The sequence below is a fragment of the Curtobacterium sp. MCJR17_055 genome, from assembly GCF_003224335.1.
Taxonomy (GTDB): Bacteria; Actinomycetota; Actinomycetes; order Actinomycetales; family Microbacteriaceae; genus Curtobacterium.
The window spans coordinates 400,571-458,241 of sequence record NZ_QKLF01000001.1 but is presented as its reverse complement, the minus strand read 5'-3'; the positions used below and the strand labels follow the sequence as shown (position 1 = coordinate 458,241).

At 72.1% G+C, this 57,671-nt stretch carries 48 protein-coding genes and 1 tRNA gene (2 of these 49 running past the window's edge); 35 read left to right on the top strand and 14 right to left on the bottom strand.

Annotated elements, in window-relative coordinates; translation table 11 throughout:
* A protein-coding gene (locus DEJ16_RS02110) for an AraC family transcriptional regulator (protein WP_110823586.1) crosses the window boundary here: on the top strand, nt 1–954 show its 3' portion. Its footprint begins 252 nt before the window's first position; 954 of the gene's 1,206 nt are visible here — the last part of the coding sequence; its start codon lies beyond the left edge, outside the window; its stop codon occupies nt 952–954.
* 92 nt (nt 955–1,046) lie between these two features.
* On the opposite strand, the gene DEJ16_RS02105 is transcribed toward DEJ16_RS02110, so the two are convergent.
* The 3 genes from DEJ16_RS02105 to DEJ16_RS02095 all read right to left on the bottom strand — a co-directional run bounded on the left by DEJ16_RS02105 (nt 1,047) and on the right by DEJ16_RS02095 (nt 4,706).
* Nucleotides 1,047–1,664: a TetR/AcrR family transcriptional regulator gene (locus DEJ16_RS02105; RefSeq protein ID WP_110823587.1), complete on the bottom strand. Its 618-nt coding sequence runs from the start codon at nt 1,662–1,664 to the stop codon at nt 1,047–1,049.
* Between the two features lie 85 nt (nt 1,665–1,749).
* Nucleotides 1,750–3,816: an MDR family MFS transporter gene (locus DEJ16_RS02100; protein ID WP_110823588.1), complete on the bottom strand. Its 2,067-nt coding sequence runs from the start codon at nt 3,814–3,816 to the stop codon at nt 1,750–1,752.
* Between the two features lie 320 nt (nt 3,817–4,136).
* Nucleotides 4,137–4,706: a TetR/AcrR family transcriptional regulator gene (locus DEJ16_RS02095; protein WP_110823589.1), complete on the bottom strand. Its 570-nt coding sequence runs from the start codon at nt 4,704–4,706 to the stop codon at nt 4,137–4,139.
* A gap of 130 nt (nt 4,707–4,836) precedes the next feature.
* Here DEJ16_RS02095 and DEJ16_RS02090 point away from each other — a divergent pair, with 130 nt between their 5' ends.
* From DEJ16_RS02090 to DEJ16_RS02065, 6 genes are all read left to right on the top strand, one after another.
* Complete coding sequence (locus DEJ16_RS02090) at nt 4,837–5,619, top strand: SDR family NAD(P)-dependent oxidoreductase (RefSeq protein ID WP_110823590.1); 783 nt, start codon at nt 4,837–4,839, stop codon at nt 5,617–5,619.
* A 115-nt stretch (nt 5,620–5,734) separates the two neighbouring features.
* Entirely contained in the window at nt 5,735–7,576 is a 1,842-nt protein-coding gene (locus DEJ16_RS02085) for a DEAD/DEAH box helicase (protein ID WP_110823591.1), read from the top strand.
* A gap of 184 nt (nt 7,577–7,760) precedes the next feature.
* Nucleotides 7,761–8,042, top strand: coding sequence for a pyrophosphorylase (locus DEJ16_RS02080; RefSeq protein ID WP_110823592.1), 282 nt, complete (start codon nt 7,761–7,763; stop codon nt 8,040–8,042).
* 293 nt (nt 8,043–8,335) lie between these two features.
* Nucleotides 8,336–10,360, top strand: a complete 2,025-nt coding sequence (locus DEJ16_RS02075; RefSeq protein WP_110823593.1) for a glycosyltransferase — start codon at nt 8,336–8,338, stop codon at nt 10,358–10,360.
* The gene (locus DEJ16_RS15630) at nt 10,357–10,767 is read left to right on the top strand and encodes an ATP-binding protein (RefSeq protein WP_110823594.1); all 411 of its coding nucleotides are present in this window, start codon (nt 10,357–10,359) and stop codon (nt 10,765–10,767) included. Before DEJ16_RS02075 ends, DEJ16_RS15630 begins: the two co-directional genes overlap by 4 nt.
* The gene (locus DEJ16_RS02065; protein ID WP_110823595.1) at nt 10,755–13,256 is read left to right on the top strand and encodes an OpgC family protein; all 2,502 of its coding nucleotides are present in this window, start codon (nt 10,755–10,757) and stop codon (nt 13,254–13,256) included. Before DEJ16_RS15630 ends, DEJ16_RS02065 begins: the two co-directional genes overlap by 13 nt.
* Nucleotides 13,257–13,345: 89 nt before the next feature.
* Here DEJ16_RS02065 and DEJ16_RS02060 read toward each other — a convergent pair whose 3' ends face one another.
* The 3 genes from DEJ16_RS02060 to DEJ16_RS02050 form a co-directional block, all read right to left on the bottom strand.
* Nucleotides 13,346–14,236 (bottom strand): hypothetical protein, encoded by an 891-nt coding sequence (locus DEJ16_RS02060; RefSeq protein ID WP_110823596.1) that lies wholly within the window; start codon nt 14,234–14,236, stop codon nt 13,346–13,348.
* Between the two features lie 119 nt (nt 14,237–14,355).
* Nucleotides 14,356–15,210, bottom strand: a complete 855-nt coding sequence (locus tag DEJ16_RS15895; RefSeq protein WP_181419414.1) for a response regulator transcription factor — start codon at nt 15,208–15,210, stop codon at nt 14,356–14,358.
* A complete protein-coding gene (locus DEJ16_RS02050) occupies nt 15,207–16,625 on the bottom strand; it encodes a sensor histidine kinase (RefSeq protein ID WP_110823598.1) in 1,419 nt (472 codons plus the stop codon). The genes DEJ16_RS15895 and DEJ16_RS02050 overlap by 4 nt, the downstream gene beginning before the upstream one ends.
* 226 nt (nt 16,626–16,851) lie before the next feature.
* Here DEJ16_RS02050 and DEJ16_RS02045 point away from each other — a divergent pair, with 226 nt between their 5' ends.
* Genes DEJ16_RS02045 through DEJ16_RS02035 form a run of 3 tightly spaced genes read left to right on the top strand, consistent with a single transcriptional unit; the run spans nt 16,852 to nt 19,987 of the window.
* Nucleotides 16,852–18,171, top strand: coding sequence for an ABC transporter substrate-binding protein (locus DEJ16_RS02045; RefSeq protein ID WP_110823599.1), 1,320 nt, complete (start codon nt 16,852–16,854; stop codon nt 18,169–18,171).
* A complete protein-coding gene (locus DEJ16_RS02040) occupies nt 18,168–19,139 on the top strand; it encodes a carbohydrate ABC transporter permease (RefSeq protein ID WP_181419413.1) in 972 nt (323 codons plus the stop codon). Before DEJ16_RS02045 ends, DEJ16_RS02040 begins: the two co-directional genes overlap by 4 nt.
* Nucleotides 19,139–19,987: a carbohydrate ABC transporter permease gene (locus DEJ16_RS02035; RefSeq protein WP_110823600.1), complete on the top strand. Its 849-nt coding sequence runs from the start codon at nt 19,139–19,141 to the stop codon at nt 19,985–19,987. Before DEJ16_RS02040 ends, DEJ16_RS02035 begins: the two co-directional genes overlap by 1 nt.
* A 94-nt stretch (nt 19,988–20,081) precedes the next feature.
* On the opposite strand, the gene DEJ16_RS15625 is transcribed toward DEJ16_RS02035, so the two are convergent.
* Nucleotides 20,082–20,231, bottom strand: a complete 150-nt coding sequence (locus tag DEJ16_RS15625) for a hypothetical protein (RefSeq protein ID WP_181419412.1) — start codon at nt 20,229–20,231, stop codon at nt 20,082–20,084.
* Between the two features lie 164 nt (nt 20,232–20,395).
* Nucleotides 20,396–20,845 carry a MarR family winged helix-turn-helix transcriptional regulator gene (locus DEJ16_RS02030; protein WP_110823601.1) on the bottom strand — a complete coding sequence of 150 codons (450 nt, stop codon included), beginning with the start codon at nt 20,843–20,845 and terminating at the stop codon, nt 20,396–20,398.
* Nucleotides 20,846–20,946: 101 nt separating this feature from the next.
* Here DEJ16_RS02030 and DEJ16_RS02025 point away from each other — a divergent pair, with 101 nt between their 5' ends.
* The 6 genes from DEJ16_RS02025 to DEJ16_RS02000 all read left to right on the top strand — a co-directional run bounded on the left by DEJ16_RS02025 (nt 20,947) and on the right by DEJ16_RS02000 (nt 28,265).
* Nucleotides 20,947–21,933: an AraC family transcriptional regulator gene (locus tag DEJ16_RS02025; RefSeq protein WP_110823602.1), complete on the top strand. Its 987-nt coding sequence runs from the start codon at nt 20,947–20,949 to the stop codon at nt 21,931–21,933.
* Between the two features lie 62 nt (nt 21,934–21,995).
* Nucleotides 21,996–23,399 carry an MFS transporter gene (locus DEJ16_RS02020; RefSeq protein WP_110823603.1) on the top strand — a complete coding sequence of 468 codons (1,404 nt, stop codon included), beginning with the start codon at nt 21,996–21,998 and terminating at the stop codon, nt 23,397–23,399.
* Between the two features lie 114 nt (nt 23,400–23,513).
* On the top strand, nt 23,514–24,740 hold the full coding sequence (locus DEJ16_RS02015; protein ID WP_110823604.1) for a zinc-dependent alcohol dehydrogenase: 1,227 nt from the start codon (nt 23,514–23,516) through the stop codon (nt 24,738–24,740).
* A 210-nt stretch (nt 24,741–24,950) separates the two neighbouring features.
* Nucleotides 24,951–26,378 (top strand): bifunctional UDP-N-acetylglucosamine diphosphorylase/glucosamine-1-phosphate N-acetyltransferase GlmU, encoded by a 1,428-nt coding sequence (gene glmU, locus DEJ16_RS02010; RefSeq protein ID WP_110823605.1) that lies wholly within the window; start codon nt 24,951–24,953, stop codon nt 26,376–26,378.
* Between the two features lie 113 nt (nt 26,379–26,491).
* Complete coding sequence (locus DEJ16_RS02005) at nt 26,492–27,469, top strand: ribose-phosphate diphosphokinase (protein WP_110823606.1); 978 nt, start codon at nt 26,492–26,494, stop codon at nt 27,467–27,469.
* Between the two features lie 22 nt (nt 27,470–27,491).
* A complete protein-coding gene (locus DEJ16_RS02000) occupies nt 27,492–28,265 on the top strand; it encodes a putative protein N(5)-glutamine methyltransferase (protein ID WP_110823975.1) in 774 nt (257 codons plus the stop codon).
* Nucleotides 28,266–28,281: 16 nt separating this feature from the next.
* On the opposite strand, the gene DEJ16_RS01995 is transcribed toward DEJ16_RS02000, so the two are convergent.
* A complete protein-coding gene (locus DEJ16_RS01995; protein WP_110823976.1) occupies nt 28,282–29,859 on the bottom strand; it encodes a molybdopterin-dependent oxidoreductase in 1,578 nt (525 codons plus the stop codon).
* 194 nt (nt 29,860–30,053) lie between these two features.
* Between DEJ16_RS01995 and DEJ16_RS01990 the strand changes: the two genes are divergently transcribed.
* Complete coding sequence (locus DEJ16_RS01990) at nt 30,054–30,752, top strand: hypothetical protein (RefSeq protein WP_110823607.1); 699 nt, start codon at nt 30,054–30,056, stop codon at nt 30,750–30,752.
* Between the two features lie 139 nt (nt 30,753–30,891).
* On the opposite strand, the gene gndA is transcribed toward DEJ16_RS01990, so the two are convergent.
* Nucleotides 30,892–32,298: an NADP-dependent phosphogluconate dehydrogenase gene (gene gndA, locus DEJ16_RS01985; RefSeq protein ID WP_375232106.1), complete on the bottom strand. Its 1,407-nt coding sequence runs from the start codon at nt 32,296–32,298 to the stop codon at nt 30,892–30,894.
* Nucleotides 32,299–32,462: 164 nt separating this feature from the next.
* Between gndA and DEJ16_RS01980 the strand changes: the two genes are divergently transcribed.
* Nucleotides 32,463–32,990: a gluconokinase gene (locus DEJ16_RS01980; RefSeq protein ID WP_110823609.1), complete on the top strand. Its 528-nt coding sequence runs from the start codon at nt 32,463–32,465 to the stop codon at nt 32,988–32,990.
* Nucleotides 32,991–33,038: 48 nt separating this feature from the next.
* Here DEJ16_RS01980 and DEJ16_RS01975 read toward each other — a convergent pair whose 3' ends face one another.
* Nucleotides 33,039–33,284, bottom strand: coding sequence for an SHOCT domain-containing protein (locus DEJ16_RS01975; protein WP_258365751.1), 246 nt, complete (start codon nt 33,282–33,284; stop codon nt 33,039–33,041).
* Nucleotides 33,285–33,500: 216 nt separating this feature from the next.
* Between DEJ16_RS01975 and DEJ16_RS01970 the strand changes: the two genes are divergently transcribed.
* The 8 genes from DEJ16_RS01970 (at nt 33,501) to mfd (ending at nt 43,571) form a co-directional block, all read left to right on the top strand.
* Nucleotides 33,501–34,877, top strand: coding sequence for a sensor histidine kinase (locus DEJ16_RS01970; RefSeq protein WP_110823610.1), 1,377 nt, complete (start codon nt 33,501–33,503; stop codon nt 34,875–34,877).
* 29 nt (nt 34,878–34,906) lie between these two features.
* A complete protein-coding gene (locus tag DEJ16_RS01965; RefSeq protein WP_110823978.1) occupies nt 34,907–35,572 on the top strand; it encodes a response regulator transcription factor in 666 nt (221 codons plus the stop codon).
* 257 nt (nt 35,573–35,829) lie between these two features.
* A complete protein-coding gene (manD, locus tag DEJ16_RS01955) occupies nt 35,830–37,170 on the top strand; it encodes a D-mannonate dehydratase ManD (protein ID WP_258365750.1) in 1,341 nt (446 codons plus the stop codon).
* 44 nt (nt 37,171–37,214) lie between these two features.
* Complete coding sequence (locus DEJ16_RS01950; RefSeq protein ID WP_110823611.1) at nt 37,215–38,228, top strand: hypothetical protein; 1,014 nt, start codon at nt 37,215–37,217, stop codon at nt 38,226–38,228.
* 209 nt (nt 38,229–38,437) lie between these two features.
* Complete coding sequence (locus DEJ16_RS01945) at nt 38,438–39,076, top strand: 50S ribosomal protein L25/general stress protein Ctc (protein WP_110823612.1); 639 nt, start codon at nt 38,438–38,440, stop codon at nt 39,074–39,076.
* 27 nt (nt 39,077–39,103) lie between these two features.
* A complete protein-coding gene (gene pth / locus DEJ16_RS01940) occupies nt 39,104–39,688 on the top strand; it encodes an aminoacyl-tRNA hydrolase (RefSeq protein WP_110823613.1) in 585 nt (194 codons plus the stop codon).
* On the top strand, nt 39,688–39,873 hold the full coding sequence (locus DEJ16_RS01935) for a hypothetical protein (protein ID WP_110823614.1): 186 nt from the start codon (nt 39,688–39,690) through the stop codon (nt 39,871–39,873). Before pth ends, DEJ16_RS01935 begins: the two co-directional genes overlap by 1 nt.
* 104 nt (nt 39,874–39,977) lie before the next feature.
* Nucleotides 39,978–43,571, top strand: a complete 3,594-nt coding sequence (gene mfd / locus DEJ16_RS01930; protein WP_110823615.1) for a transcription-repair coupling factor — start codon at nt 39,978–39,980, stop codon at nt 43,569–43,571.
* A gap of 100 nt (nt 43,572–43,671) precedes the next feature.
* Here the strand turns inward: mfd and nhaA are convergent, their stop codons facing one another.
* Nucleotides 43,672–44,850, bottom strand: coding sequence for a Na+/H+ antiporter NhaA (nhaA, locus tag DEJ16_RS01925; RefSeq protein ID WP_110823616.1), 1,179 nt, complete (start codon nt 44,848–44,850; stop codon nt 43,672–43,674).
* A 124-nt stretch (nt 44,851–44,974) separates the two neighbouring features.
* Between nhaA and DEJ16_RS01920 the strand changes: the two genes are divergently transcribed.
* The 8 genes from DEJ16_RS01920 (at nt 44,975) to DEJ16_RS01885 (ending at nt 53,769) form a co-directional block, all read left to right on the top strand.
* On the top strand, nt 44,975–45,874 hold the full coding sequence (locus DEJ16_RS01920; protein WP_110823617.1) for a MazG family protein: 900 nt from the start codon (nt 44,975–44,977) through the stop codon (nt 45,872–45,874).
* A gap of 255 nt (nt 45,875–46,129) precedes the next feature.
* Entirely contained in the window at nt 46,130–47,374 is a 1,245-nt protein-coding gene (hisS, locus tag DEJ16_RS01915; protein ID WP_110823618.1) for a histidine--tRNA ligase, read from the top strand.
* A 98-nt stretch (nt 47,375–47,472) separates the two neighbouring features.
* The gene (gene eno, locus DEJ16_RS01910; protein WP_110823619.1) at nt 47,473–48,756 is read left to right on the top strand and encodes a phosphopyruvate hydratase; all 1,284 of its coding nucleotides are present in this window, start codon (nt 47,473–47,475) and stop codon (nt 48,754–48,756) included.
* Between the two features lie 609 nt (nt 48,757–49,365).
* A complete protein-coding gene (locus tag DEJ16_RS01905) occupies nt 49,366–49,941 on the top strand; it encodes a septum formation initiator family protein (RefSeq protein WP_110823980.1) in 576 nt (191 codons plus the stop codon).
* A 35-nt stretch (nt 49,942–49,976) separates the two neighbouring features.
* The gene (locus DEJ16_RS01900; protein ID WP_110823620.1) at nt 49,977–50,525 is read left to right on the top strand and encodes a DUF501 domain-containing protein; all 549 of its coding nucleotides are present in this window, start codon (nt 49,977–49,979) and stop codon (nt 50,523–50,525) included.
* A gap of 43 nt (nt 50,526–50,568) precedes the next feature.
* Nucleotides 50,569–52,041 (top strand): NAD(P)/FAD-dependent oxidoreductase, encoded by a 1,473-nt coding sequence (locus DEJ16_RS01895; RefSeq protein ID WP_110823621.1) that lies wholly within the window; start codon nt 50,569–50,571, stop codon nt 52,039–52,041.
* A gap of 95 nt (nt 52,042–52,136) precedes the next feature.
* Nucleotides 52,137–52,210 (top strand) — tRNA-Leu (locus DEJ16_RS01890).
* A gap of 236 nt (nt 52,211–52,446) precedes the next feature.
* Nucleotides 52,447–53,769 (top strand): threonine/serine exporter family protein, encoded by a 1,323-nt coding sequence (locus DEJ16_RS01885; protein ID WP_181419411.1) that lies wholly within the window; start codon nt 52,447–52,449, stop codon nt 53,767–53,769.
* A 300-nt stretch (nt 53,770–54,069) separates the two neighbouring features.
* On the opposite strand, the gene DEJ16_RS01880 is transcribed toward DEJ16_RS01885, so the two are convergent.
* Entirely contained in the window at nt 54,070–56,412 is a 2,343-nt protein-coding gene (locus DEJ16_RS01880) for an Ig-like domain-containing protein (protein WP_146232778.1), read from the bottom strand.
* 259 nt (nt 56,413–56,671) lie between these two features.
* Here DEJ16_RS01880 and DEJ16_RS01875 point away from each other — a divergent pair, with 259 nt between their 5' ends.
* Nucleotides 56,672–57,253, top strand: a complete 582-nt coding sequence (locus DEJ16_RS01875) for a LemA family protein (RefSeq protein ID WP_258365749.1) — start codon at nt 56,672–56,674, stop codon at nt 57,251–57,253.
* A gap of 13 nt (nt 57,254–57,266) precedes the next feature.
* Here the strand turns inward: DEJ16_RS01875 and DEJ16_RS01870 are convergent, their stop codons facing one another.
* Nucleotides 57,267–57,671 carry the 3' portion of a winged helix-turn-helix domain-containing protein gene (locus tag DEJ16_RS01870; protein ID WP_110823623.1) on the bottom strand. Its footprint extends 813 nt past the window's final position, so 405 of the gene's 1,218 nt are visible here — the last part of the coding sequence; the start codon falls outside the window, past its right edge; its stop codon occupies nt 57,267–57,269.

Genomic DNA, 57,671 nt, shown 5'->3' with positions numbered 1-57,671 from the left:
GACCACGTGCTGTTCTGGCTCCAGCAGGGCCGCCTCGAGATGCACTTCGCGGACCGGTCCCGGGTGATCGAGCCGGGGACGCCCTACATCGCCTCTGCGTCCGAGGCGTACCGCTTCGCCTCCGAGGGCACGGTCTACAACGGCGTGCACATCTCGGACGCGTTCCTGCGCCGGACCGCGGCCGAGCTCGGCTACCGGATGCCCTCGGGGCCGGTGCTGTTCGACCAGCAGGACGAACGCATCGCGCGGTACGGGCCGCTCCGGCGTCTGCTCCGTGAGGTCAGCCCGACGCTCATGGACGACCGGGTGCGCGGCGCGATGCGGACGGCCCTGAACCGCCGGCTCGCCACGGTCGTGCTCGACACCTTCCCCGTGCGGGACCGTGGCGACGACGTCCCGACCGCGAGCCGGATCCGGGACGCCATCGCGTTCATCGAGGAGCACGCACGCGACCGCCCCTCCGTCCCGGCCATCGCGGCCGCAGCCGGACTCAGCGAGCGCGGCCTGCAGGAGGTGTTCGCCCGCACCCTCGGCGTCACGCCGAACGGGTTCCTGCGCGACCACCGCCTGGACGAGGTCCGGCGGGAGCTCCTCCGCGGTGCGTCGCCGAACAGCGTGCTCGAGGTGGCCCGGACCTGGCGGTTCACGAACCCGAGCCGGTTCGCCGTCGCCTACCGCGCGCGGTTCGGCGAGGACCCCTCGGCGACGCTGCGTGCGTCGACGTCGCAGCGCCCCGACGGCGGGTCGTCGTGGCGGATCCGGCGGGCGGTCGACTACATCGAGGCGCACCTGGACGGGGCGTGCTCGGTGGCCGACATCGCGGCGGCGGCCGGCCTCCGGCCGCGACGCCTGCAGCAGCTCTTCCGGGAGGAGCGGGGCACGACGCCCAGCGCCTTCCTCCGTGAGCTCCGCGACCGTCGCCGTCGCGGAGGCTGGCCGGAGCGACGCTCCTGACGGGCTGACGGGCTGACGGGCTGACGGGCTGACGGGCCGGGAGGCGCGGGGCCGGGTGGGCCTCCCGTCCGGCGTCCCGACGACGCCGCGCGTCAGCGTTCGGTCGTGGCGGGCGCAGCGGTTGCGAGCGCGACCATCTCGGCGACGACGGCGCGGAGGCGGACGGCCAGGTCCGCCTGGGACTGCACGGTGAAGCGGTGGGCGGCCTCGGACAGCGCCGACATGACGAGGGCGACCGCCGTGCGGGCGGTGTCCTCGTCCGTCCGGGTGGTGACCGCGGCGATGAGGGCCTGACGGGACTCGGCCATCCAGCGCATCACCATCGAGGTCATCTCGGGGCGACGGACGAGGAGCTCCTTCGCGCGGGCGCGGTCGGCGGCGAGCGGGACGGTGTCCGCGACGAGGGTGCAGACGTCGTCGACGAGCCGGCCGTCCGCGGCTGCGAACCGGTCCCGCACGACGTCGGGGACCTCGACGGTGTCGAGCCCGATCGCGGCGTGCGCCTTCGACGAGAAGTAGTTGAAGAACGTCCGGGGGGAGACGTCGGCGTCCGCGCAGATCTGTTCGACGGTGACGCCGTCGAGCCCCTGCTCGGTGACGCGCGTCAGGGCGGCGTCGTGGATCGCCTGGCGCGTCTGCTGCTTCTTGCGCTCGCGGAGCGTGCACGGCTCGGTGCCGTCGGGGTGTGCGGGTGCTGCCGTGGTGGTCACGGGAGGACCTCCGGGGTGGGAGAGACGAGGACGGGCCGCCCGCGCGCAGCCGAGGGGACGGCGAGCGGACGGGCGGCCCGGGTGGTCACCGACGCTGGGTCGGGGTGGAGCCGGTCATCGGACCGGTGAACGAGCCGGCCTCGGCAGCGGCGAGACCGGCGTCGGTCTCGAGCTGTGCCTGCGCGGACATGTCCGCCTGCTCCTGCAGGGCCGAGCGCTGCCGCAGCGGCGGCACCTTGAAGAACCAGGTGAGCACGAACGCGAGCAGGATCACACCGAGTCCGACCCAGTAGATCGCGACGGACGAGGCGTTGAAGCCGGCCATGAACGGGCGGGTCAGGCGGGCGTCGGCGCCGGTCAGGAACGAGGTGTCGTTGGTGGCCGATGCGCTCGAGTCGTCGTGCGCGCCCTTCTCGATCTGCTTCGCGAGGTCGGGGACGACCTGGTCGACCCAGTAGGTGCGCTGTCCGGCGTCCTCCCAGTCGACCGCGAGCTTGCCGTCCACGACGCTGGCGTGCGCCTTGTCGGCTGCCGTCGCGAGCGCGGTGGCCTCCGCCTGCGGGGTGGCGTCGGAGACCTGCTGTGCGATGACGGTCTCGGCGGCCGCTGCGGGGAGCGTGCCGGCGGCGACCTGCGCCTGGACGGCGGTGGTGACCTGCTCGGTGACGGCCTGGTCGGCGGCCTGCTTCGCGGCGGTGGTGGCGCGCGCCAGGCCCGAGCCGATGCTGTCCTGGACCGGGTCGACGATCGGGTCCCAGATCTGGTCCATGACGCCCTGGTTCGCCTTCGCGCTGGCGACCCGCGGGTCGAGTGCGGCGTCGAGTGCGGACGTCAGGTCGGCCTTGTCGGCCGTCGCGTGGACGATGTTCGTCGGCATCACCGAGAACAGGATCGACAGGAGCACGGCGGTGCCGAGCGTGCCGCCGATCTGGCGGAAGAAGGTCGCCGAGCTGGTGGCGACGCCCATGTCCCGCGCCTCGACCGATCCCTGCGACGCGAGCGTCAGGGACTGCATGACCGAACCGAGTCCGAGCCCGATGAGGAACATGCCGATCATCAGGAACCAGAGCGGCTTGTCGATCGTCATGAAGGTCAGGACGACGTACCCGGCGGAGACGAGCGCGGTGCCGATCACCGGGAAGACCCGGTACCGGCCGACGCGGGCGACGATCTGACCGGAGACGATCGAGGCGATCATGAGGCCGCCGACGAGGGGGAGCGTGGCGAACCCGGACTCGGTCGGGGTGAGGCCGACGACGATCTGCAGGTAGAGCGGGATGGTCAGCATCGCGCCGAACATCGCGAACCCGACGAGGAAGCCGATGACGGTCGCCATCGAGAACGTGCCCGAGCGGAAGAGCTTCAGCGGGATGATCGCCGCGTCGCCCATCTTCGACTCGATGAGCAGCAGTGCGACGAGGCCGACCGCGCCGATGACGTAGCAGGCGATCGCGGCCGCCGACCCCCAGCCCCAGGTGCGGCCCTGTTCGGCGACGAGGAGCAGCGGGACGAGGGTGACGATGACCGCGGTCGCGCCCCACCAGTCCACGACCGGCTTGTCCTTCGTGTCGTGCACTTTCGGCAGGTGCAGGAAGACGATCACCATGACGAGCGCGGCGATGCCGATCGGCACGTTGATGAGGAGCACCCAGCGCCAGCCGGTGATGAAGAGGATCTCGGACGCGCCGGCGAGCAGACCGCCGATGAGCGGGCCGATGACCGAGGAGATGCCGAACACGGCGAGGAAGTAGCCCTGGTACTTGGCGCGCTCACGCGGGGCGAGGATGTCGCCCATGATCGCCAGCGGCAGGGACATGAGTGCACCGGCACCGATGCCCTGCACGGCGCGGAAGGCCGCGAGCATGAGCATCGAGGTGGACATCGACGAGAGCACGGCGCCGAGGATGAACACCACGATGCCGAAGATGTAGAGCGGACGACGGCCGAAGACGTCCGAGAGCTTGCCGTAGATCGGCGTCGCGATCGTCGACGTGATGAGGTACGCCGTCGTGACCCAGGCCTGCTGGTCGAGCCCGTGCAGGTCGTCACCGATCGTGCGGATCGCGGTGCCGAAGACGGTCTGTCCGAGCGAGGACAGGAACATGCCCGCCATGAGGCCGTAGATGACGAGCAGGATCTGACGGTGGGTCATCAGGGGTTGCTGGCCGGGCGCGCCAGCGGTCGTGGCGTGCCTGTCCTGCACCGAGGTCGCTGCGGTGGCTGTTGACAATGGGGGTCCTTCTTCATCGATGTGCCCGGGCGGCGGACGCGTCGTCGGGCGGTGGCGAGGTCGGGCGGAGGCCGGGATCCGGACGGATCGCGAGGGCTGCTGCGCGCCGTGAAACCTTGCAGACGATGCAAAGTTACACCCGATAGTTCCAACACGCAACCATCCCCCCGGACCTTGCGGACCTTGCGGACCTTGCGGACCTCGCGGACCTTGCGGACGGTGCGGACGGTGCGGACGTCTCCTCAGGAGAGGTCGCGCAGCGCCCGGTCGACCACGTCCTCCGGGCGACCGTCGTCCTGCTCGGCCCACCACCGGAGTGCCGCCGTCGCCGCCCCGATCACGACCGCTGCGGTGACCGCGGGCGCGAGCCCGTCTGCCCGGACCCCGTCGTGCTCGGCCACGAAGCGGACCAGGTGCTCCTCGGTGCCTCCGGGGAATCGGGGGGCCTCGCGGGCGAGGGTCGGGTTCGCCCGGATCACCCGGAGTCGGTGCCGAGTCGTCTCGACCACGGCGTCGGGGAACGTGGCGGCCGTACGGTAGGCGGCGCGGAGGCCGGCGCGCGCGGGCTCGGCAGCGGGGCGGGCGTCCAGGGCCGCGGTGAGGCGCTCCGCGAACTCGTCGAGGCCACCCCAGACGAGCGAGGCCTTCGTCGGGAAGAGCCGGAAGAGCGAGCGGCGGCTGACCCCGGCAGCGGCGGCGACCTCGTCCATCGAGACGAGGTCGTACCCGCGCTCGTCGAACAGGCGGAGCGCGACGAGCGACACCCGGTCCGGGTCGATCGTGCGGGGTCGCCCGGTCGGCCGATCTGCCATGGGCCGATCCTGCCACGCGGTCGTCCGGGCGCCGGACACTGGTGACTTCCGGCACTGAGTGCTAGAACTGTGCCGACGGGTGACCGTCGCCGGTGGGATCCGCCCGTCGGCTGCTCGACGAGGAGACACCATGACCGACCCAGCACCAGCCACCGCGTCCGCTGCCCGTTTCGCCGGCCGGACGGTGATCGTCACCGGAGCGGGCTCCGGGATCGGCCGCGCGACCGCCCTCCGCATCGCCACCGAGGGCGGCCGGGTGATCGCCACCGACGTCGTCGCCGACCGGCTCGACGTGCTCCGCAGCGAGCTCGTCGACGGCGCCGGACTCGACGTCGAGACCGTCGTGGGTGACGTCGCAGCCACCGAGACGATCGAGGCGCTGCTCGCCGTCGCCGGCGACCGTGTCGACGGGCTCGCGAACGTCGCCGGGATCATGGACGCGTTCCTGCCGCCGGACGAGGTCGACGACGCCACGTGGGAGCGGGTGTTCAGCGTCAACGTCACCGGGCCGATGCGGCTCACCCGTGCCGTGCTCCCGCTCATGATCGCCGCGGGCCGTGGGGCCATCGTGAACGTGGCCTCCGAGGCGGCGCTCAAGGCATCCGCCGCGGGCGCCGCGTACACGTCGTCCAAGCACGCCATCGCGGGGTACACCAAGAGCGTCGCCTTCTTCCACGGGCCGCAGGGCATCCGCGCGAACGCGGTCGCGCCGGGTGCGGTCGCGACGAACATCGAGGCCCCGATGCGGAGCGAGTACGCCGCCCGTCGGGTCGGCCCGATCATGCAGACCACGATCCCGCCGGTGGCGCAGCCGGAGCAGCTCGCGGCGGCCATCACCTGGCTGCTCAGCGACGACTCCGCGAACGTCAACGGAGCGGTCCTGCCGAGTGACGGCGGTTGGTCGGTCGTCTGAACCGGCCGCACGACGGACGGGAGGCCCGGTGGCGGCGCCGCCACGGGCCTCCCGTCCGTCCCGTCCGCCCCGCGCCGTCTGGGGTGCGGTCCTAAAACGGGATACCGTTCCTCCTATGAGCACCGAGACGAACACCCCCACCGAAGCCGTCGACGAGGAGCCCGTGATCACCTTCGCCGACCTCGGGCTCAGCGATGCCGTCCTCAAGGCCGTCAAGGAGATCGGGTACGAGACCCCCTCCGCCATCCAGGCCGCCACCATCCCCACCCTGCTCGAGGGCCGTGACGTCGTCGGCCTCGCCCAGACCGGCACCGGCAAGACCGCGGCCTTCGCGCTCCCCGTGCTCTCCCGCATGGAGTCCGGCGCCAAGCTGCCGCAGGCGCTCGTGCTGTCCCCGACCCGTGAGCTCGCGCTCCAGGTCTGCGAGGCGTTCGAGCAGTACGCGTCGCACATGAAGAACGTCCACGTCCTGCCCGTCTACGGCGGCCAGGCGTACGGCGTGCAGCTGTCCGCCCTGCGACGCGGGGTCGACGTCGTCGTGGGCACGCCGGGTCGCATCATGGACCACATCGCCAAGGGCACCCTCGACCTGTCCGAGCTGAAGTACCTCGTGCTCGACGAGGCCGACGAGATGCTCAAGATGGGCTTCGCCGAGGACGTCGAGACGATCCTCGCCGAGACGCCGGACACCAAGCAGGTCGCGCTGTTCTCCGCGACGATGCCCGCGCAGATCCGCCGCATCTCCAAGCAGTACCTCAACGACCCGGCCGAGATCACGGTCAAGGCGAAGACGACCACCTCGGCGAACACCACGCAGCGGTACCTCATCGTCTCGTACCCGCAGAAGGTCGACGCCCTCACGCGCATCCTCGAGGTCGAGGACTTCGAGGGCATGATCATCTTCGTCCGCACGAAGAGCGAGACCGAGACCCTGGCCGAGAAGCTCCGCGCCCGCGGGTACGCCGCCGCCGCCATCAGCGGGGACGTCGCCCAGGCCCAGCGTGAGCGCACGGTCAACCAGCTGAAGTCCGGCAAGCTCGACATCCTCGTCGCGACCGACGTCGCCGCCCGCGGACTCGACGTCGACCGCATCACGCACGTGGTGAACTTCGACATCCCGGTGGACACCGAGTCCTACGTGCACCGCATCGGCCGCACCGGTCGCGCGGGTCGTTCGGGTGCCGCGATCAGCTTCGTCACCCCGCGCGAGCGCCGACTGCTCTCGGCGATCGAGAAGGCCACCCGGCAGCCGCTCACGCAGATGCAGTTGCCGAGTGTCGAGGACGTCAACTCGACCCGCCTCACCCGCTTCGACGACGCGATCACCGCGGCCCTCGAGCAGCAGTCCCGGATCACCGCGTTCCGCGACATCATCGGGCACTACGTCGAGCACCACGACGTCCCCGAGTCGGACGTCGCCGCGGCGCTGGCCGTCGTCGCGCAGGGCGACACCCCGCTCCTCCTCGACCCGGCCGACGACCGCGTCCGCCAGCAGGCCGAGCGCGACGAGCGCCGCAGCCGTGACGACCGTCCCGCCCGGGACGGCGACCGTGAGCGCGACGGCGGCGACCGCCGACGTCGCTCGGTCCCCATGACGGCCTACCGCATCGAGGTCGGCCGCCGCCACCGTGTCGAGCCCCGGCAGATCGTCGGCGCCCTCGCCAACGAGGGCGGCCTCCGCCGCGACGACTTCGGTGCGATCCAGATCCGTCCGGACTTCTCCGTCGTCGAGCTGCCGTCGGACATGGGCTCGGACGTCCTCGACCGACTGCGCGACACCCGGATCAGCGGCAAGCTCATCGAGATCCAGCCGGACCGTCGCGGCCCGATCCGCCGTGACAGCGGTCCGCGCCGTGACGGCGGGCGCTACGGCGACCGGGACGACCGCGGTGGTCGCGACGACCGCGGGTACGGCGACGACCGCGAGGCGCGCAAGCCGCGTCACACGCGCGACTGACACGACCGGCCGCGCACGCGACCGACCACTGACGGGAGGCCCGGTACCACTGGTACCGGGCCTCCCGTCGTTCCTGTGCACACCCTGGTGTGCCTGCGGCGCGGTTCGGTACTGTGGACCCCGTCAGAGCCTCCGGGGGATCTTCTGCGCGGGGGTGCAGGTACGAAGAGAAGAGGGGTTCACCATGTCGCGTGTGCTTTCGACCGAGCAGGCGAAGACCGCCATCCGTCAGATCCAGTCCATCGTGAACGGTGGGTTCACGGACCAGATCTCGCAGCTCGATGCGCAGGGGCGCATCCTGTCCGACTCGAACGTGTGGGACGGGCCGTTGGCTGCGAACTTCCGTGGTTCGACGTGGCCGGAGACCAAGGCCGCGCTGGACAAGGCGAAGACGGAGCTCGAGCAGCTCCGCACGCAGCTCGACAAGATCTCGCAGGACATCTTCACCGCGGGTGGCGGCGCGTAACACCGCCCGACAACGCCCGGGTCGTCGACGAGTTCGACGGCCCGGGCGTCGTCGTACCGGGCCGGCCGTCCCCAGATCGGGGCGTGGTGCTGACAGTGGTCGCCCGCCTGCGGTAGACAGGACAGCACGCCGACGTCGCCAGGGGTGACGTCGAGCGCAGGGGAGCGACCGGCGGGACCCGGGACCGTCGCCGACCCCGATGGCACCCCCGTGCGCGGCAACCGCGTGCACGGGTCTTCGGGATCAGGAGGGGACACCGTGCACAGCACCCACGGTTCACCGGAGGCACGTCGATGACGGCGGTCGAGGTCGGGCGTCAGGACCGACGTCGGCTCGAGGTCGGCACCCCGCGCCGTCGGCTCCTCGCCGTGCGGACGGTCGCCGTGCTCGCGGCCGTCTCCGGCATCAACTACATCGCGTGGCGGTGGGTGGCCTCGGTGAACTGGCACTCGTGGTGGATCGCCGTGCCGCTCATCCTCGCCGAGACGTACAGCGTCATCGACTCGGTCCTCTTCGCGTTCGGCGCGTGGAAGCTCCGGGAGCGCGGTGAGCCGCCGACCCCGCCGAGCGACCCGGTCACCGTCGACGTCTTCATCACGACGTACAACGAGCCGATCGACCTCGTCATGCGCACCGCCCGTGCCGCGAAGGCGATCCGGCACCCGCACGAGACCTGGATCCTCGACGACGGCAACCGTCCGGAGATGCGGGCGGCGGCAGAGGCCGAGGGCCTCGGGGTCATCACGCGCGGCAAGGACTGGGTGGACCGGCCGCGCCACGCGAAGGCCGGCAACCTCAACAACGCGCTGCTCGCCACGCAGGGCGAGTTCCTGCTCATCCTCGACGCCGACCAGGTGCCGGACCCCGCCATCCTCGACCGGACGCTGGGGTACTTCAAGGACGAGCGGATGGCACTCGTGCAGACCCCGCAGTGGTTCGAGAACGTGCCGGACTCGGACCCGCTCGGCAGCCAGGCGCCCCTGTTCTACGGGCCGATCCAGCAGTCGAAGGACGGCTGGAACGCCGCGTTCTTCTGCGGGTCGAACGCGATCCTGCGCCGCGAGGCCCTCATGCAGCTCGGCATCACGCGGTACGTCCGCGAGGTCGAGACGAGCGTGCAGCGCACCGTCAAGACGGCGAAGAAGCTCCTCGCCCGCGCACGCGAGAACGAGACCGACCCGCGCGTGCTCGCCGCCCTCGACGACGCCGAGGTCGTGGTCGAGCAGGCACGCGCCGACATCGCCACGGGCGAGCCGCTCGGCGACGTCACCTACCGGTTCCAGCGCGGCATCGACGCGATCGCCTTCCGGTTCGCCGCGGCGGACCTCGAGGCGGTCCGTGCCGAGCTGCAGGAGCTCGCCGCGATGTCGACCGACGCCAACACGTTCGCGGGGCTCGACGACGCCGCACTCGACGTCCTCGGGCAGCGCGACGCGTCGCCGGTCGCCGCGATCGAGGCGATCGCCGTGCTGACCCGCGCGCTCGACGTCAACCGCGACGACGAGGCGCAGCCGATCATGCCGCTGGCGACGATCTCGGTGACCGAGGACATGGCGACCGCCATGCGCCTGCACGGTCTCGGCTGGAAGTCGGCGTACCACGACGAGATCCTCGCGAAGGGCCTCGCGCCCGAGGACCTCCAGACCATGCTCGTGCAGCGCCTCCGCTGGGCGCAGGGCACCATGCAGGTGTTCTTCCGCGAGAACCCGCTCGTGCAGAAGGGCCTGTCGTTCGGCCAGCGCCTCATGTACTTCTCCACGATGTGGAGCTACCTGTCGGGCTTCGCCGCGGTCGTCTACATCGCCGCACCGGTCCTCTGCCTGTCGTTCGGCGTCGTGCCGGTGCAGGCGTACAGCGTGGACTTCTTCGTCCGGCTGATCCCGTTCCTGGTGCTCAACCAGCTGCTGTTCTGGGTGGTGGCCGCAGGCAGACCGACGTGGCGCGGGCAGCAGTACTCGCTCGCGCTCTTCCCGGTCTGGATCGAGTCGGTGACGAGCGCGTTCGAGAACGTGTTCCGCGGCAAGCCCCTCGGGTTCCGCGTGACGCCGAAGGTGCGCGACGAGTCCGAGGCACGGCCCCGGTGGGACCTGGTCAGGCCGCAGCTCATCGCGATGGGTGCCCTGGTCGCCGCGCTCGTGATGATCGCGATCCGCTACCTGGCCGGGCAGGCCGAGGGCATCGCGCCGCTCGTCAACACCGCCTGGGTCGTGTTCGACCTGTTCATCTTCAGCATCGTCATCCGGGCCGTGCGCTACCGCGGACCCGAGGCGGAGATGCCCCTGGCCCACGAGTCGACCACCGTCGGAGGACCCCTGTGAACGTAGACGCCAGCATCGACGTCCCGGCGGTCCCGGCGTCGCTCGACACCGTGCAGGACACGTTCGGGTCGTGGTGGGAGGGCCTGGGGGTCGACGACGTCTCGCTGCGGTTCCGGTTCGAGACCGCGCTCGTCGAGATCGCCGCCAACGTGATCGAGCACACCCGCCGGTCCGACGTCGGTCAGGGCCGACGGTTCCTGCTCGACCTCGGCACCGACGGCGACGACCTGGTCGCGGTCCTGTCCGACAACGGCATGCCGGTCGACATCGACCTCGGCGAGGTCACCATGGCGGACCCCGAGGACGAGGGGGGCCGGGGGCTCGCCCTGGCCATCGCCGCCCTCGACCGCCTCGAGCACACCCACCAGGGCGGCCGCAACGTCTGGACGCTGGTGTGCGCTCGCTGAGGCAGAACGCGGCGAAGGCGGTCGCGCTCCTGGTCACGATCGGCGTGCTCGTGCTCGGGGGAGCACTGCCCGCCGACGCCGTCACGTCCGGCGTCCGCGAACCCGCGAGCGGGAAGACCTGGTTCGGACCGGACCTCGACTGGGGTTCGGACTCACCGGACGGCTACGAGGGACGACTCGACGCGACGCCGTCCATGTACGGCGTCGAGGTCGCGTACCCGATCGACCGGTCGGCCGAGCGGGAGCTGCTGCGCGCGACCCGTGCCGCTGCGGCGCAGGGTGCCGTGCTCGTGGTGAGCCTCGAGCCGGACCGTGCGCTCCGGACGCTCACGAAGGCCGACGCCCGCCGGGCGAACACGCTCCTCCAGGAGATCCACCGGCAGTACGACACGCAGCTGCTCGTCCGCTTCGCCCCGCAGATGAACGGCACGTGGCTGCGCTGGGGGCAGCAGCCGACGCAGTTCATCCGGGCCTTCCGGGCGCTCGCGTCGCAGGTGCACGCAGGGAACTCGGACGCCCGCATGGTGTGGCAGCCGTCCTACGGCGCCGGGTACCCGTTCGGCTCGTCCGCCGGCCGGTTGGCCGACCTGTCGGCGACGGACACGGAGAAGCTCGACACCAACGGTGACGGGCAGCTGACCGAGGCCGACGACCCGTACCTGCCCTACTGGCCGGGCGAGGCGTCGGTCGACTGGGTCGGCCTGTCGATGTTCTACTTCGGCAAGGGAGCGGCGACGGAGGCCGCCGGGCGTGACGTCCCGCTGACGCGGAACGACGTGCCGGAGGCCGACGAGGTGGCACAGCGCTTCGCCGAGACCTGGGGCTACCAGCGGGCCCAGCCGGAGACGTTCACGGAGCGCTTCGCCGCGGGCCGGGACCTCCCGATGCTCCTCGACACCGGTGCGCTCTACGACCACTCGCTCGGAGGGGACGCCGAACTGCCCGTGAAGCAGGGGTGGTGGCGGCAGGTCATCGACGCCGTCCGCGACCACCCGGAGATCCGCGGTGTGACCTACATCGACGCGATCCGGCGTGAGCCCGAAGCGGGCAACCGGCCCGCGGACTGGCGGTTCGCCAAGGCGCCCGGGGTCGCCGGGTCGTTCCGCACCGACCTGCAGGAGTCCGACCGCTTCGTCTTCGGTCCGGTCACCGAGCGGGTCACCCCGCAGCAGGGCGCCGAGGCCACCAACCAGCAGCTCGACACCGGCGGCGACCAGATGGCCTGGATCGTCTGGTTGGCGGCGGGCCTCGCGGTCGTGTTCGTGCTGAGCGGGCTGTTCGGGCGGCTCGTGCCGAGCTGGCGCTACCCGGACGACGGCAAGCCCGGACGTGATCTCCGACTCGACCTGTTCCGCGGGTTCATCATCCTCGCGGTGGTGATCACGCACATCGAGGTGTCCGGCCCGTACTCGTACCTGACGCTGCACGCGGTCGGCGCCATCACCGGTGCCGAGATGTTCGTGTTCCTGTCCGGCATGGTCCTCGGCATGGTCTACCCGCTCGGCGTCGCCAAGTTCGGCGAGTGGGCTTCGGCGATCGGGGCCTTCAAGCGGGCGCGCAAGCAGTACGTCGTGACGCTCGTCGTCATCCTCGTCGTCTTCGCGCTGAGCTTCATCCCGTTCCTGAACACCGACGCGATCACGACCTTCACCGACCGTGGGACCGGCACGGACGGCGTGCGGGCCGAGGGGCGCGTCTACGACCTGTACCCGAACGCGATGCAGCTGCTCGCCTACCCGCCGCCCTGGTACGCGATCCGACAGTTCCTGCTGCTCGAGATGGGCCCCTGGCCGTTCAACATCATGGGCCTGTTCGTGGTGCTGAGCCTGTTCATTCCGGTGTTCATGTGGATCATCCGCCGCGGGTTCTGGTGGGCGCTGCTCATCGCGAGCTGGGCGCTCTACGTGTTCCAGGTGCTCAACCCGGAGTTCAAGCCGGTCAACGCCCAGTTCGACGCGGTGTTCCCGCTGTTCATCTGGCAGGTGGTCTTCACGCACGGCCTCGTGCTCGGCTACCACCGACGGCAGATCACACGCGCCCTGACCGGCCGCGTCGGCAAGGTGCTCGTCGGCGTGCTGGTGTGCGGGTACGCGGCGTTCCTGGTCTACGTCTGGGCGGGTGACCGGTTCGACTTCACGCCGGTGCCGTTCCCGGCGGACATGTACCGCGAGTTGTACAACACGGCGTACCAGCGTGTGGACCTGCAGTGGGGTCGTCTCGTCGACATCGCGTTCTTCGCGATCGTGTCGTACGCGATCCTCACGGTGTTCTGGAAGCCGGTGAACGCCGTGATCGGCTGGCTCTGGATCCCGCTCGGTCAGGCCAGCCTGTACGTGTTCGTGTGGCAGGTGTTCTTCGCGCTCGTGGTCGCGTCGATCCCGGTCGACTACGGCAACGTCTGGATCGGGACGATCACCCACACGGTGCTCATCCTGCTCGTCTGGTACATGGTGCGGAAGAAGTTCCTGTTCTCGGTCATCCCGCGCTGACGCGCGGCGCGCGACGGGCTACAGGCAGACGGGAGGCCCGGTACCAGCTGGTACCGGGCCTCCCGTCTGCCTGTCAGGCCGTCCGGCCGTCAGCGCGACGCGATCGGCGTCGGGTCGACCGGGTCCGGCGGCACCGGCAGGGAGCCGCGGATCTGGTTCTGTGCCTGGCAGTCGCTCGTGCAGTTCGTCGCACCCGCGCTCAGCTCGACGGCGTCCTCGCCGAGCACCCCGCCCATGCGTCCACCCGGCTGCACGGTCCAGGTCGTGGTCGTGGCCGTCTGCGAGGTCTTCGTCGCGACCTGCGGGCTGTCCTTGCCGAGGAGCATCTGGTGCGCGCCGCTGCCCGAGGCCACCGCCGCGATGCCGTCGCCGAAGTTGACCTTGCCCGTGTACGGGTTGACGAAGTAGAACAGGCCGGCGCCGAGCGTGTGCGTGAACTCGACCGGTCCGGCGAACTCCGTCTCCATCTGGAAGATCCCGCCCTGGGCGCCGTCCTTGGCCTGGATCTTGTACTTGCCGGCTGCAGTGCTGAAGATCGCGACCAGGGTGTCGTCCCGTACCTCGAGGGACGACAGCCGCGTGCCGGCGAGCTGGGCGGGCGTCAGCGTCGGGACCTTCGACGCGAACACGACGGTCGGCTTCGTCACCATCCGCTGCGTGTCCGGTGCGCCGGTGAGCGTGTAGTCGTGGACGCCGAGGTCGGCGACCCGGATGTCGAAGCCGTTGTGCTTGCCGCGCACGGCGATCGTGCCGGACACCGCGGTGTCACGGAGCTTGAAGTCCTTGCCGACCGCGGGGTTCGTCGTGGTGCCGTTCACGGTGACGGCGTAGTCCCCGCCGGTCGAGGTCTTGCCGGACGCCTGCGCCGGGGCGACCCCGACGAGGGCGACTGCGGCGACCGCGGCGGCGACGACGGTGGCGGCGATGCCGACCGTGCGGCGACCTGCGGTGCGGCCGCGGTGGGTGGTCGTGGTGTCCATGGTGTGCCTCCTGTGCTCGGGGCGGTTCGTCCCCTCGGCACGATCGTCGCCGCTGCAGCGGGACGGCACCATCGGACCTTGGTACTAGTACCCGCCTGCCGGACGACGTCGGCGTGCGGTCACCAGCCGTCCCGGGCCCAGAGCGCGGCGCTCGTCCGGTCGGCGACACCGATGCGGCGGAACACGCTGCCGACGTGCACCTTCACGGTCCGTTCGGCGATCCCGAGCTCGGTGGCGATCTGCCGGTTCGACAGGCCACGGGCCAGACGGACCAGCACGTCACGCTCCCGCGGCGGCAGGTCGGGTGCGTCCCGGTCCGCCGCACCACGGAACGGACCACCGGCATCGTGCCGGTCCGGACCGTCGGCGCGGCCGCGCACCGGACCGCCGCCGTCGGATCGGACCGCGCCGCCGGTGCCCGCCGGGACGCCGCTGCCGGCACCGGCGTGACCGTCTGCGCTCGCGAGACCGGCGGCACCCGCGTGGCGGTCGGCACCCGCGTGGCCGTCGGCACCCGCGTGGCCGACGGCATCCGCGTGGCCGTCGGAATCCGCGTGCCGGTCGGCCCCGCGGGGCAGGAGGCTCCGGGCCACCCGCGGGTCGATCGGCACCTCGTCCCGCGCCGTCGCCTGCACCGCCCGGACCACGTCGTCGGGGTCGGCGTCCTTGAGCAGGTAGCCGGTCGCGCCGGCCGCCAGCGCGGCGCGGACCCGGGCGTCGTCGGCGAACGTCGTGAGCACGAGCACCCGGGCCGTGGGCACGCGCTCCCGCAGCGCGGCCGTGGCGGCGACCCCGCCCGCGCCCGGCATCGACAGGTCCATCACCACGACGTCCGGCTGCAGGGTCTCCGCCAGGTCGACCGCGGCCTCGCCCGTGGCGGCCTCACCGACCACCGTGCAGTCCGCCGTCGTGTCGAGCACCGCCCGCAGGCCGTTGCGGACGAGCGCGTGGTCGTCGACGAGCAGCACCCTCACCACCGGTCGGCCTCCGCCGGCAGGCTGAGCTCCCACGTGGTGCCGGCACCCGGAGCGGTCCGCAGGTGCAGCGACCCGCCGGAGTCCTCGGCCACCTGCCGGAGCAGCGTCGTGCCGAGGTGTCCCTCCCGCCGCGCGCTGAGGACCGTCACCGGGTCGAATCCCGTCCCGTCGTCGGTCACGCGGACCGACAGGTCACCGTCCCGCCGTCGGACGACGACCTCGACCCGCGAGGCCCCGGCGTGCCGCACCGTGTTGGCCACTGCCTCCCGCACGAACCGCACCACCGCGGTCAGGGCGGCCGGTGGGGCGTCCACCCGGTCCGGCACGTCGAGGACGGTGGCGATGCCGGAGGCGTGGGCGCGCGCGGTGGCGTCGGCGAGCGCGGCACCGAGCCCGTCCCGGTCGGGGGCTGCCGGCTGCACCGCCGACATCAGCGAGCGCAGGGCGGACACCGCTCCGCGGAGGGTCGACGCGGCGGCGTCGAGCGCCGTGGCGGTCGGACCCGTCGCTCCCCGCGCGACCGCGCCGAGCGAGAACGCGAGCCCGGCGACGTCCTGGACCGGTCCGTCGTGCAGGTCCGCGGCGATGCGTCGGCGCTCGGCGGTCTCGGCGTCGAGCGCGCGGACGAGCAGCCGTTCGCGGTCCCGCTGGCCCGAGCGCAGGCGGAGCAGCAGCCACAGGAGCACCGGCAGGAGCAGCCCGATCACGACGGCGACCGTGCCGAACGCGAGTGCCGCGAACGCCGAACGGAGCGACGCGGAACTCGCCAGCACGTCGTCGTACGGGTAGTAGACCTCGAGCAGCAGCGGGTCGCCGGAGGGGACGTGGACCGCCTGGTACGCCTCGAGGAGCGGCCCCTGCCCCCGCTCGTAGCGGTTCTCGGGTGCGCTCAGGTCGGACACCTCGGCGTCGGACCGGTCCTCGGCGAGTGCTTCGAGGTCCTCGTCGGACAGCGTGAACCGTTCACCCGTGAGCCGGGGTTCGTCCGACCAGAGCACGGTCCCGTCCGGTGCCCAGAGCTTGACGCGGACGGCGGCGCTCGCCGCGGTGGCACGGCGCACGGCCCGGTCGAGGGCCTCCACCGCCTCCCGGTGTGCGGTGGTGTCGGCCTGCGGGTCGACGATCGCGTCGCGGAGCGCGGGTTCGACGACGGACCGTGCGACGGCCGCGGTGTCGCGGGTGGCGTCCTCGACGGCGAAGCGTTCCGCTGTCCGCTGCGAGACGAGCGTCCCGGCAGCGGCGACCGCGGCACCGCCGAGCACCGCCGCGAGCACGACGCCCACCAGGACCCGACGCCACGGGGTCGCGCGGACCGGGCGTCGCCGCGGGTCAGGGGGCACGACGACCACGGCCCTCGGTGCGCGCTCGGCGTCGCCGTCGGGCGCTGGCTCCGTCGTCCGTGGTCCGCGCACCCGGTCACCGTAACCGCTGCGCGGTGTCCGGTACGGCTCCGGCGGGCGTCGGCGCGCGCGGCGGACGAGACCGGCTCGTCGAGACCGGCCGGAGCGGAGGAGCGTGACCCTCGTGCTCGGCGGACTCCCAGGCGCGGTGCGGTGGTCAGGGGTTGAGTGGCCTCACAGCTTCGCGCGCCCGCTCAGACGGAGGCCGGGGGTGCGGACCGGACGTCGAGGAGGACGGATGGACATCGACCGCAGGCTGTTCCTGCTCGGAGGCACGGGGGTGCTGCTGCTGGCCGGCTGCTCCACGCGCCCCGAGCGGACCGAGGTCGCCGACTGGCCGACCGACCCGCCGGAGGGACCGGCGACCATCAGCTGGTGGGCCGGGCAGGTGGCGTCGAAGGACGGTGGGGACCTCCGACGGCGACTGATCGCCGAGTTCCAGAAGGAGCACCCCGACATCCGCGTGCGGATCGTCAGCGCCCCGAGCGACACCGACACGAACCGGACGTCGCTGACGACGCAGATCGCAGCCGGGTCGCCGACGCCGGACGTGTACCTGGGCGATGTCGCCTGGCCCGGGCAGTTCGCGAAGAACAAGCTCGCGACGCCGGTGAACACGCTGGTGGGGGAGGACTTCTTCGAGCAGTTCCCCGAGGGGCTCCGGCTCGCCGCCAGTGTCGACGGCACGTACTACATGTTCCCGCTCTACATCGACGAGTCGTTCTTCCTGTACCGCAAGGACCTGCTCGACAAGCACGGCTTCCAGGTACCCGGGTCGTGGGAGGAGGTCCGCGACACCGCGGCGAAGCTCGTCGACACCGGGGACGTCTCGTACGGGTTCGCGTTCCAGGGCGACGTGTACGAGGGCCTGACCTGCAACGTCACCGAGTTCGTCGCCGACGCCGGTGGCTCGCTGCTCGACGACGGCCTCGAGAACGCGACGACGACGAGTTCCGAGACCCGGCGGGCGTTCGAGTTCATGCGCTCGCTCGTCACCTCCGGCGCGAGCCCGCGTGCGACGCTCACGTACCAGGAGCAGGACACGAACGACGCCTTCTCGGGCGGTCGTGCCGCGTTCCTCCGGAACTGGTCGTACGCGTGGGGCATCGCGAACGGCCCGGACAGCGCCGTCCAGGGCAAGGTCGGGCTCGCCGCCCGCCCGACGTTCGACGGGATGGAGGACCACCACTCGACGATCGGCGGTTGGGGGAACTACATCAACCCGCACACCCAGCAGCCCGCAGCCGCCCTCACGTTCGCCCGCTGGATGTCGAGCGAGACGGCGCAGCAGTTCCTCACCCGCGAGGGCGGGGTCCTGCCGGCCCGGTCCGCGTCGCTCGTCAGCGCGGACGCGAAGCGGCAGCAGCGCCCGACGTACGACACCGCAGCGGGCATCACGCTCGTGCCGCGTCCGACCTCGACCGCCTACTACCCGAAGGTCTCGCAGGGCGTCTACCAGAACGGCAACGGCATCCTCGGCGGGCAGCGCACCGTCGACGGCGGGACGCGCGCGATGGCCGACGCCATCGACCTCGCGCTCCGGGGAGCGGCGCTGTGAGCGCCGCGACCGGCGTCCGGACGTCGACCCGACCGGGAGGCCCGACCCGCCCCGACCCCGTCGTTCGCCGGAGCGGACGGAACCGTCTCGACCGCCTGCGTGCCCGGAGCGCCTGGGGCTTCGCCGCCCCGGCCCTCTTGGTCGTCGCGGCGGTGACGATCTTCCCGGTCGTCTACTCGATCGTCCTCAGCTTCGCGGACGTCGAGATCGGCTACGACGGCTTCGCGATCCAGGGCTTCGGGTTCGACAACTACGCGGCCCTGGTGCAGAGCGCGGACTGGTACCGGGCGCTCGGCTTCACGTTCCTGTACACGATCGTCACGGTGTTCGTGGAGCTCGTGCTCGGCATGCTCGTCGCGCTCGTGCTCGAGCGGCTCGGGGCGACCCGGGGCTGGATGCTCGCGCTCATGCTCGTCCCGTGGTCGCTCGTGACCATCGTCAACGCCCAGCTGTGGAAGTACGTCTACGACTCCACGTACGGGGTGGCGACCTGGTTCTTCGCCCTGTTCGGGGAGGCGCCGGTGATCCTCGGCGAGCCCGTCCCGGCCATCACCGGACTCATGGTGGCCGACATCTGGAAGACGACGCCGTTCGTCGCGATCATCCTGCTCGCGGGCCTGGTGCAGATCTCCGAGGACCACTACGAGGCCGCGGAGCTCGACGGCGCCAACGGCTGGCAGACGTTCTGGCGCGTGGTGCTGCCGCAACTCGCCCCGACCCTGACGATCGCGGTGCTGTTCCGCATCCTGCAGGCGTTCGGCGTCTTCGACCTGCCCTTCGTGCTGACGAACGGCGGCCCCGGGACGAGCACCCAGTCGCTCGCGATCATGGGCTACAAGGTGCTCTTCCAGGACATCAACATCGGGCCGGGAGCGGCGATCGCGACGAGCACCGCGCTCATCGTGGCCGCCGGCTGTCTGCTCTTCCTCCGGGCCTTCCGGAACCAGGCGAAGGGAGGCGAGGCCTGATGCCCCGTCAACGGATCCGCAAGGGCTGGCGGCGGTGGGTCAACACCGTCAACGTCAGCGCCGTCGTCATCGCCGTCGTCACCGCGTTGCCGCTGTACTGGCTCGTGACGACGTCGTTCAAGCCGTCCTCCGAGATCGCGCAGTCCCCGCCGACCGCCTTCCCGATGTCGTTCACGCTCGACAACTTCGTCGTGGCCTTCCGGGACAACGCGCTCGGGCAGTACATGGTGAACAGCATCATCGTGTCGGTGTCCACGACCGTGATCGTGCTCGCGCTCGCGTTCCTGGCCGGGTACGCGCTCGCCGGCCGGTGGATCCGTGGACGCACCGCGATCATGACGTCGCTGCTCATGTTGTCGGTGTTCCCGGCGATCGCGGTGCTCACCCCGCTGTACCTGCTCGAACGGAACCTGGGACTGCTCAACTCGTACCCCGGGCTGATCGTGCCGTACGTGGCGTTCAACCTGCCGTTCGCCATCTGGATCATGCGGAACTACCTGCAGGGCATCCCGTCGACGATCGAGGAGGCCTCCGAGATCGACGGCGCCGGTGCCTGGCGGACGGTGCTCTCCGTGATCCTGCCGATGGCGAAGCCCGGGTTGTTCACCGTCGGGGTCTTCACCTTCACCGCGTCGTGGAGCGAGTTCCTCATGGCGCTCACCTTCAACAGCGAGAACTCGCTGCGGACGATCCCGGTCGGCATCGCGCTGTTCGGGACCCAGTTCACGGTGCCGTTCGCGCAGATCTTCGCGGCGAGCGTGGCGGCGACGGTGCCGATCGTCATCCTCGTGCTCGTGTTCCGCCGGTCGATCGTCTCCGGGCTCACGTCCGGCGCGGTGAAGGGCTGAGCGGCCGCACACACGACGGGAGGCCCGTGGCGATCCCGCCACGGGCCTCCCGTCGTGTGCCAGCGCGACGCGCTGCCGCGTCGACGACGGTGTGTCAGCGCTGCTTCGTCGTGCCGACGAAGAGGTCGTCGAACAACCCCTGGTCGTCGGTCGGCTGCTCGCCGTGCTTCCAGCGGCGGCGCAGACGGCGGATGGTGGTGATGCGCACCGGGTCGACGCCCGGCTCGGACTCGTACATGCCCATGGTGTCCCTTCCCGTCGGACATGACCCCCTTGCGAGGGGTCCTGATCGTCACCGACGGTACGACGGTGGACGGGAGCACGTCCGGGCGAACGGGGAGGTCGCCGACCCATCCGCGCTGCGCGGACAAACCCCCCAGCGACGATCCGACCGGCCCATACCCTGCACTACGACGCGGGTGGCACCCCGTCGTCGAGCGCCCCGGCGATCAGGTCCACGATGCGGACGAGGCGTCGACGCTCGCGTTCCGAGAAGGAGGACAGGAGTTCGTGCAACTGCTCGTTGGTGCTCGCCAGCGCCGCTGCGAAGACCTCCTCGTGACCGGGTGTGAGCTCGATGAAGCGGCTCCGACCGTCCTCCGGGTTCGGCACCCGTCGCAGGACGCCCTGCCGTGCCAGCCGGTCGACGAGACCGGTCACCGCGGGGCCCGTCAGCCCCAGGTGCACGCTGAGGTCCTTCACGCGGACCGACCGTCCGGCCGTCTTCGCGCGCCACACGTACCGCACGACCAGCAGGTCCGTGCCGGTGATGCCGGTCCGGTCGCGCAGACGGTCGCGCAGCGAGATCGAGGAGTGCTCGAGCCGGGCCAGGGCGCCCATGACGTCGAGTTCACTCACGGGCTCGCCTCCTCGACGTGCAGCCGCGCGCGGGTCGGCTCCGCGCGTTCGGGCTCACCCTATCCGGACGGTGGTCTCGTCCGGTCCGGTCGGGTGACCCGGTGAGCGCGCCGACGTCCTCAGATGGTCCGGGCGACGAGCAGTCCGTCACGCCGGTCCGGTTCGAGGTCGCCGGGACCGAACCGGAGGCGGCCGTCCGCGACCTCGCCGGCATCTACGCCGGCAAGCAGTGGTTGTCCCGCCGGACAGAGGGCGAGTACTCGTACCGCTACACGGCCGTCGGGGACTCGGAGGTGTCGATGCGCCGGTCGACCATGAACGGCTTCCTCCGCGGCGCCTCCACCCCGGGCAACGAGCTGGTGATGGGGTGGCTCACGTCGGGCTCCGGCGTCCCCGACACCCTGCGCGACCGCGTCCCGCTCCGCATCGGGCAGCCGACGCTGTTCGCCGCGCACCGCGAGGTCGTGTTCGTGGCCGCCGACTACGACCAGCAGCTCGTGCACCTGGATCGTCGGTTCGTCCGCGAGGTCGCCTCGGAACGGTTCGACGTGGGCACCCGCGACCTGCGGTTCGACCACCTGCGACCGACCGAGAGCGCGGCCGTCCGGCACTGGCGCGACTCGCTCGGCGCGCTCTCCCGCGCGCTGCGCGAGGGCGGGACCGACTCGCTCGTGTGGCACGAGGCGAAGCGGCAGACGGCCGACGCCTTCCTCCGGGTCGTCCCGCCGCAGCTCGACCGCCTCCCCGCCGAGCTGCTGCACCCGCGGCAGGCGAAGCTCCGGGCCGCCGTCGAGTACGTCCACGCCCACCCCGAGGACCCGATCACCATCGCGGAGCTGGCGCGGGTCGCGGGGTTGAGCGTGCGCAGCGTGCAGGAGTCCTTCCGCCGGACCCTCGGTGTCTCGCCCCTGACCTACCTGCGGCAGGTACGGCTCGACCGCGTGCACGACGAACTGCTCGCCCGCGACCCGCGGACGGCCTCGGTCGGTGAGGTCGCGACCCGGTGGGGCTTCGCGCACCTCGGACGCTTCTCCGCGGCCTACGCGGAGCGGTTCGGCGAGTACCCCAAGCAGACGCTCCGACGGTGACCTGCTGACCCGGAGCGGCACGGGTTCCCCGGCAGGACACCGGGACGCGCTACGGTTCCGCCATGACCGGTACGCCGACGACCGCCGCGGCCCCGCCGACCACGGCAGGACGACGGGCACTCGTGTCCTGGGCGCTCTGGGACTGGGGCTCCGCCGCCTTCAACGCCGTCGTCACGACGTTCGTCTTCAGCACCTACCTGGCGAGCCGGGCCTTCGTGGACCCGGCACTGGTCGCCGCCGAGGACTCGACCGGTGCAGCAGCCGCCGCCGTCGAGCGGGAGCTCGCCCACAACGCCGCCGTCGTCTCGACGGCGTTGACCGTCGCGGGCATCCTGGTCGCCCTCGTCGCCCCCGCCGTCGGGCGGCTGGCCGACACGTCCGGGCACCGCAGGCGGTCGGTGCTCATCGCGACGGTCGGTGTCTTCTTCGCCATCGTCGGCATGGTGTTCGTCGCCCCGGAGCAGCCGTACCTGGTGCTCGGCGCCGCGCTCATCGGCATCGGGACGGTCGCGTACGAGATCGCCTGTGTCGGGTACAACGCGATGCTCGGGCAGGTCGCCACCGGACCGAAGACCGGCCGGGTCTCCGCGATCGGCTGGGCCGCCGGGTACTTCGGCGGGATCGTGCTCCTCGTCGTCCTGCTCCTGCTCTGCATCCAGGACTTCGGCGTGGACGGCCGCGGTGGGCTCCTGCAGCTCCCGGCGACGGTCGCGGGCGGGCAGTGGGACGTGCGCGTCGCGATCGGGATCGCCGCGGTCTGGCTCGCCGTCAGCTCGGTCCCGCTCTTCCTCGCCGTTCCCGAGGCACCCGCCGACCCGAGCCGCCGCGGGTCGCTCTGGACCGCCTACGCGGACCTCGGGCGGGACGTCGCCCGGCTCTGGCGGACGCGGCGCAACGTGCTCGCGTTCCTGCTCGCGAGTGCGGTGTTCCGCGACGGCGTCGGCGCGGTGTTCACGTTCGGCGGGATCATCGCCGCCCAGGTCTTCGGCTTCAGCCCGTCCGAGGTCATCCTGTTCGCGATCGTCGCGAACGTCGTCGCGGGCATCTCGACCGTGCTCTCCGGCCGACTCGACGACCGGTTCGGGTCCCGTCCGCTCATCATGGTGTCGCTCGTGGGGCTGGCCCTGACCGGTACCGCAGTGCTCTTCGCCGGCTCCGCGCAGGTCTCGTTCTGGGTGCTCGGTCTCGCGCTCTGCGTGTTCGTCGGGCCGGTGCAGTCGTCCTCCCGGGCGTACCTGGCCAAGCTCGCGACGCCCGGTCGTGAAGGAGAGCTGTTCGGCCTCTACGCCACCACCGGCCGCGCGGCCTCGTTCATCGCGCCGGCGCTGTTCGGCCTCGCCGTGACCGTCGGCGGGTCGACCCGGTACGGGATCCTCGGGGTGGTCGTGGTGCTCGTCGCCGGGCTCGTGCTCATGGCGTTCGTGCGCGACGAGACCCGGCCCGCCAGCCGGGGCGCCGCCGCCTGACGGAGGCGGGGAGGGCCTCCCGGCCGCCGCCTGCCCGCGGGTCCTGCTGCCCTCGACGACCACCGAGACCGCCGCGCGTACCGTCCGGGTCGACGACCCACGAGGAGGAACCCCATGAAGGCAGTTGTCTGGCACGGCATCGGCGACATCCGGCTCGACGAGGTCCCGGAGCCCACGATCCAGGACCCGCACGACGCGATCGTGCACATCACCCGCTCGGCGATCTGCGGTACCGACCTGCACTTCGTCCGCGGCACCATGGCCCCGATGCAGGAGGGCACGATCCTCGGTCACGAGGCCGTCGGCGTCGTCACCAGCGTCGGCGACGCCGTCCGTGGCTTCAGCGCCGGCGACCGCGTCGTGATCAACTCGACGATCTCGTGCGGTGCGTGCCGGTACTGCCGGATGGGACAGACCGCGCAGTGCGACGTCGCGAACCCGAACGGCCCGCAGGCGGGGACGAGCTTCTTCGGCGGCCCCGAGTCGACCGGTCCCGTGAACGGTCTGCAGGCCGAGTACGTCCGGGTCCCGTGGGCGCAGAACACCATGCACCCGCTGCCGGAGAACGTGAGCGACGAGCAGGCCATCCTGCTCTCCGACATCTTCCCGACCGGGTGGTTCGGTGCCGAACTCGCCGGCGTCACCCGCGGCGACGTCGTCGTGGTGTTCGGCGCGGGCATCGTCGGGCAGTTCGCCGCGGCGTCCGCGTTCAAGCAGGGCGCCGGGCGCGTGATCGTCGTCGACGGCGAGGAGACCCGGCTCGCCGCCGCGCTCGCGCAGAACTGCGAGGTCGTCGACTACAACCGCGAGGACCCGGTGCAGGCGATCATGGACCTGACGAACGGGATCGGCGCCGACGCCGTCATCGACGCGGTCGGGGTCGACGCCGAGCGCCCGAAGCGGGGCCCGGCAGCGGTGTCCGACGAGCAGGCGGCCGCGTTCGACGCCGAGGTCGCCCAGGTCGCGCCCGACGCCTCCCCGGACGGGTTCGGCGAGGCGCAGCAGTGGAAGCCGGGTGACGGCCCGTCGCAGGTCGCGCAGTGGGCGGTCGCGTGCGTGGCGAAGTACGGCCGGATCGGGATCATCGGTGTGTACGGGCCGACCGCGCAGTCGTACCCGATCGGCGAGGCGATGAACAAGAACCTCACGATCCGGATGGGCAACTGCGACCACCACTCGGTCACGCCGCCGCTCATCGACATGGTCGCAGCGGGCCAGTTCGACCCGACCGCGCTCATCACCGAGCACGAGGGCATCGGGTCCGCGATCGAGGCGTACGAGGCCTTCGACCGTCGCGAGCCGGGCTGGATCAAGGTGGAGCTGTCGGACACGTCCGCCTGACGGCGGTCCACACGCACGCGCGGACCGCGCTCGCGGACCGCGCGCACGGCTCGGCCTGGAGGCCCGGCACCGGTCAGACGGCCGGTGCCGGGCCTCCAGGCGCTCGCGGTGCGTCGGCGGGCTCCTCCACGGACTTGTTGCGGCGCGGAGTTCCGCACAGATGCCCGCGACGGTCGGACGCCGGGGGAGCGGTGCGCCAGGATGGGACGCATGACCGACCAGCGGATCGCCGTCGTCGTCCTCGCCGCCGGGCAGGGCACGCGCATGAAGTCCTCGCTCCCCAAGGTGCTGCACCGGCTCGCCGGGCTGCCCCTCATCGCCCACGTGCTCCGGACCGCCGAGTCCCTGTCGCCCGAGCACGTCGCCGTGGTCGTGCGGCACGAGCGTGAGCGCGTCGCCGCGGAGATCACCGAGCGTGCCCCCGACGCCCTCGTCGTGGACCAGGACGACGTCCCCGGGACCGGTCGGGCGGTGGAGGTCGCGGTCGACGCGCTCCCGGCCGACTTCGACGGCGTCGTCGTGGTGCTCTCCGGCGACGTCCCGCTGCTCGACGCGCAGAGCCTCCGCGGACTGGTCGAGGCGCACGCGAGCCAGTCGAACGCGGTCACCTTCGTCAGCGCCATCCAGGACGACCCGACCGGGCTCGGCCGGATCCTGCGCGACGCCTCCGGCGCCTTCACCGGTGTCGTCGAGCACAAGGACGCGACAGACGAGCAGCGTGCCGTCACCGAGACCAACGCCGGCATCTACGCGTTCGACGTCACCCACCTGCGCGCGGTGCTGCCGTCGCTGACGACGGAGAACGCACAGGGCGAGAAGTACATCACCGACGTGCCCGCGCTCATCGCCGCCCGCGGGGGACGGGTGGACGTCGTCACCCTGACCGACCCGTGGCTCGTGGCCGGGATCAACGACCGGGCGCAGCTGTCGGATGCGGCACGGGAGCTGAACGCGCGGATCGTCCGTCGGCACCAGCTCGCCGGCGTCACGGTGCAGGACCCCGCGTCGACGTGGATCGACCTCGACGTGTCCATCGAGCCCGACGCCGAGCTCCTGCCCGGCACGCAGCTGCTCGGAGCGACGGCGATCGCGGCCGGCGCCGTCGTCGGACCGGGCACCACGCTCCGGGACACCGAGGTCGGCGCCGGCGCCACCGTCAACCGGGTCGACGCCACGCTCGCGGTCATCGGGGACGGCGCCTCCGTCGGGCCGTTCGCCTACCTGCGGCCGGGCACGGTCCTCGGCGACCGCGGCAAGATCGGTACCTTCGTCGAGACGAAGAACGCCGTGATCGGTCGCGGCAGCAAGGTCCCGCACCTGTCCTACATCGGCGACACCGAGGTGGGCGAGGACTCCAACATCGGCGCGGCCACCATCACGGCGAACTACGACGGCGTGCACAAGCACCGCACCGTCGTCGGGTCGGACGTCCGCACCGGGTCGCACAACGTGTTCGTCGCCCCGGTTAGGATTGGTGACGGGGCGTACACCGGTGCAGGCACGACCGTCCGCAAGGACGTGCCGGCCGGGTCGCTCGCGATCAGCTACGCCCCACAGCGCAACACCGAGGGATGGGTCGAGGAGAACCGACCCGGTACCCCGGCGGCCGAGGCAGCTCGGCGCGCGCGAGGCGAGTGACACCTTCGACGGTCCCTGCGGCCGTCAGCGGTGGGCCCCGATCGGAGCCCAGGACATCGGCCCCGGCGGGGTCAGATCGGCCCCCTCTCGGGGTCAGGGAGTGAGCACCACACGTGTCCGGAATCAAGACAACCGGCCAGAAGCGACTCGTCCTGGTGGCCGGGCGAGCGCACCCGGAACTGTCGAAGGCGATCGCGGAAGAGCTCGGTGTCGACCTCGTCCCGACCGACGCCCGGACCTTCGCCAACGGTGAGCTCTACGCCCGCTTCGACGAGTCGGTCCGCGGATGCGACGCCTTCGTCATCCAGTCGCACACCGCCCCGATCAACGAGTGGCTCATGGAGCAGCTCATCATGGTCGACGCGCTCAAGCGTGCCTCGGCCAAGCGCATCACCGTCGTGGCGCCGTTCTACCCGTACGCCCGCCAGGACAAGAAGGGCCGTGGGCGTGAGCCGATCTCGGCCCGTCTGGTCGCCGACCTGTTCAAGGCCGCGGGTGCGCACCGCATCATGAGCGTCGACCTGCACGCGCCGCAGATCCAGGGCTTCTTCGACGGTCCCGTCGACCACCTGTTCGCCATGCCCGTGCTGCTCGAGCGCTTCAAGGAGATGCTCGACCCGGAGACCCTCACCGTCGTCTCGCCGGACATGGGGCGCGTCCGCGTCGCCGACATCTGGTCCGAGAAGCTCGGGGCTCCGCTGGCGATCATCCACAAGCGCCGTGACCCGCTCGTGCCGAACCAGGTCTCCGTGCACGAGATCGTCGGTGACGTCTCCGGTCGCTGGTGCCTGCTCGTCGACGACCTCATCGACACCGGGCGCACCATCGCGAAGGCCGCCGAGGCACTCAAGGCCAACGGTGCCAAGGGCGTCGTCGTCGCCGCCACCCACGCGGTGTTCTCCGACCCGGCCACGGAGCTGCTGCAGAGCGAGTTCATCGACCGCGTCGTCGTGACCGACACCCTGCCGCTGCCGCCCGAGAAGCGCTGGGACAAGCTCGAGGTGCTGCCGATCGCGCCGCTCATCGCCCGGGCCATCCACGAGGTGTTCGACGACGGCTCGGTGACGTCGATGTTCGACGGCGCCGCCTGAGCGCTCACGTCCGACGGTGGCACTGACCGCGCGGGACGCCCTCGCCGCCCGACTCCGGTCGGGCGGGAGCGTGTTCGCTGAGGACGAGGCGGACCTGCTCCTCGCGGCCGGTGACGGCGACGCGGTCCGGCTCCGCGGCCTGGTGCAGCGTCGCCTGGCGGGGGAGCCCCTCGAGTACGTCCTCGGCTGGGCGGCGTTCGACGGGCACCGCGTCCGCGTCACACCGGGCGTCTTCGTGCCACGGGCGCGGACCAGGGTCGTCGTCACGGAGGCAGCCCGACGGCTCCGACGGTACGACCGTGTCGTCGACCTGTGTTGCGGAGCGGGAGCCGTCGCGATGGCGCTGCTGGAACGCGTCGGGGCGCTCGACCTCGTCGCTGCCGACATCGACCCCGACGCCACCGAGGTGGCCGCGGAGAACCTCGGCGACCGCGGCATCGTCGTGACCGGGAACCTGTTCGACCCGCTGCCCACCCGGTTCCGCGGTGCGGTGGACGTGCTCGCCGTGAACGCCCCGTACGTCCCGACCGACGCCATCGCGACCATGCCGCCCGAAGCGCGCGACCACGAGCACCGGGTCGCACTCGACGGCGGCGCCGACGGGCTCGACCTGCACCGGCGCATCGCTGCCGGCGCTGCTGACTGGGTGCGGCGCGGCGGGTCCGTGGTCATCGAGGTGTCGGCCGAGCAGGCGCCGGTGTCCGCGGAACTGTTCCGCACCGCGGGGTTCACGACCGATGTCGTGCGGGACGACGACGTCGACGGCACGTGCGTGGTGGCGACGCTCCCCGCCTGACCGCACGGGCCTCCCGTCAGGACGCCGTGATGGTGACCCCGTGCCACCCGGTCGCGCCGTTCGGTGCCGGCGGCCGCTGCACGCTCGTCTGCACCTCGCCGTCGGCACCGACGGCACGGACCTGGATCTCGTGCCGTCCCTTCGTCGCCGTCCACCGGAGCACCCACTGCCGCCACGTGTCGGCCGAGACCGAGTCCGCCAGTTCGGCGTCCTGCCAGTCGGCGTCCCCGACCTTGACCTGCACGGCCTTCACCCCGGTGTGCGGCTGCCACGCGACGCCCGCGATCGGGACCCGGTCGCCGACGGCCACCGTGACGCCGTCCACCGGGGTGTCGATCCGCGACTCGAGCTTCACCGGTCCCCGCTCCGACCAACCTCTCGGCGTCCAGTACCCCTGCGCCCGGGAGAACCGCGTCACCTCGAGCTCGGTCACCCACTTCGTCGCGGACACGTACCCGAACAGGCCGGGCACGACCAGCCGCGCCGGGAACCCGTGCTCGGCGGGCAGTGGGTCGCCGTTCATCCCGACGGCCAGGAGCGCGTCGGTCCCCTCGTCCTGGAGCACGTCGAGCGGGGTCCCCGCGGTGAAGCCGTCGATGCTGCGGGACAGCACCATGTCCGCTCCGGCTCGGGGGCGGGCGCGCGCCAACAGGGACCGGATCGGGTACCCGAGCCAGAGGGCGTTGCCGATCAGGTCGCCACCGACCTCGTTCGACACGCAGCTCAGGGTCGCCATGTGTTCCTCGAGCGGGAGCGCGAGCAGTTCGTCCCAGGTGAGCTCGACCTCCTCGTCGACCTCGCCCGTGATCGTCAGCGACCAGTCGGCGGGGTCGATGGCGGGGACGCGCAGCGCCGTGTCGATGCGGTAGAAGTCGGCGTTCGGCGTGACGTACGGTGTGATGCCCTCGACGTCCAGGCTCGCGCCGCTCGGGACGGGCGGGGCGGGCGTCGCCGGCTGCGGCAGGCGCACGGCTCGCCGGACGGCCGCTGCGGCCTGGAGCGAGGCCGAGCCGATCCGGGAGGCGCCGCCCACCACCACTGCGAGCGCTGCGCTGGTCACCGTCCAGCGGATGAAGGAGCGGCGTGCGACCGCACCAGCACCGCCGGGTCCGGCGGTCGGGACCGCGCGGGCGTCCTCCCAGCGGCGGAGACGCTGGAGCAGGAGCCGCAGCACCACCACCGCGGCGGCGATGCCGGCGACCGTCGGGGCGCCGTCGAGGGTGCCGCTGCCCGAACGAGTGGTGACGGCGAGGAGTGCGAGCACCCCGCCGGCGGCGAAGACGAGCGCGCCGTACGGCGGGTTCCGGCGTTCGAGGACACCGGCGCCGGCCGCCACCGCGACGAGGACGACGCTCATCAGGACGAACAGGGCCACCTTGTCGCCCGTCCCGAACAGCGACACCATGAGGTCCTTCGCCGCCGGGGGCGCGAGGTCGATGACGGCGGAGCCGACCGCGACGAGCGGACTGCCTGCGCCGCCCAGGACGAGCGCGCCCAGTTCGGCGACGGCGAGGAACGCGAGGACGGCGATGACGCCGACGAGCGCTGCGGCCCACCTGCGGTGCGGGAGGAGGCGCGGGTCTGGCTCGGTCACGATCGGATCGTAGGTCAGTCGTGCTGGGAACAGGGCGTCGGTGCCGCTCGTGGATTGCGGCTGCGGCTGCGGCTGCGGCTGCGGCTGCAGGTCGCGCGTCGGGTCCGGGTCGGGATCGGGGTTCGGGGTCGGGGTTCGGGGAGCGTTCACCCGGTGCGAGGTGTGCCGTGCGGGCGCCGTGGCAGGATCGGAGCGTGCCGTGGCGACATGATCGTGTCCCCGGGCTCGGTCGCGCCCGCGACGACCAGCACCGCTGGTCCTCCGCCGGTCGGCTCCTCGTGCTCCGGTGGGTGATCGTCGGTGTGTGGGTGGCGCTCCTCACTGCCCGGATCATCGTCGTGACCGTCCACCCGGACGCAGACCTGCGGGCCTTCGGCATCGCGGAGGCGGTGGCCGTCACCGCTGGCGTGACGATCGTCGTCCTCGCGGTCGTCCGTGCACGCGCAGCGGGTCGGCGTCGCGCTGACGACGTGCTCGCGCGCGCGGTGCGCCGTATCGACCCGACGGTGTGGCTGGTCCCCGCGGCTCCGACGCAGGAACTGCGCGGGGTGATCGAGGCGGCCCGACCCGAGGTGCCACTCACCGCTCGCGTGACCTGGGCGTTCGGAGCGACGGAGGCTTCGCTGTGGGAACTCGACGGACGGCGGGCGACTCGGCTGCTCGTCATCCGGTGGAGCCGCGTCATGCACGTCGGGACCGAGGCGGTCCTCGTGCCGGGTGCCGGTCGGCGCACCGCCCCCGCCGTAGCGGTGCACTACGTCCGAGCCGACGACACGACCGCCGTCGCGACGTTCTTCGTGCGTGTCGCCCCCGGTTCGGACCGGTTGCTCGGCCCCGGTGCTCGTCTCGACGACCTGCTCGCCCGACTCGCCCGCGAGCGCATCGTCGCCTGACGGGGATGGCGCTGCGGACCTGTGCGTGTGCCCGTGCCCGTGCTGGTGCCCGTGTACCGACCGGGACGCGGGTCTGCCCGGGTCGGCTCTCGTCGATGACGAGGCAACCGACCCGGGCCTGCGCTCCCGCGGGTCCTGCTCAGTGTGTGGACGGTTCCTGTTCGACCTCGCGGCGGTCGTTGTCGGACCAGAGGGTGTGGAACGTGCCGTCCTTGTCGATGCGCTGGTAGGTGTGGGCGCCGAAGAAGTCGCGTTGCCCCTGGATGAGCGCGGCGGGCAGGCGCTCGGACGCGAGGGAGTCGAAGTAGGACAGGGCGGAGGAGAACCCGGGCGCGGGGACACCGGACGCGGCCGCGATGCCCACGATCCGACGCCAGGCGGCTTCGCCCTCGGCGACGGCGTCGGCGAAGTACGGGTCGACGAGCAGCGACTCGAGGTCCGGGTTCTTCTCGTACGCCTCGACGATGCGGTTGAGGAACTGGGCGCGGATGATGCAGCCGCCGCGCCAGATCTTCGCCATGTCCCCGAGCGCGATGTCCCAGTCGTACTCCTTCGCCCCGGCGATGATGAGGTCGAAGCCCTGCGCGTACGCGACGACCTTCGATGCGTAGAGGGCTGCGCGGACGTCGTCGGTGAACGAGTCCGGTGCTTGGGCGATGTCCGGCCGTGAGGTGACCGATTTCTGGACGGCTGCGCGCTGCGCGGGCCGGGACGAGACGGCTCGGGCGAACACGGCCTCGCCGATGCCGGAGACGGGGATGCCGAGACCGACTGCGTTCTGCACGGTCCAGACGCCGGTGCCCTTCGATCCGGCGGCGTCGCGGATGACGTCCACGAGCGGTGTGCCGGTGTCGGCGTCCTTCTGCTTGAGGACCTCCCCGGTGATCTCGATCAGGTAGGACTCCAGGTCGCCCTTGTTCCACTCGTCGAACACGTCGACGAGCTGGTCGACGCTGTAGCCCCCGATGCGGCGCAGCAGGTCGTAGGACTCCGCGATGAGCTGCATGTCGGCGTACTCGATGCCGTTGTGCACCATCTTGACGAAGTGTCCGGCGCCGTCGGTCCCGACGTGGGTGACGCAGGGCTCGCCCTCGGCGACGGCCGCGATCGACTTCAGGATCGGGCCGAGCGTCTCCCACGCCTCGTCCGAGCCGCCGGGCATGATCGACGGCCCGTGCAGGGCGCCCTCTTCGCCGCCGGAGATGCCGGTGCCGACGAAGTTGATGCCCTTGTCCTTCAGGTCGTGCTCGCGGCGGATGGTGTCGTGGAAGTTCGCGTTGCCGCCGTCGACGATGATGTCGCCCGGCTCGAACCGCTCGGCCAACTGACCGATGACGGCGTCGGTGCCCTTCCCGGCCTGGACCATGATGATCGCCGTGCGCGGCTTCGACAGCGAGGTGACGAAGTCGTCGATGTCTTCCGACGCGATGAAGCCCATGTCCCCGTGCTCGCGCATCAGGTCCTCGGTCCGGGCGTAGGTGCGGTTGTAGACCGCGACGGTGTTCCCCTCACGCGACGCGAGGTTCCGCGCCAGGTTCGAACCCATCACCGCGAGGCCGATGACCCCGATGTTCGCCTGTTCGTTGTTGTCTGCCACGTCGACTCCTTCGTGTCTGGACGGCCGTCGCCAATCTATGCAGCGCCCGATGTGCTCATCCAGGTCTTCCGCATCCTGGGGACAGTCGGTCCCCCTGTTCGTACTGTGGAGACATGGCCGATGCGACCGTCCTCCCGCCCGTGCTCGTGATGGGGGTCTCCGGATCCGGCAAGTCGACGATCGGTGAGGCCCTGACACAGGCGCTCGTCGACCGCGGACAGGCGGTGGAGTTCGTCGACGCGGACGCGCTGCACCCGGCGGCGAACAAGGAGAAGATGCACGCCGGCATCCCGCTCACCGACGACGACCGTGGCCCCTGGTTGGACGCGTGCTCGTCCCGCATCGCGGAGGTCGAGGCCTCCGGCTCGCGGTGTGTGATGGCGAACTCGGCGCTGAAGCGCGCGTACCGGGACCGCCTGCGTGAGGACGCCCCGGACCTCTTCATCGTGTTCCTCGACGGATCGCGCGAGCTCATCGCCGATCGGCAGCGCCACCGTCACCACGAGTACATGCCGAACTCCCTGCTCGACTCGCAGTTCGCGACGCTCGAGCGCCCGGGCGCGGACGAAGCCGTCGCGGCGGTGCCGATCCACGGGGTCGTGGACGACACCGTCGCGGCGATCCTCGCCGTCCTGCCCTGAGCCCGTCCTGGCCTGAGCCCGTCGCGCTCGACGACCTGACCGTCGGGTCTACTTCCGGCTGAGCTCCGACCGTCGAGCGCGGTACTCCTCGGCGTCGATCTCGCCGCGGGCGAACCGGTCGGCCAGCACCGACCGCGCGTCGGCGATCGCCCGTCCGGCACCGCGGCGGAGGACGCCGAAGACGACGACCCCGACGACGAGCAGGAGCAGGAGCGCCGGGAACACGGGGAAGCCGTGGGACGGCATCCCGCCTCCGTGCCAGTACGGAGCGGTGGCAGCGAGTGTGGTGAGCATGGGGACCTCCGAGGTCGGGTGTGGTGCCGCGGTCGCGACACGACAAGGCTGTCGGTCGGGAGGCCCCACCCGCGTCCGCCAGGAGAGCCCACTCGGACCTGCTCCCGCCGGCTCACCCGCGCCGGTTCGTCCACAGGCGACTACTCCTCCGGGCGTAGTCCACAGGCCCTCCCGCTGCGCGATGTGTCGGCGGAGGGCCGACCGTAGGCTCGCTGCATGACCACCGACACGCGCTCCGACACCCGCCCGGCGGGTGGACGCCGGTTCGCCCGCGTGGGACGGGTGCTGCCGGTGGCGCTCGTGCAGGTCGTCGGCACCGTCGCCGCCACCCGGTGGGCAGCCGGGGTCGGTCCCGGTGCCGTCGGTGCTGGTGGCCCGCCGTGGACAGAGCGCTTCGGTGACGGCGTCGACCCGGTGTTGCTCGGGCCCCTGGCATGGGTGCTGCTCGTGGGCGGGATCGTCGTCCTGCCCTTCCGGTGGCGGTGGCCGGTCGTGGTCCTGGCCCTGACCCTCGGCACGACGATCGGCTACGCCCTGGTCGTCAGTCCGCGTGGGCCGTTCGTCGCGGCGCTGACCATGGCGCTGGCGAACGCCTGGTTCCGCGGCCACCGCGTCCCCACGTACGTCGCTGCCGCGGTCGCGCTGGTCGTCCTGCCCTCGGCGGACACCCTGACCGGCCGCGCGCCCTTCCCGACCGTCACCACGATGACGCTCTGCCTGGCGTGGCTGACGGTCACCATCGCCGTCACCGAGCTCGTCCGGGTACGGGTGGCCCGCGCCGCCGACGCCCGTCGCGCCCGCCTCGCGGCGGAGCAGCAGCGCGCCGGCGCCGAGCGCGTCCGCATCGCCCGGGAGCTCCACGACTCGGTCGCCCACAGCATGTCGCTCATCAACCTGCAGGCGGGGGTGGCCCTGCACCTCGGGGCCGAACTCCCCGAGCAGACCCGGGAGTCGCTGCTGAACATCCGCGACTCCAGCAAGCAGGCGCTCGTGGAGCTCCGGACGATCCTCGGCGTGCTGCGGGCCGTCGACGCACCGTCCGGCACCTCCGACCGCGCCCCGGTCGCCGGCCTCGACCGCGTCCCCGACCTGGTCGATCGAGCCCGCCTGGCCGGAGTGGACGTGGAGCTGCGCCTGGACGGCCCGGTGGAGACCGTCGCCGGCGTCGTCTCGCGCAACGCCTTCCGCATCGTGCAGGAGTCCGTCACGAACGTCATGAAGCACGCCCCTGACCACCACGCCTCGGTCGTGGTCGACGTGGGGGCCGAGGTCGTCGACATCACGGTGACCGACGTCCCGGCGCCGGTCGCGATCGGCGCCGGTGCCCCGCGGACCGAGGAGGCGCCCCACGGGCACCGCTCCTCGTCCGCCCTCGCCCGTGCGGCGGGCCAGCACACCGTGACCGAGCGTGCGGACGGCGGCAGCGGCAGCAGTCCGGGGAACGGGCTGGTCGGGATGCACGAACGGGCCACGGCTGTCGGCGGCACACTCGCCGTCGGCCCGACGCCCGACGGCGGGTGGTCGGTCCACGCACGCCTGCCGATCGGCGAACCCGCACGCACTGCGTCCGGAGCGACGGAGACGACCGCATGACCATGTCCGCGACTCCCACCACGCCGGATCTGATCCGGATCGTGTTGGTGGACGACCAGAGCCTCATCCGTGCCGGACTCCGCGCACTCGTGTCCGCCGAGCCGGGGATGCAGGTCGTCGGTGAGGCGTCCGACGGCGAGGACGCCGTCGCGGTCGTCGCACGGGAACTGCCGGACGTCGTGCTCATGGACATCCGCATGCCGGGGACCGACGGCCTCGTCGCCACACGGCGGATCTCGGAGGACCCGGCGCTCAGCGCGGTGCACGTGGTGGTCCTCACGACCTTCGAGGAGGACGACACCGTGTTCGAGGCGATCCGTGGTGGTGCTGCCGGGTTCCTCGTGAAGGACACCGAGCCCGGCGAACTCCTCCGGGCGATCCGCACCGTCGTCGCGGGGGAGTCGTTGCTGTCGCCGGGCCCGACCCGGTCGCTCGTCGAGGCGTACGCGGCGCACGCGAAGCCGACAGCGCTCGCACCCGAACTCGACGCCCTGACCGACCGCGAGCGCCAGGTCATGCGCCTGGTCGCGAGCGGCTTGACGAACGCCGAGATCGCCGAGCGCCTGTTCGTCAGTCCGGCCACGACGAAGACCCACGTCTCCCGGGCGATGATCAAGCTCGGTGCTCGCGACCGCGCCCAACTCGTGGTCTTCGCCTACGAGACCGGCCTCGTCACCCCGGGATGGACGGGATGACCGGGAACACATTCGTGACGCGGGCCTGCTGGAAGCCGCGGTCGCCCGGGCCACCGCCAGCGTCGACGGCCGCGATGCCCACCCGTCGCTGGTCGAGGAAGCCGCGCGCCCGCCGTGCGTCGGGGTCGAGCGGGCCTCGAGCCGCCGCTGACGATGGACACACGGCCGCCGCCGGTGCAGGCTCGACAGGTGGACGCCGGATGCATCCCGCACCGCCGCGGAGGAGCACCGCGCCCACCTCGAGGAGGAGCAACGCCGTGACCGATCCCGCGAACCCGACCCCCGGTGCGACCGACGCACGCTCTGCGGGCGGAGGCACAGCCTCCAGGCCGGACACCTGGGCGAGCACGGACCGTGGACAGCTCGTCGACCGTGCCGAGGTGATCGTCACCAGTCCGGACCGGAACTTCGTCACCCTCAAGCTGACCACCGCGGACGGCGTCATCGGTCTCGGTGACGCGACCCTGAACGGCCGCGAGCTCGCGGTCGCCGCGTACCTGTCCGAGCACGTCGTCCCGCTGCTCACCGGTCGGGACGCCAGCCGCATCGAGGACGCCTGGCAGTTCCTCTACCGCTCGACCTACTGGCGTCGGGGTCCGGTGACGATGGCCGCGATCGCCGCCGTCGACATGGCGCTCTGGGACATCAAGGCCAAGGTCGCCGGGATGCCGCTCTACCAGCTGCTCGGCGGTGCTTCCCGGACCGGGCTGATGGCGTACGGGCACGCGTCGGGCAAGGACCTCCCGGAGCTGTTCGACTCGATCCGCCAGCACCAGGCCGAGGGGTACCGGTCGATCCGCATCCAGACCGGCGTGCCGGGGCTCGAGTCCATCTACGGCATCGCCTCGAACCGCACCACCGAGGGCAACGCCGGCGTCCGCTACGACTTCGAGCCCGCGCAGCGTGGGGGGTTCCCGGCCATGGAGGACTGGGACACCCGCGCGTACCTCCGGCACCTGCCGACCGTCTTCGAGGCGGTCCGCAACGAGTTCGGCCCCGAGCTGCCGCTCCTGCACGACGGACACCACCGGATGACCCCGATCCAGGCCGCCAAGCTCGGGAAGTCGCTCGAGCCGTACGACCTCTTCTGGCTCGAGGACTGCACCCCCGCCGAGAACCAGGAAGCGCTCCGACTCGTCCGGCAGCACACCACGACCCCGCTCGCGATCGGTGAGGTCTTCAACACGGTCTGGGACTTCAAGGACCTCATCCGCGACCAGCTCATCGACTACGTCCGCGGCGCCGTCACGCACATGGGCGGCGTGACCCCGCTGCGGAAGACGATGGACTACGCCGCGATGTACCAGGTGAAGTCCGGGTTCCACGGGCCGACCGACATCTCGCCGGTGGGGATGGCGGCCCAGATGCACCTCGGGCTCGCCATCCACAACTTCGGGATCCAGGAGTACATGCAGCACGGCCCGAGGACGAACCAGGTGTTCCAGCAGACGGCCACCTTCACCGACGGGTACCTGCACCCCGGCGACGAGCCCGGCATCGGCGTCTCGCTCGACGTCGACGAGGCCGGGAAGTACCCGTACGAGCAGGCGTACCTGCCGTTCAACCGCCTGGCGGACGGCACCGTGCACGACTGGTGAGCGTTCCCGGGCGCCGCACCGTGCCCGACGGGCAGAGTGGTGGCGTGGACCCCGCAGCGCTCGCCGACGTCGCCCGCGACCTGTTGCGCGCCGCTCCTGGCGACTTCGTGGCCGCGCGGACGGCACGGCAACGAGCGGTCCGGAAGGACGACCGGGAGCTCGCGGCCGCGATCGGGAAGCTGAAGAAGCCCGCGCCGGCCGCGTGGATCGTCGACCTGCTCGCCTCCGAGGCCGCCCTCGACGACGCCGTCGACCTCGGTCCGGCCCTCCGGCAGGCGCAGGCCTCCGCGGACCCGCAGCAGATCGCGACACTCCGGAAGCAGCGGTCACAGGTCGTGGCGGCGCTCGCCGACACCGGGGCCGACCGGGCGTCCGCAGCCGGGCACCCGCCGACCCCGGCCGTGCTCGAGCAGGTCCGCGCGACCATCGAGGCCGGCATGGCCGACCCGCACGCCGGCGCCGCGATCCGATCGGGCCTCCTCCTGCGGCCCCTCGAGAGCGTGGGGTTCGAGGACGTCGACCTGACCGACGCGGTGGCCGTTCCGGACGCCGTCCCGGACGCGTGGTCCGGCAGCGACGCGCCTCCCATCCCGATCACGGCCGGGAGGCGCGGTGCACGCCGTCCCGCCGCGCCCGGTCCCGCAGACGACGAGCCCGGGACCCCTGACGAGCCGGATGCCCCGGATGGACCAGATGCTGCTGCCGAACCGGATGCTCCGGACGGGCCCGACCTGCCGGCTCCCGACGAGGACCAGCGCGACCCCGCAGCCGAGCGCCGCGAGGCGCGCGAGGCCGAGGCGGCAGCGAGACGTGCCTCCCGGCAGGCCGATGCCGCTCTCGACCAGGCGGAGTCCGCCCTCGAGGACGTCGAGGACCGACGCGCTGACCTCGACCGCCGCCGTCGCGACCTCGAGCGACAGCTCAGCGCCCTCGACCAGGAGCGTGCCGACCTCGACGCCGAGGCCGAACGGCTCGGGCAGGAGCGCGACGACGCCGAGGCCGCGAGCGACCGCGCCCGGGAAGCCCTCGTCGCCGCCCGGCACCACCGTCGCCGCTGACCAGTCACGGCACCGTCGCGACACGCCCGGAGGCCCTGCTAGACTCGGTGACTGACTTCGGCGAGGGCCGCGCAAGCGGCCGTGATCGACGCGGTGGGAGACCCGGCCAGCCCTGGGAACGTTCCTCACGCGTGCACGCGTTCGAGTTGCAACACCACAGACCCCCCGATGCCGGCACTCCGGCGTCGTCCCCGACACCAGGAGGCATCATGGCTGACTACACCAAGCTCGCAGCGGAAGTCCGCACCAAGTTCGGCAAGGGTGCGGCCCGCAAGCTCCGCGCCGCCGACAAGATCCCCGCCGTCGTCTACGGCCACGGCACCGAGCCGAAGCACATCAGCCTGCCGGGCCACGAGACGATGCTCCTCGTCCGTACCGCCAACGCGGTCGTGGACCTCGACATCGAGGGTGCTGCCCAGCTCGCCCTCGTCAAGGACGTCCAGCGTGACCCGGTGCGTCAGATCATCGAGCACATCGACCTCGTCGTCGTGCGTCGTGGCGAGAAGGTCACGGTCGACGTGCCCGTCGTCATCGAGGGCGAGTCCTTCGCCGGCACCATCCACGTGCAGGACCTGGCGAGCGTCTCCCTGCTCGTCGAGGCGACCGACATCCCCGAGCACGTCGTCGTGGACGTCGAGGGCCTCGAGGACGGTGCGCAGGTCCACGCGTCCGACCTGCAGCTCCCGGCCGGTGCCGAGCTCGAGACCGACGCCGAGTCGCTCGTCGTCCAGATCGTCACCCCGCGTGGCACCGCTGACGACGACGCCGCCGACGAGGCCGCTGCCGAGGCGGGCGCCGAGGCCGGCACCGAGGGCGGCTCCGCCCCGGCCGACGCCGACTCCGAGTAAGACGACGACGACGTCTGGCCGACGCTGATGGCGGAGCGCACGTTCGTGGTGGTCGGGCTCGGGAACCCCGGGCCCGACTACGCGGGCAACCGTCACAACGTCGGCCAGATGGTCCTCGACGAACTGGCCGCCCGGATGGGTGCCACGTTCAGGAAGCACAAGACCCCGAACCAGGTCGCCGAGGGGCGCCTCGTACCGGGGGGGCCGAAGCTCGTCCTCGCGAAGCCCGGGTCGTTCATGAACACGTCCGGCGGTCCGGTCTCCGCCGTCCTCGGGTTCTACAGCGTGCCGCCGGCGGACCTGATCCTGGTCCACGACGAGCTCGACCTGCCGTTCGACTCCGTGAAGCTCAAGGGCAACGGTGGCCACGGCGGGCACAACGGCATCCGCGACGTCATCAAGGCGACGAACACGAACGAGTTCGCCCGCGTGCGGGTCGGCATCGGACGCCCGCCCGGTCGTCAGGACCCGGCCGACTACGTGCTGCGTGACTTCTCCGCCGCCGAGAAGAAGGCGCTGCCGAACCTCCTCGCCGACGCGGCCGACGCCGTCGAGGCGATCGTGACCGACGGCCTGCTCGCCGCGCAGCAGCGCTTCCACGCCCCGGCCTGATGAACGTCGTCGCCGCCGTCGTGCTCGCGACGAACCCGTTCGCCACGGCCGCGCTCGTCGTCGTCTCGGTCATGGGCATCGCGCTCGTCGGGACGGCGCGCTTCCTCGGTCGCCGCGCGGCCGAGCAGGCGCGCGAGGGCGAGCCGACGCCGCCGCCGGACGACCTGGAGCCGGGCAGCTCCTGAGCCGGAACCGGCCGGGAGGCCCGCCCCGGCTCCGCCACGCGCCTCCTGTTCGCCCGTCGCGCACGCCGCGACCGCTGTCGGGGGCCGCCGGTACCATCGTGTGAGTGACGATCTCGGGCCTCATCCCTGCGCTCTCGCGCGCCTCCTCCTTCGATCGTGCGCTCCGTGCCGCTCCTCGCGACGCCGACTTCTCGGTGGTCGACGGTCTGCGCGTGCCCCTGTTCGCCGCCCTGCTGGCCGAGCGCTCGGGCCCGCAGTGCGCCTTCGTCATCACCGCGACCGGGCGGGAGGCCGAAGCCGTCCGTGACGCCCTCAGCTGCACCGTCCCCGACGCGGACGTGCTCGAGTTCCCGGCGTGGGAGACCCTGCCGCACGAGCGTCTCAGCCCGAGCCCGCAGACCGTCGGCACCCGCATCGCGACCCTCCGCGCACTGCAGCGGTGGCAGGACGCCCCTGCCGCGGAGCGCCGGACGACCGTCGTGGTCGCGAGCGTCCGGGCGGCGCTCCAACCGATCGCCGACAACCTGACCGAGCTCGCGCCGGTCGTGCTGCGGAGCGCGTCGCGGGGCAACGACCTCGGCGCGATCGCCGCACAGCTCGTCGACCTCGCGTACGCCCGGGTGGACCTCGTCACCCGCCGCGGGGAGTTCGCCGTCCGCGGCGGCATCCTCGACGTCTTCCCGCCGACGGCCGACCACCCCGTCCGCGTCGACTTCTTCGGTGACGAGATCGAGGGCATCAAGGCGTTCTCGGTGGCCGACCAGCGGTCCACGGACGACGACCTCGACGCGGTGGAGCTCACCGCATCACGCGAACTGCTCCTGAGCGACGACGTCCGGCAGCGGGCGCGCGAGATGCTCCACGAGTTCCCGAACCTGTCGCAGATGCTCGCGAAGGTGTCCGAGGGGATCCCCGTCGAGGGCATGGAGTCCCTCGCCCCGGCGCTGGTCCGCAAGCTCGTGCCGGTGACGGAGTACCTGCCCGAGGAAGCGACGATCGCGGTCTTCTCGCCGGAGCGGGTGAGCGGTCGCGCGCACAGCCTGGCCGAGACGAACCAGGAGTTCCTGCAGGCGGCGTGGAGCGCGGCCGTGGCGGGTGCCCAGGCGCCCATCGACCTCGACGCGGGCAACTTCCTCACGGTCCAGCAGCTGAAGAACACCCGCGGGCAGCGCACGTGGTGGACGGTGTCGCCGTTCGACTCCGGCGCCGACGAACCGCTGAGCGACGCCGACGCGGCCGCCGAGGCGGGGGAGTACATCCGCGTCCCGGGCGAGGCGATCCCGAGCTTCGCCGGCAGTGCGGACGGTGCGGTCGCCCACGTCAAGGCGCTGACCGACGACCAGTGGGCCGTCGTCGTGACGGCGCAGGGCCAGGGCCTCGTCGAACGTGCGGTGCAGGTGCTCGCCGACGCCGGGGTGGCCGCGCGCGCCGAGACGCTGGACGGGCCTCCCGAGCCGGGCGTCGCCATCGTCACGACGGCCAGCGTCGAGCACGGCTTCGCCGTCGCGGACCCGCGCATCGCGCTCCTCAGCGAGGCCGAGTTCTACGGCCGCAGCGTCCAGCAGGGCGCCCGCACCGTCAAGAAGCTCGCGAGCCGGCGCAAGAACGTCGTCGACCCGCTGCAGCTGAAGCCGGGCGACGTCGTCGTGCACGCCACGCACGGCATCGGCAAGTTCGTGGAACTGGTCAGCAGGGAGGTCAGTTCCGGCGGCCGGAACGCCGTCAAGCAGCAGCGTGAGTACCTGGTGCTCGAGTACGCGCCCTCGAAGCGGAACTACCCCGGCGACAAGCTCTTCGTGCCGACCGACCAGCTCGACCAGCTGTCCCGGTACGTCGGCGGCGAGAACCCGACCCTGTCGAAGATGGGCGGCTCGGACTGGTCTGCGGCGAAGTCGAAGGCGCGCAAGGCCGTGCGCGACATCGCGGTGGACCTCGTGAAGCTGTACTCCGCCCGCATGGCGTCGAAGGGGCACGCGTTCGGGCCGGACACCCCGTGGCAGCGCGAGCTGGAAGAGGCGTTCCCCTTCGCGGAGACCGTCGACCAGCTGACGACCATCGACGAGATCAAGCGCGACATGGAGAGCCCGATCCCGATGGACCGGCTGCTCTCCGGAGACGTCGGCTACGGCAAGACCGAGGTCGCGATCCGCGCCGCGTTCAAGGCGGTGCAGGACGGCAAGCAGGTCGCCGTGCTCGTCCCGACGACGCTGCTCGTCCGCCAGCACATGGAGACGTTCCAGGAGCGGTTCGCCGGGTTCCCGGTGAACCTGCGCGCCCTGAGCCGGTTCCAGACCGAGAAGGAGACGAAGGAGACCCTCGCGGGCCTCGCCGACGGCACCGTCGACGTCGTCATCGGCACGCACCGGATCCTGTCGCAGAGCGTGCAGTTCAAGGACGTCGGCCTCGTCATCATCGACGAGGAGCAGCGCTTCGGTGTCGAGCACAAGGACCAGCTCAAGAAGCTCAAGACGAACGTCGACGTCTTGGCGATGTCCGCGACGCCGATCCCGCGCTCGCTCGAGATGGCGGTGACCGGCATCCGTGAGATGTCGACCCTCGCGACCCCGCCGGAGGACCGGCACCCGATCCTCACGTTCGTCGGACCGCAGTCGGACCTGCAGGTGGCCGCGGCGATCAAGCGCGAGATGCTCCGCGAGGGCCAGGTGTTCTACGTGCACAACCGCGTGAAGGACATCCAGTCGGTCGCGTCGCACCTGGCCGAGATCGTGCCGGACGCCCGCATCGCCGTGGCGCACGGGCAGATGGGCGAGCAGGCCCTCGAGCAGGTCATGGTCGACTTCTGGGAGCGCCGGTTCGACGTGCTCGTGTCCACGACGATCATCGAGACCGGTCTGGACATCGCGAACGCGAACACCCTCATCATCGACAAGGCGGACAAGTACGGCCTGTCGCAGCTCCACCAACTCCGCGGCCGTGTCGGTCGTGGGCGCGAGCGCGGGTACGCGTACTTCCTGTACGACGCCGAGAAGCCGCTGTCCGAGACCGCGCAGGACCGCCTCGAGACGATCGCGGCGAACAACGAGCTCGGCGCGGGCATGCAGGTCGCGATGAAGGACCTCGAGATCCGCGGTGCCGGCAACCTGCTCGGCGGCGAGCAGTCCGGGCACATCGCGGGCGTCGGGTTCGACCTGTACCTGCGGATGATCGGCGAGGCGGTGTCGCAGTTCCGCGGGGACGTGGCGGAGGGACAGACCGAGCTCCGGCTCGAGATCCCCGTCGACGCGCACATCCCGGAGGACTACGTCGAGTCCGAGCGACTCCGACTCGAGGCGTACCAGAAGCTCTCCGCCGCGTCGGCCCCGGCCGCGCAGCCCGAGGCGATCGACATGGTCCTCGACGAGCTCACCGACCGGTACGGCACGCCGCCGCAGGCCGTGCTGACGCTGATCGAGGTGTCCCGCCTCCGCCGGATGGCGCAGCAGGTCGGCCTGTCCGACGTGGTCGTCATGGGGTCGAACCTGCGGGTGGCGGGCAAGGAACTCGCCGACTCGGCGCAGGTCCGCCTCAAGCGGATGTTCGCCGGTGCACGCTGGTTCCCGCAGCAGGACGCCGCGAGCATCCCGGTCCCGAAGCCGCACGGCGAGACCCTGCCGGACGACGCCCTCATCGGTTGGGTGGAGAGCATCCTCACCGCCGTCTACGGTGCGCCCGCCCGTGCGGAGGCGCCGGCCGCCTGACGGTCCTCGTCCGGTGACCACCGGACGGACGGGAGGCCCGGGACGGATCCGTCCCGGGCCTCCCGTCCGTCGCGTGGTCGCGCCGGCGCATGGGTCGGCGCTACTCGGTGGCTTCGGCCTCGGACAGCTCGCGCCGCTGGCGGTACCGGCGCGCCCGCACCGACACCACGACCGCGGACGCGACCATCGCGATGCCCGACCCGACGAGGACCGCGAGGACGCCCTCGTCGACGATCTCCTCGTTCGCCGCGAACGCCAGTTCGTTCATGAGCAGCGACACGGTGAAGCCGATGCCGCCGAGCACGCCGACCGTCATCACGGAGCTGACCGAGAGGGTCGACCGACCCGGTCCGCGGAAGAGCCGACCGGCCACGACGCCGAACAGGGTGATGCCGATGACCTTGCCGACCGGCAGCGCCAGGACGACCGCCCAGAACGTCGGAGAGAGTTCGCCGACGCCGACGGCGGGGATCACGACCGCTGCGGAGACGAAGGCGAAGACGGGGAGCACGATCGCGTTCGACCACGGCTCGACCTGCTCGTGCAGGGTGCCGCCCGGACGTCGGGGGAGGACCAACCCGAGGGCCACGCCGGCGATGGTCGCGTGCACTCCCGAGTGGTACACGAGCCACCACGTGACGAGGCCGACGAGGACCATCGCGACGACGAGGAACGGCTGCGCGGCACTGCCCGGGCGCAGCCGGCGTCCGAGCAGTGCGAAGACCACGAGCAGGACCGCTGCTCCGCCGAGCGCGAGGAAGTCCGTGCCGTGCGCGAAGACGACGGCGATGATGACGATCGCTATCAGGTCGTCGAGGACCGCGAGGGCGAGCAGGAACACCCGGATCGTCGCGGGCAGCCCGCGCCCGAACATCGCCAGGACCCCGAGCGCGAACGCGATGTCCGTCGCGGTCGGGATCGGCCATCCGTGGGTGTACGGCGTCCCGGCGGTGACGAGCAGGTAGACGAGCGCCGGCACGAGCACACCGCCGACCGCGGCGATGGCCGGGACGACGGCCGTCTTCGGGTTCGCGAGCTCGCCGGCGACCAGCTCGTGCTTCAGCTCGATAGCGACCAACAGGAAGAAGACCGCGAGCAGGCCGTCGCTGACCCAGTGGGTGATCGAGAGGTCGAGGCCGACCGCTCCCCACGGGGTGTGCCAGTCGAGGCCGCGCTCGAGACCGGGGCCGAGTGCGGTGTTGGCGACGACCAGTCCGAGGACGGCGGCGGTGAGGAGGGCGATCGCGCTGAAACGGGGCGAACGGACGAAGGACGGCATGCGGCTCCGGTGATCGGGTACGGGGAACGGACCGTCGACCAGGCTTCCCGACACACCTCCACCAGGATAGCGGGACGGCCCGGGAGCCCGATCCACGCGGAGCCGCGGGTGGCAGCATGGCGGCATGACTGCCGTTGCCGAACTCGTCGCCGTCGTGGACCGCCTGCTCGACCCCGAGCACGGATGCGTCTGGAACCGCGAGCAGACCCACGCCACCCTCGCCCGGTACGCCGTCGAGGAGACCTACGAGCTCGTCGACGCGATCGACGGCGGGGACGACGACGAGCTCCGCGAGGAACTGGGCGACGTCCTGTACCAGGTGGTGTTGCACGCGGGGATCGCCGCGCGGCAGGGCAGGTTCGACCTCGACGACGTGGCCGACTCCGTGCGCGAGAAGATGCAGCGCCGCCACCCGCACGTCTTCGGCGACGAGGAAGCGCACACGGTCGAGGACGTCATCCGGGTCTGGCGTGCCGCCAAGGCCGCCGAGAAGTCGTCGCGGACGAGCGCGTACACGGGTGTGCCGCGGGCGATGCCGCCGCTCGAACGTGCCGTGAAGCTCCTGGAGCGGCTGGAGGAGCGCGGTGACCTGCACGCCGCGATGGCCTCCGTGACGGACGGCGCCGTGCTCGAGGTGGTCGATCCCGTCCCCGGTGCCCCCGTCGCTCCCGGTGTCGCCGGGGTTCCCGCTGCCGCCGACGTCCCCGGTGCCCCGATCGCTCCCGGAGCGCCCGGTGCTCCCGGTGTCGCCGACGCTCCCGGTGTCGCCGACGCTCCCGGTGTCGCCGACGGAGTGGCGGCCTCCAGCGCGGTCGGTGCTGCGCACCTCGTCGGCGCCGCGGACCCCGGTGACGCCGCTGCCGGGCAGCAGCCGGGGACCCGGGTCGACGCGGCCTGGGGCGCCGGGATGCTCGCCGAGGTGGCCGTCGCGCACGAACAGGGCCTGGACCCGATCGCGAGTCTCCGAGCCGCGGTGGCGATGCTCGAGGTGGCGGGCCGCAGCCTCGAGCAGGACGACCGCTGAGACGACCGCGGAGGCGACGAGGAGCGGGCGTCCTCCTAACCCGAAAAAGGAGGACGCCCGCGAGCGGGAGACGGCGTCACCAGGGAGCGACGCCGACAGGGGATCCCGCTCGAACCGCGGAGGCGCTTGCAGCACGCCGCCTCCGCTGCCGGCCGACGCGCGGATCAGGCACGCTCCGACCGAGGTTCTGGATTCAGCATATCAGCGGACACACGCTGCTGCAAGAGGCGGTCCTGCTCTGCGAGAATCGACGGCATGGCGACGACCGTGACGGCCCCCAGGGGCATGCGAGACCACCTCCCCGCCGACAAGGCCCGGCGGGAGCACGTGCTCGGCGTCATCCGCGGTGTGTACGCGCGACACGGGTTCGACGAGATCGAGACGCCGGTCGTCGAGGACGCCGCCCGCCTCCACTCCGGACTCGGTGGTGACAACGAGAAGCTGGCCTTCGCCGTGATGCGCCGCGGGCTGACCACCGAGGACCTGCGGCAGGCCGACGCGCCGCTGGACCTCGCCGACCTCGGGCTGCGGTTCGACCTGACCGTCCCGCTCGCCCGGTTCTACGCCTCGCACCGCGCCGAACTGCCGAGCGTGTTCCGTGCCGTGCAGATCGCGCCCGTGTGGCGTGCCGAGCGTCCGCAGAAGGGGCGCTACCGCCAGTTCGTGCAGTGCGACATCGACGTCCTGGGCGAGCCCGGGCAGCTCGCCGAGATCGAACTCATCCGGGCGACCACCGCGGCGCTCGACGCGCTCGGCATCGTCGGCACGTCGATCCGGATCAACGACCGCCGCATCCTGCTCGCGCTCCTCGCCTCGTGGGGGGTCACCGAGCAGTCCGCAGCCGACCGGGCCCTCATCACGGTCGACAAGCTCGACAAAATCGGGGCCGTCGGCGTCGCGGAGGAGCTCGGGACCACGCTCGGCCTCGACCCCGCCGCCACGGCCGACACGATCCGGGCGCTCGAGTCCGCCGACTGGGACAGCGTGCGCGGTGCCGACTGGCTCGACGCCGAGGCGTTCGCCGACCTCGAGCGACTGCGCGCGGCGCTCCCGGGCGTCGACCTCCGCTTCGACCCGACGCTCGTCCGCGGCATGGGGTACTACACCGGCACGATCTTCGAGGTCGCGCACCCCGACTTCGGGTACAGCCTCGGTGGCGGCGGCCGCTACGACGGCATGATCGGGCGCTTCCTCGGGCAGGACGTCCCGGCGGTCGGGTTCTCGCTCGGGTTCGAGCGGCTCGTGGACCTCGTGTCGCTGCCCGGTTCAGCCGAGTCCGACGCCGTCGTGCTCGTGTACGACAAGGACGTCGACCCGGTCCGGCTGGCCGCGCTGAAGGCCGACGCGCTGGACACGCACCACCGCGTCCGCCTCGAGAAGCGCACGAAGAACATGAAGAACCTGCTCGCCGGACTCGCGGAGCAGGGCTTCGGCTCGTTCGCCACCGTCGGGACCGACACCACGTCGCTCGACGGCGTGGAGTTCCGTCCGCTCGCCTGACGGACTCCTCCCGGTCATCCACAGCCAGGCGTCGCGGTGCAGCGGCGTCGCTAGGATCGACAGCGCAACCACCACAACCCAACGACAGGGAGTTCCCCGTGGCAGTGATCGATGCCGTAGGCGCACGCGAAGTCCTCGATTCCCGAGGCAACCCGACGGTCGAGGTCGAGGTCCTCCTCGACGACGGTGTCGTCTCGCGCGCCCTCGTCCCGTCCGGTGCCTCCACCGGCGCCTTCGAAGCGTACGAGCTGCGCGACGGCGACGACTCCCGGTACGGCGGCAAGGGCGTGCTCAAGGCCGTCGAGGCCGTGCTCGACGAGATCGGCCCGGCGCTCGAGGGCTTCGACGCCACCGACCAGCGTCTCGTCGACGCCGCGCTCATCGAGCTCGACGGCACCGAGAACAAGTCCCGCCTCGGCGCGAACGCCATCCTCGGCGCTTCGCTCGCCGTGGCCCGCGCCGCGGCCGACTCGGTCGACCTGCCGCTGTTCCGCTACCTCGGTGGCCCGAACGCGCACACGCTCCCCGTGCCGCTCATGAACGTCGTCAACGGCGGCGCGCACGCCGACACCAACGTCGACATCCAGGAGTTCTTCCTGGTGCCGTACGGCGCCGAGTCCTTCTCGGAGGCCCTGCGCTGGGGCGTCGAGACCTACCACGCACTCAAGGGCGAGCTGAAGAAGCAGGGCCTCGCGACCGGCCTCGGCGACGAGGGCGGCTTCGCGCCGGAGCTCGCCTCGAACCGCGCCGCGCTCGACTTCCTCCTCGCGGCGATCGAGAAGGCCGGCTTCACCCCGGGCAAGGACATCGCGCTGGGCCTCGACGTCGCCAGCACCGAGTTCTTCCACGACGGCAAGTACTCCTTCGAGGGCAAGCAGCTCTCGAGCGCCGAGTTCACGCAGTACTTCGTCGACCTGGCCCGTGACTACCCGCTCGCCACGATCGAGGACCCGCTGGCCGAGGACGACTGGGAGGGCTGGACCCACCTGACCGTCGAGCTCGGTTCGAAGCTGCAGATCGTCGGCGACGACCTGTTCGTCACCAACCCGACGCGGCTCCAGCGCGGCATCGACGAGAAGGCCGGCAACTCGATCCTGGTCAAGGTGAACCAGATCGGCACGCTGACCGAGACCCTCGACGCGGTCTCCCTCGCGCACCGCCACGGCATGACCGCGATCCTGTCGCACCGCTCCGGTGAGACCGAGGACACCACGATCGCGGACATCGCGGTCGCGGTCGACGGTGGTCAGATCAAGACCGGCGCCCCGGCCCGCTCGGACCGCGTCGCCAAGTACAACCAGCTGCTCCGCATCGAGGAAGAGCTCGGCGACGCGGCGGTCTACGCCGGCCGCTCCGCCTTCCCGCGTTCGGCTTCGCTGTAACCCAGCACCCCCGAGACGCCGTCCTCCGTCCGGAGGGCGGCGTCTCGCCGTTCCGCGGAACGGCCCCGTCCGCGCGTGCCACCGACTCACGCGAGCCGCCTCGTCTGCGCGAGACGCCCTGTCCGCGCGAGCCGTTCCTCCCGTCTGCGCGAGCCGTTCCTCCCGTCTGCGCGGGACGCCCCGTCTGCGCGAGACGCCCCCGTCTGCGGACGACGCCGCGGTGCGCGCGAGACGCCTCCGAATTCGGCGGCGTCTCGCCGAGGTGGCGGCGGTTCGGCGGCCGGCGGCGTCCCGTCGGTCAGTTGACGTCCCGGGACCCGAGCCAGCCGGGAGACCCGGGCCGTGCCTCCAGGCAGGTGTAGCGTGACGCCCCCGTCTGCGCGTGACGCCCCCGTCTGCGCGTGACGCCGCGGTGCGCGCGAGACGCCTCCGGATTCGGCGGCGTCTCGGCGAGGTCGCGGCGTCTCGGCGCGGCGGGGGCGTCTCGGGGACCCGAGCCGGACTGGAGGCGCGGGGCGCGCCTCCAGCGTCGGCAGCCGTCGCTGAGAGGGTGCGCAACGCGCGCGCGGCGGGATGCCGAGCCCCGACGGCCGCGTTATCGTCGTCGTCGTGCCCAGCCAGAAGCCCCGCGTCCGCCGCGTCCCCGTGGCCATGCCCGAGGGAGCGACCTCGGGACAGCCGTGGTACCGGTCGCTGCACTTCTCCGGGTTCAGCTTGCTGATGCTCGCGATCATCGTGCTCTTCGTCGTGGTGCTCGCCCCCTCGCTCCGCACGCTCGTGCAGCAGCAGGACCAGATCACCGACATGCAGCGGCAGGTCGCGGCGCAGAAGGCCGACGTCGCGCAGAAGAAGCACGACGTGGCGCGCTGGGACGACCCCGCTTACATCGAGGCACAGGCGCGCGACCGCCTGCTCTACGTGTACCCGGGCGAGGAGAGCTACCTGGTGATGGGCAGCGAGGCCGGCGCTTCGGCCACCCCGGCGCCGAGGACCGAGTCCGGCACCCCGGTCAGCTCGACGGTGCAGACGCCGGACGTGGACTGGGTGCGGTCGATGCTCTCGTCCGTCCTCGAGTCCGGGCTGTCGGACGAGACCGATGACGAACTCGAGCGCCGCGGCGACACCGGTGACGGCAGCGGCAGCGACACCGACCGCGGGACGGACAGCGGCTCGTCCCCCGAGTAGGGCCGACGCGCGGAGTCGGGTAGGCTCACGTGCCCGTGACGACCCCTCCGTTCGACCCGCCGACCGCGCACGACGTGCAGGTGGTGACCGCCCAGCTCGGACGCCCCGCCCGTGACGTGATCGGCATCGCTGCTCGCTGCGTCTGCGGCAACCCGACGGTCGTGTCCACGAAGCCCCGCCTCGGCAACGGCACCCCGTTCCCGACGCTCTACTACCTCTGCCACCCGGCAGCCACCGCAGCGGTCAGCACCCTCGAGGCGAACCAGGTCATGCCCGAGCTGGCCGCCCTCCTCGAGGACGCGGACACCGCTGAGCAGTACCGCCACGCGCACCAGGCGTACCTCGACGACCGTGAGTCGATCGAGCACGTCGAGGAGATCGCGGGCATCAGCGCCGGTGGCATGCCCACCCGCGTGAAGTGCCTGCACGCGCTCGTCGGGCACGCCCTCGCCGCCGGACCCGGCGTCAACCCCATCGGAGACCTCGCGCTGGAGCGCGCGGACTGGTCGCCGTCCCGGTGCGAATGCCGGGCCTATGATGAGGATGCAGACGCCGGAGTCGGGGTGGGTGGCGGCGAGTCCTGACCAGCCGCCCAGCAGTCCAACCACCCCAAGGAGATCACCAACCGTGCCCAAGATCCTCGTCGTCGGCGGCGGCTACGCCGGCTTCTACACCGCATGGAAGCTCGAGAAGCACCTTCGCAACGGCGAAGCCGACGTCGTCATGGTGGACCCGCTGCCGTACATGACGTACCAGCCGTTCCTCCCCGAGGTCGCCGCCGGGTCGATCGAGCCGCGTCACGCCGTGGTCTCGCACCGCCGCCACCTCAAGTCGACCCGCGTCGTCACCGCGAAGGTCACCGGGGTCGACCACGCGAACAAGACCGCGACCATCACCCCCGCGGTCGGTGAGCCGTGGCAGGAGTCGTACGACCAGATCGTCATGACCGCCGGCGCCGTCTCGCGCACCTTCCCGATCCCGGGCGTCGCGGACGAGGCCATCGGCCTGAAGACCATCGAAGAGGCCGCGGCGATCCGCGACAAGATCCTCACCAACTTCGCCAAGGCAGCGAACCTGCCGGCCGGCCCCGAGCGGCAGCGTCTGCTCACGGTAGTCGTCGTCGGTGGTGGCTTCGCCGGTATCGAGGTCTTCGCCGAACTCCGCTCCTTCGTCTCGGACCTGCTCAGCAGCTACCCGCAGATCGCCTTCGAGGACACGCACTTCCACCTCGTCGAGGCGATGGGCCGCATCATGCCCGAGGTCTCGCTCGAGACCTCGCACTGGGTGCTCAAGAACCTCGCCGAGCGCGGGGCCACCGTGCACCTCGAGACGCAGCTCGCCTCGGCCGTCGGTGGCGTCTGCCAGCTCAAGGCCAAGGACGAGTCGATCGAGGTCATCGAGTCCGACCTGATCATCTGGACCGCCGGCGTCATGGCGAACCCGATGGTCAAGGGTACCGACTTCCCGCTCGAGCCCCGCGGCCGCATCACGGTGCAGCCCGACCTCCGCATCGTCGACGAGGGCACGGTCATCGCCGACGCCTGGGCCTGCGGTGACGTCGCGGCCGTCCCGGACCTCACCGGTGGTGGCGTCGGCGGCATGTGCGTGCCGAACGCCCAGCACGCGGTCCGTCAGGCCAAGCAGCTCGCGAAGAACCTCGTCGCGACCCTGCGCGGCGAAGCCACCGTCGACTACAAGCACGAGAACCTCGGTGCCGTCGCCGGCCTCGGTCTCGGCATCGGTGTCTTCCAGTCCGGCAAGTTCGCGATGAAGGGCTTCCTGGCCTGGGGTGCCCACCGCGGCTACCACGGTCTGGCCATGCCGTCGTGGGAGCGCAAGATCCGCGTCGTCGGTGACTGGGTCTCCGGCTTCTTCCTCGGTCGCGACATTGTGTCGCTCGACGACCGCGAGACGCCCCGCGCCGCGTTCGAGGCGTGGGCCTCCCGTCCGAAGCCGGCCGTCGAGGCTGCTCCGGAAGCCGAGTCCCCGGCCGAGGGCCAGCCCGCCGGCGCTGCCGGTCCCGCGTACGCCACGCCCGCCGAGGACGTCTCGAAGGCCGCCGAGCCCGTCGGCGCCGGCGAGTCCGCCAAGACCGAGTAGGCAGCGCACACCCGCTGTCGAGAGGGCGGCCACCCGACGGGTGGCCGCCCTCCGGCGTCGGTAGGCTGTCCCGGCGCGGCCGCCCGTCGCCGTGCGCCCCCGTGGCCCAATCGGTAGAGGCATGCGACTTAAAATCGCCGAGTTGTGGGTTCGAGTCCCACCGGGGGTACGGAGATCGGACGGGCATCCGACTCAACATCGCCGAGATGAGGGTTCGAGTCCCTCCGGGGGTACGGAGATCGGACGGGCATCCGACGCAACATCGCCGAGATGAGGGTTCGAGTCCCTCCGGGGGTACGGAGACCGGACGGGCATCCGACTCAACATCGCCGAGATGAGGGTTCGAGTCCCTCCGGGGGTACGGAGACCGGACGGCACGCCCGCCGTACTCGTTACGCTGACCAGGTGGTCGGGATCGGGAGCGCGCTGACGAACCTTCGGGACGCGCTCCGGCGCCCCGAGGCCCACGTCGAGGTCATCGACGGCGAGACGGTCCCCGTCGGCATGCTGCTCGGCACGCTCGGCGCACTGCTCCTCGACGCCGGCAGCTCGGTCACCGACGTCCGCTCAGCGCTCGAGAAGGCCCGCGACGCAGCGGGTGTCGGCAACGGCCTCGCCATCGGGGTGCTGCCCGCGCTCGTCATCGTCAGCGAGACCGCGACGGGCGCCGCGACGATCGTCAACGCCGAGGGCATCGAGCTCTCGTTCCGCCAGTCCGCCCGCGCCAACCGCCTGGTGCTCGGTCTGGAGCGCGGCGCGATCGCCCTCGCCGAGATCCCCGCCCGGGTCCGGAGCATCCGCCAGGGCACGCGACCACCGGCCCCGCTGCCGTGGGTGCTCGGCAATGCACTGACCTCCGCCGGGCTCGCGGTCGTGTTCCGGTGCCCGTGGTGGGCGGTCCTCCTCGCGCTGGTGGTCGGGGCGCTCGTCGGGGTCATCGGCCTGCTGCTCCGGCGCTTCCGTGAGGCCGTGGCCGTCGTGCCGTTCCTCGCGGCCTTCTGCTCGACCGCCGTCGTCGGACTCGTCGCCGCTGGCACGGGCTTCGACCACGTCCCGCTGTACGCCGTGTGCGCGCCGGTCGCGGTGTTCGTGCCCGGAGCACTCATCACGAACGCCCTGCTCGAACTCACCGCCGCCGACATCGTCACGGGGTCGGCTCGTCTCATGCAGGGACTCATCATGCTCGGCTTCATGGCCGCCGGGATCGCGGCGGGGAGCACGGTGACCGGCCTCCGCATCGACCCGACCTCGGCGGCACTCGTCGGCGAGGTCGCGGGCATCGGCACCGACCGACCCGGCTGGGAGGCCGTCCCGGCGCTCTGGGCGTCGTGGGTCGCCGTGGTGGTCCTCGCGACCGGCATCAGCCTCGTCTTCGGATCCGGGTGGCGCCTGACGGCGGCGTCGGTCGTCGTCATGGTCACCGCCTACGCCGTCGTGTCGTTGCTCACGCCGCTCAGCGGCAGCGTCGTCGCGACGGGCCTCGCCGCGGCGCTGCTGTTCGTCGCGACGCGTGTCCTCGAACGCATCGTGCCGGTGGTGCCGGCGACCGTGTCGTTCCGGCCGGCGTTCCTGCTGCTCGTGCCCGGCACGGTCGGGCTGGTCGCGGTCGCGACGTTCGACGCCGCCGCGCTCGCGACACCGCTCGCGACCTTCGTCAGCCTCTGCGTCGGGACGAAGATCGGCGGGCTGCTGCCCGGGCTGTTCGCCCGGTCCGCGCCGACCCACTGACCGAGGGGATCCGGCAGCCGGCGCCGGAACCACCTGGCGTCTACGACCGGGACACGTCGTCCCGTTCTGGAGGCTCGGTCTCCGCCCGCCGGACAAGTGAGCGGACTGCGCGTGGTGGGCTTCCCGGCCGACGCCGTGCCGGTCATTGTCGGACCGGTGCCCGGTCCATGAGGCGTGTGCGAGCCTCCCGGCCGACGTGTGCCGGTCGCTGTCGGACCGGTCGCCGCTCCGTGCGGTGCATGCGGGCCTCCCCGCCGGCGCGCATCCGGTGCGCGCCCGCCGCCGCCGCCACGGAACCGGTCAGGACGCGGAGGCACCTCCGCGGAGCCGGGGCCAGAGCAGGACGGCTGCCGCGAGGGCGACCACCACCGCGACCGCGGAGGCCCAGGCGACGAGCGGCAGGTGCGTCCCGGTCGGGCCGGAGTAGACCGCCGCGGCCAGACCGACGGCGACGGCCTCGAGGGCGCCGTACCGCGGACGGGACACGGCGGCGAGGGCTGCTCCTGCCGACCCCCGGAGCGGCAGGAGCGTCACGACGAGTGCGCCGAGGCCGCCGACGCAGAGCGTGCTGGCGAACTCGGACACGAGCGAGGCGGTGAACCCGGACCCGGCCGTCACACTGTGCACGACCCATCCGACGGCCGCGAGGACGAGCAGGGTCACCGACCGCCACGTGGCGCTCCGCGCACAGGCCGCGACACCGTTCCCGAGTCGCATGGCGGCGGTGTCCACGTCGGTGCGGCCGACGGGTACCAGGAGGACGCCGACGACGAGGGCGGGGGAGAGGTCCGCGGTGCGGGTGAGGCCGCTCGCGACGACCGCCGCGAGCACGAGACCGGGTGAGACCCGGAAGGTGACGGCTCGTCGATCCTCACCAGCAGCCCACCGCGTCGCGAGCACGACACCGGCCGTGAGCACGACGACGCCGGCGAGGACGGCCAGGGCGAGTCGGACGTAGCGAGCCTCGAGGGCGATCCCGGTGCCCAGCAGCGTGGACACCGCGGCGAGCGTCGTGCCGACCGCGATCGAGACCCAGGCCGGCAGTGCGTCGTCACCGCGTGTGCGCTCGGACCGGGGCCGGTTGCGGCCCGTGAAGCGGGAAGCGGGACGCGGCAGTCGCCCGCGGAGGGCGCCGGCGAGGACCCGCACCGGTCCGGCCACCAGGAGCAGGAACGCGGCGGCGACGCCGACCGCGATCGCGAGCGTGCGCCAGGAGAACGAGGACTGGATCGTGGGGACCGCGTGGTCGTACGCCGTGGCGACCGTCCAGTCACCTGCTGGGCCGGACCAGTCCGGCCTTCCGTCGGGTCGGCCGTCGGTGCCACCGCCGGGCACGCCCGCGGAGGGTGGGCCGTCGGCGGGGCTCCCCGGTCCGCCACCGGGTCCGTCCTCGGGGTCGGACTGCTGTCCTCGGCCGGGCCGGGGCGTCGGGGCCACGGCGCCGCTGCCGGAGGAGGGGCGGTCGGCGCCCGGGTCCGATCCGGACCCGTCGGTGGGCGACGGCCCGGCGGCCGACGGCCCGCTCACGCGGACCGGGACCGCGGGCGCCGCCCGGGAGGTGTTGCCCGCGACGTCCTGCGCCCCCGCGCTGATGCGGTGGGCGCCGCCACGGAGCACGTCGGCGACGCGGCACGACCACGTCCCCGACGCCGTGACCTCCGCCCGGCACACCGCGACGTCGTCGACGTAGGCGGTCACGATGGTCCCGGGCTCCGCGGTGCCGGCGATGCGGACCGAGCGTGCGCCGACGACCGCGGATGCCGACGGGGTGCCGATGCGGGGAGCGGCCGGGGCCGTCCGGTCGATCGTGATGCTGCTCGGCGGCGAGACCGCGCTCCGGAGGTCGGAGCGGTACCCGTCGGCCGTGCTCGCGGTCTGCGTCGCCGTCACGGTGGACGGGCCGTCTGCGGGCGCACCGGGACCGACGGCCCAGGAGACGTGCCAGGTGCCGGCGGGCCCGACGACCGCGGTGCGCACGGCCGTGCTGCCGGCCCGCGTGACCGTCACGGTCGCGCCTGGTCGGCCGGTGCCCGTGACGGCCCCGGCGGTCGGTCGCCGGGTGGTGACGACCGGTGGGACGATCACGTCCGACGGAGCGGCGTCGGCGCTCGGGAGGGACGAGGTGGTCGTGTCGAGGACGGTGAAGACCTGCGCCGGTCCCGAGTGCACGGTGCCCACGCACGACCAGGTGCCGTCGGCCCTGGCGGTCGTCCGGCACACCGAGGCGGACGGGACGGCGGGGTCGGCGACGCGGACACCGTGACCCGGGGCGGCACGGCCGGAGAAGCGCGCGAGGTCGGTCGTGAGGTCCCCGGGGTCGGCGATGGTCGGCGCCGTCGGGGTGCCGCCCGACGGCGGCGCCACGGGTGTCCGGCTCGGTGACGGGCTCGGTGCGGCGGGCGCCGGGACCGGGTTCGCGAACGTGGGTGGCTCGGTCGGCGGCGCGGTCGTGCCGGCACCGGGCAGGGTGGAGGGGACGGCGGCCACCGGTACGGCGTCGAGCGGGACCAGCACGAGGGGTACCAGGACGAGACCGGCCGCGGCGAGGAGCAGGCGGGCGACCGTGCCACGGCTCCGGGATCGCCGAGCCCGGGTACCGCCCCTCGCGCCCCGGTGTCCCACGTCGCCCCCTGCCGTGTCCATCCCCTCCATCCCACGTGATCAGGCGCCCCGGGTCAACACCCCGCGCGGACGATCCGGCCGGTTCTGCGCCGATCGTCGCCCGAGCCGGGCGTGGTCCGCGAGCAGGGTGTGCGGCACTCGGGAATCGGCCGTGAAGATCCTCCCCCGGTGAGGGCGCTCCGACCTGCTCGGTAAGATCGTCGAGGACCTCCCTGGTCCGCCCGACGGACCCTGGTGGTCCGGCACGACCGCGGCCCGACGCGCAGAGGAGCACGACCGAATGGACACCGGACTCATCACGGCACTCATCGTGGTCGGCGTGGTGGTCGTCGTCCTCGTGGTGATCGGGATCTGGCTCTGGGTCAGTCACAAGTCGCTCGTCGCACTGCAGGGAAGGGTCGACAGCGCCTGGTCGGAGATCGCCGAGCACCTGCAGCAGCGTGCGGAGTTGATCCCGACGATCGTGAGCACCGTGCAGGGCTACGCCGCGCACGAGGAGTCCGTCTTCTCCGCCGTGGACCGGGCCCGCACCGAGACGCTCTCCGCCGGGGACGCCGTCGCGGCCTCCTCCGCCGAGGGGCACATGCAGAAGGCACTGAAGAGCGTCTTCGCGGTCGCCGAGCACTACCCGCAGCTCCAGTCGAGCCAGGGGTTCCTCGAACTCCAGTCGCAGCTCGTCGCCACCGAGGACAAGATCCAGTCCGCACGCCGGCACTACAACGGCGGCGTCCGCGAGCTCAACACCAAGGTGAAGTCGTTCCCCACGTCCACCTTCGCGAAGCACCGCGGGGTCGGGCCCGCTCCGTTCTTCGAGACGGCCGAGCCCGCCGCGATCGCGGAACCCCCGCGCGTCCAGTTCTAGGCGGTCGCGTTCGTCAGCCGTCCCGTCGTGGACGGACACCCAGCGCGCCGGCCAGGTCCGCGGCGGCCGTCCCGCGGTCGGTGACCTCGACGTCGCCGAGCCCCTGCCACGCCGCTGTCCGGCGGAGCAGCGCCGCCAGGCGGTCGACGTCCACCACCGACCCGGGCTCGTGCCAGGCCGTCCGGACGTGCAGCACCCCGCGCTGCCGGTCGCTCTTCAGGTCGACGCGCCCCACGAGCGCCTCGTCCTGCAGCACCGGGAGCACGTAGTACCCGAACACCCGCTTCGGTGCCGGCGTGTAGATCTCGATCCGGTAGTGGAAGCCGAACACCCGCTCGGCACGCGGCCGGAACCAGACGACCGGGTCGAACGGGCTGAGCACGGCGTCGGCGTCGACCCGTCGCGGCACCCGTGCGTC

Bases quoted from the DNA above. Each gene is read 5' to 3' on its own strand.
- DEJ16_RS02100 (WP_110823588.1), bottom strand. From the start codon at position 3,816: ATGACCCACCGTCAGATCCTGCTCGTCATCTACGGCCTCATGGCGGGC.
- DEJ16_RS02095 (WP_110823589.1), bottom strand. From the start codon at position 4,706: ATGGCAGATCGGCCGACCGGGCGACCCCGCACGATCGACCCGGACCGG.
- DEJ16_RS02090 (WP_110823590.1), top strand. From the start codon at position 4,837: ATGACCGACCCAGCACCAGCCACCGCGTCCGCTGCCCGTTTCGCCGGC.
- DEJ16_RS02085 (WP_110823591.1), top strand. From the start codon at position 5,735: ATGAGCACCGAGACGAACACCCCCACCGAAGCCGTCGACGAGGAGCCC.
- DEJ16_RS02080 (WP_110823592.1), top strand. From the start codon at position 7,761: ATGTCGCGTGTGCTTTCGACCGAGCAGGCGAAGACCGCCATCCGTCAG.
- DEJ16_RS02075 (WP_110823593.1), top strand. From the start codon at position 8,336: ATGACGGCGGTCGAGGTCGGGCGTCAGGACCGACGTCGGCTCGAGGTC.
- DEJ16_RS02060 (WP_110823596.1), bottom strand. From the start codon at position 14,236: ATGGACACCACGACCACCCACCGCGGCCGCACCGCAGGTCGCCGCACG.
- DEJ16_RS02045 (WP_110823599.1), top strand. From the start codon at position 16,852: ATGGACATCGACCGCAGGCTGTTCCTGCTCGGAGGCACGGGGGTGCTG.
- DEJ16_RS02035 (WP_110823600.1), top strand. From the start codon at position 19,139: ATGCCCCGTCAACGGATCCGCAAGGGCTGGCGGCGGTGGGTCAACACC.
- DEJ16_RS15625 (WP_181419412.1), bottom strand. From the start codon at position 20,231: ATGGGCATGTACGAGTCCGAGCCGGGCGTCGACCCGGTGCGCATCACC.
- DEJ16_RS02020 (WP_110823603.1), top strand. From the start codon at position 21,996: ATGACCGGTACGCCGACGACCGCCGCGGCCCCGCCGACCACGGCAGGA.
- DEJ16_RS02015 (WP_110823604.1), top strand. From the start codon at position 23,514: ATGAAGGCAGTTGTCTGGCACGGCATCGGCGACATCCGGCTCGACGAG.
- glmU (WP_110823605.1), top strand. From the start codon at position 24,951: ATGACCGACCAGCGGATCGCCGTCGTCGTCCTCGCCGCCGGGCAGGGC.
- gndA (WP_375232106.1), bottom strand. From the start codon at position 32,298: ATGGGTTCGAACCTGGCGCGGAACCTCGCGTCGCGTGAGGGGAACACC.
- DEJ16_RS01980 (WP_110823609.1), top strand. From the start codon at position 32,463: ATGGCCGATGCGACCGTCCTCCCGCCCGTGCTCGTGATGGGGGTCTCC.
- DEJ16_RS01975 (WP_258365751.1), bottom strand. From the start codon at position 33,284: ATGCTCACCACACTCGCTGCCACCGCTCCGTACTGGCACGGAGGCGGG.
- DEJ16_RS01970 (WP_110823610.1), top strand. From the start codon at position 33,501: ATGACCACCGACACGCGCTCCGACACCCGCCCGGCGGGTGGACGCCGG.
- DEJ16_RS01945 (WP_110823612.1), top strand. From the start codon at position 38,438: ATGGCTGACTACACCAAGCTCGCAGCGGAAGTCCGCACCAAGTTCGGC.
- pth (WP_110823613.1), top strand. From the start codon at position 39,104: ATGGCGGAGCGCACGTTCGTGGTGGTCGGGCTCGGGAACCCCGGGCCC.
- DEJ16_RS01935 (WP_110823614.1), top strand. From the start codon at position 39,688: ATGAACGTCGTCGCCGCCGTCGTGCTCGCGACGAACCCGTTCGCCACG.
- nhaA (WP_110823616.1), bottom strand. From the start codon at position 44,850: ATGCCGTCCTTCGTCCGTTCGCCCCGTTTCAGCGCGATCGCCCTCCTC.
- DEJ16_RS01920 (WP_110823617.1), top strand. From the start codon at position 44,975: ATGACTGCCGTTGCCGAACTCGTCGCCGTCGTGGACCGCCTGCTCGAC.
- hisS (WP_110823618.1), top strand. From the start codon at position 46,130: ATGGCGACGACCGTGACGGCCCCCAGGGGCATGCGAGACCACCTCCCC.
- DEJ16_RS01880 (WP_146232778.1), bottom strand. From the start codon at position 56,412: ATGGACACGGCAGGGGGCGACGTGGGACACCGGGGCGCGAGGGGCGGT.
- DEJ16_RS01875 (WP_258365749.1), top strand. From the start codon at position 56,672: ATGGACACCGGACTCATCACGGCACTCATCGTGGTCGGCGTGGTGGTC.